The sequence below is a fragment of the Arcobacter sp. s6 genome, from assembly GCF_040884245.1.
In the GTDB taxonomy this organism is placed as follows: Bacteria; Campylobacterota; Campylobacteria; order Campylobacterales; family Arcobacteraceae; genus Aliarcobacter.
The window spans coordinates 57,672-114,749 of record NZ_JBEVTN010000014.1 but is presented as its reverse complement, the minus strand read 5'-3'; the positions used below and the strand labels follow the sequence as shown (position 1 = coordinate 114,749).

General features: G+C 24.3%; 48 protein-coding genes (1 of these 48 cut by a window edge). 29 read left to right on the top strand and 19 right to left on the bottom strand.

Annotated features, from left to right (window positions below):
• The first annotated feature begins 599 nt into the window (after positions 1–599).
• The 3 genes from ABVS04_RS10210 to ABVS04_RS10200 all read left to right on the top strand — a co-directional run bounded on the left by ABVS04_RS10210 (position 600) and on the right by ABVS04_RS10200 (position 3,826).
• Positions 600–1,226, top strand: coding sequence for a hypothetical protein (locus ABVS04_RS10210; RefSeq protein WP_368030614.1), 627 nt, complete (start codon positions 600–602; stop codon positions 1,224–1,226).
• 68 nt (positions 1,227–1,294) lie between these two features.
• Positions 1,295–1,903, top strand: coding sequence for a hypothetical protein (locus ABVS04_RS10205; RefSeq protein WP_368030613.1), 609 nt, complete (start codon positions 1,295–1,297; stop codon positions 1,901–1,903).
• Between the two features lie 18 nt (positions 1,904–1,921).
• A complete protein-coding gene (locus ABVS04_RS10200) occupies positions 1,922–3,826 on the top strand; it encodes a hypothetical protein (RefSeq protein WP_368030612.1) in 1,905 nt (634 codons plus the stop codon).
• Between the two features lie 41 nt (positions 3,827–3,867).
• On the opposite strand, the gene ABVS04_RS10195 is transcribed toward ABVS04_RS10200, so the two are convergent.
• Positions 3,868–4,419 (bottom strand): hypothetical protein, encoded by a 552-nt coding sequence (locus ABVS04_RS10195; protein WP_368030610.1) that lies wholly within the window; start codon positions 4,417–4,419, stop codon positions 3,868–3,870.
• A gap of 296 nt (positions 4,420–4,715) precedes the next feature.
• On the opposite strand from ABVS04_RS10195, the gene ABVS04_RS10190 reads away from it, so the two are divergent.
• From ABVS04_RS10190 to ABVS04_RS10140, 11 genes are all read left to right on the top strand, one after another.
• Positions 4,716–7,718 carry an AAA family ATPase gene (locus ABVS04_RS10190; RefSeq protein WP_368030609.1) on the top strand — a complete coding sequence of 1,001 codons (3,003 nt, stop codon included), beginning with the start codon at positions 4,716–4,718 and terminating at the stop codon, positions 7,716–7,718.
• Positions 7,719–7,915: 197 nt separating this feature from the next.
• A complete protein-coding gene (locus tag ABVS04_RS10185; RefSeq protein ID WP_368030608.1) occupies positions 7,916–8,863 on the top strand; it encodes a helix-turn-helix transcriptional regulator in 948 nt (315 codons plus the stop codon).
• Positions 8,864–8,880: 17 nt separating this feature from the next.
• Positions 8,881–14,124: a hypothetical protein gene (locus tag ABVS04_RS10180; protein WP_368030607.1), complete on the top strand. Its 5,244-nt coding sequence runs from the start codon at positions 8,881–8,883 to the stop codon at positions 14,122–14,124.
• A 14-nt stretch (positions 14,125–14,138) separates the two neighbouring features.
• Positions 14,139–15,590 carry a hypothetical protein gene (locus ABVS04_RS10175; protein WP_368030605.1) on the top strand — a complete coding sequence of 484 codons (1,452 nt, stop codon included), beginning with the start codon at positions 14,139–14,141 and terminating at the stop codon, positions 15,588–15,590.
• A complete protein-coding gene (locus tag ABVS04_RS10170) occupies positions 15,587–16,528 on the top strand; it encodes a hypothetical protein (protein ID WP_368030604.1) in 942 nt (313 codons plus the stop codon). The genes ABVS04_RS10175 and ABVS04_RS10170 overlap by 4 nt, the downstream gene beginning before the upstream one ends.
• 138 nt (positions 16,529–16,666) lie before the next feature.
• The gene (locus ABVS04_RS10165; RefSeq protein WP_368030602.1) at positions 16,667–16,837 is read left to right on the top strand and encodes a hypothetical protein; all 171 of its coding nucleotides are present in this window, start codon (positions 16,667–16,669) and stop codon (positions 16,835–16,837) included.
• Positions 16,838–16,938: 101 nt separating this feature from the next.
• Positions 16,939–20,220 (top strand): hypothetical protein, encoded by a 3,282-nt coding sequence (locus tag ABVS04_RS10160; RefSeq protein ID WP_368030601.1) that lies wholly within the window; start codon positions 16,939–16,941, stop codon positions 20,218–20,220.
• 120 nt (positions 20,221–20,340) lie between these two features.
• Complete coding sequence (locus ABVS04_RS10155; protein ID WP_368030600.1) at positions 20,341–20,559, top strand: hypothetical protein; 219 nt, start codon at positions 20,341–20,343, stop codon at positions 20,557–20,559.
• A gap of 22 nt (positions 20,560–20,581) precedes the next feature.
• Complete coding sequence (locus ABVS04_RS10150; RefSeq protein ID WP_368030599.1) at positions 20,582–21,322, top strand: metallophosphoesterase family protein; 741 nt, start codon at positions 20,582–20,584, stop codon at positions 21,320–21,322.
• A 156-nt stretch (positions 21,323–21,478) separates the two neighbouring features.
• Positions 21,479–21,928 (top strand): hypothetical protein, encoded by a 450-nt coding sequence (locus ABVS04_RS10145; RefSeq protein WP_368030597.1) that lies wholly within the window; start codon positions 21,479–21,481, stop codon positions 21,926–21,928.
• The gene (locus ABVS04_RS10140) at positions 21,918–22,583 is read left to right on the top strand and encodes a nucleotidyl transferase AbiEii/AbiGii toxin family protein (RefSeq protein ID WP_368030596.1); all 666 of its coding nucleotides are present in this window, start codon (positions 21,918–21,920) and stop codon (positions 22,581–22,583) included. The genes ABVS04_RS10145 and ABVS04_RS10140 overlap by 11 nt, the downstream gene beginning before the upstream one ends.
• Before the next feature lie 334 nt (positions 22,584–22,917).
• On the opposite strand, the gene ABVS04_RS10135 is transcribed toward ABVS04_RS10140, so the two are convergent.
• Both ABVS04_RS10135 and ABVS04_RS10130 read right to left on the bottom strand, forming a co-directional pair.
• Entirely contained in the window at positions 22,918–23,313 is a 396-nt protein-coding gene (locus ABVS04_RS10135) for a gamma-glutamylcyclotransferase (RefSeq protein ID WP_368030594.1), read from the bottom strand.
• Position 23,314: 1 nt separating this feature from the next.
• Positions 23,315–24,016, bottom strand: a complete 702-nt coding sequence (locus ABVS04_RS10130) for a metallophosphoesterase (RefSeq protein WP_368030592.1) — start codon at positions 24,014–24,016, stop codon at positions 23,315–23,317.
• Positions 24,017–24,441: 425 nt separating this feature from the next.
• On the opposite strand from ABVS04_RS10130, the gene ABVS04_RS10125 reads away from it, so the two are divergent.
• Positions 24,442–25,140 (top strand): NAD-dependent deacetylase, encoded by a 699-nt coding sequence (locus ABVS04_RS10125; RefSeq protein ID WP_368030590.1) that lies wholly within the window; start codon positions 24,442–24,444, stop codon positions 25,138–25,140.
• Positions 25,141–25,182: 42 nt separating this feature from the next.
• Here the strand turns inward: ABVS04_RS10125 and ligA are convergent, their stop codons facing one another.
• The gene (gene ligA / locus ABVS04_RS10120; RefSeq protein WP_368030588.1) at positions 25,183–27,129 is read right to left on the bottom strand and encodes an NAD-dependent DNA ligase LigA; all 1,947 of its coding nucleotides are present in this window, start codon (positions 27,127–27,129) and stop codon (positions 25,183–25,185) included.
• Positions 27,130–27,236: 107 nt separating this feature from the next.
• Between ligA and ABVS04_RS10115 the strand changes: the two genes are divergently transcribed.
• The 3 genes from ABVS04_RS10115 to ABVS04_RS10105 all read left to right on the top strand — a co-directional run bounded on the left by ABVS04_RS10115 (position 27,237) and on the right by ABVS04_RS10105 (position 28,749).
• The gene (locus tag ABVS04_RS10115; RefSeq protein WP_368030586.1) at positions 27,237–27,578 is read left to right on the top strand and encodes a hypothetical protein; all 342 of its coding nucleotides are present in this window, start codon (positions 27,237–27,239) and stop codon (positions 27,576–27,578) included.
• Between the two features lie 80 nt (positions 27,579–27,658).
• On the top strand, positions 27,659–27,928 hold the full coding sequence (locus tag ABVS04_RS10110) for a hypothetical protein (protein ID WP_368030585.1): 270 nt from the start codon (positions 27,659–27,661) through the stop codon (positions 27,926–27,928).
• Positions 27,928–28,749: a DUF1853 family protein gene (locus ABVS04_RS10105; RefSeq protein WP_368030584.1), complete on the top strand. Its 822-nt coding sequence runs from the start codon at positions 27,928–27,930 to the stop codon at positions 28,747–28,749. Before ABVS04_RS10110 ends, ABVS04_RS10105 begins: the two co-directional genes overlap by 1 nt.
• A gap of 6 nt (positions 28,750–28,755) precedes the next feature.
• Here the strand turns inward: ABVS04_RS10105 and ABVS04_RS10100 are convergent, their stop codons facing one another.
• The 4 genes from ABVS04_RS10100 to ccsA form a co-directional block, all read right to left on the bottom strand.
• On the bottom strand, positions 28,756–30,048 hold the full coding sequence (locus ABVS04_RS10100) for an aminoacyl-histidine dipeptidase (RefSeq protein ID WP_368030583.1): 1,293 nt from the start codon (positions 30,046–30,048) through the stop codon (positions 28,756–28,758).
• Positions 30,049–30,072: 24 nt separating this feature from the next.
• Positions 30,073–32,880, bottom strand: a complete 2,808-nt coding sequence (locus tag ABVS04_RS10095) for a transporter substrate-binding domain-containing protein (RefSeq protein WP_368030582.1) — start codon at positions 32,878–32,880, stop codon at positions 30,073–30,075.
• Positions 32,880–33,599 (bottom strand): response regulator transcription factor, encoded by a 720-nt coding sequence (locus ABVS04_RS10090; protein ID WP_368030581.1) that lies wholly within the window; start codon positions 33,597–33,599, stop codon positions 32,880–32,882. The genes ABVS04_RS10095 and ABVS04_RS10090 overlap by 1 nt, the downstream gene beginning before the upstream one ends.
• Positions 33,600–33,725: 126 nt before the next feature.
• Entirely contained in the window at positions 33,726–36,455 is a 2,730-nt protein-coding gene (ccsA, locus tag ABVS04_RS10085) for a cytochrome c biogenesis protein CcsA (protein ID WP_368030580.1), read from the bottom strand.
• A 132-nt stretch (positions 36,456–36,587) separates the two neighbouring features.
• Here ccsA and cmoB point away from each other — a divergent pair, with 132 nt between their 5' ends.
• Positions 36,588–37,502 carry a tRNA 5-methoxyuridine(34)/uridine 5-oxyacetic acid(34) synthase CmoB gene (gene cmoB / locus ABVS04_RS10080; RefSeq protein WP_368030579.1) on the top strand — a complete coding sequence of 305 codons (915 nt, stop codon included), beginning with the start codon at positions 36,588–36,590 and terminating at the stop codon, positions 37,500–37,502.
• Between the two features lie 23 nt (positions 37,503–37,525).
• Here the strand turns inward: cmoB and ABVS04_RS10075 are convergent, their stop codons facing one another.
• From ABVS04_RS10075 to ABVS04_RS10065, 3 genes are read right to left on the bottom strand one after another with little or no spacing between them, the layout of a single operon-like run.
• Positions 37,526–38,500, bottom strand: a complete 975-nt coding sequence (locus ABVS04_RS10075) for a GGDEF domain-containing protein (RefSeq protein ID WP_368030577.1) — start codon at positions 38,498–38,500, stop codon at positions 37,526–37,528.
• Positions 38,501–38,509: 9 nt separating this feature from the next.
• The gene (locus tag ABVS04_RS10070; protein WP_368030576.1) at positions 38,510–39,412 is read right to left on the bottom strand and encodes a GGDEF domain-containing protein; all 903 of its coding nucleotides are present in this window, start codon (positions 39,410–39,412) and stop codon (positions 38,510–38,512) included.
• A 14-nt stretch (positions 39,413–39,426) separates the two neighbouring features.
• Entirely contained in the window at positions 39,427–40,020 is a 594-nt protein-coding gene (locus tag ABVS04_RS10065) for an MBL fold metallo-hydrolase (protein WP_368030575.1), read from the bottom strand.
• A gap of 53 nt (positions 40,021–40,073) precedes the next feature.
• Between ABVS04_RS10065 and ABVS04_RS10060 the strand changes: the two genes are divergently transcribed.
• Positions 40,074–40,892, top strand: coding sequence for a ferritin-like domain-containing protein (locus ABVS04_RS10060; RefSeq protein WP_368030574.1), 819 nt, complete (start codon positions 40,074–40,076; stop codon positions 40,890–40,892).
• Positions 40,892–41,554: a hypothetical protein gene (locus tag ABVS04_RS10055; protein ID WP_368030573.1), complete on the top strand. Its 663-nt coding sequence runs from the start codon at positions 40,892–40,894 to the stop codon at positions 41,552–41,554. The genes ABVS04_RS10060 and ABVS04_RS10055 overlap by 1 nt, the downstream gene beginning before the upstream one ends.
• Here ABVS04_RS10055 and ABVS04_RS10050 read toward each other — a convergent pair.
• From ABVS04_RS10050 to dnaJ, 6 genes are all read right to left on the bottom strand, one after another.
• Positions 41,551–42,447, bottom strand: a complete 897-nt coding sequence (locus tag ABVS04_RS10050; RefSeq protein WP_368030572.1) for a formate dehydrogenase subunit gamma — start codon at positions 42,445–42,447, stop codon at positions 41,551–41,553. The genes ABVS04_RS10055 and ABVS04_RS10050 overlap by 4 nt on opposite strands.
• A gap of 138 nt (positions 42,448–42,585) precedes the next feature.
• Positions 42,586–43,803: a tryptophan synthase subunit beta gene (gene trpB / locus ABVS04_RS10045; protein WP_368030571.1), complete on the bottom strand. Its 1,218-nt coding sequence runs from the start codon at positions 43,801–43,803 to the stop codon at positions 42,586–42,588.
• A gap of 55 nt (positions 43,804–43,858) precedes the next feature.
• Positions 43,859–45,886: a transporter substrate-binding domain-containing protein gene (locus ABVS04_RS10040; RefSeq protein WP_368030570.1), complete on the bottom strand. Its 2,028-nt coding sequence runs from the start codon at positions 45,884–45,886 to the stop codon at positions 43,859–43,861.
• A 116-nt stretch (positions 45,887–46,002) separates the two neighbouring features.
• Complete coding sequence (locus tag ABVS04_RS10035; protein WP_368030569.1) at positions 46,003–47,256, bottom strand: transporter substrate-binding domain-containing protein; 1,254 nt, start codon at positions 47,254–47,256, stop codon at positions 46,003–46,005.
• A 77-nt stretch (positions 47,257–47,333) separates the two neighbouring features.
• Entirely contained in the window at positions 47,334–47,912 is a 579-nt protein-coding gene (locus ABVS04_RS10030; protein WP_368030568.1) for a hypothetical protein, read from the bottom strand.
• A 20-nt stretch (positions 47,913–47,932) separates the two neighbouring features.
• Positions 47,933–49,060 (bottom strand): molecular chaperone DnaJ, encoded by a 1,128-nt coding sequence (gene dnaJ, locus ABVS04_RS10025; RefSeq protein ID WP_368030567.1) that lies wholly within the window; start codon positions 49,058–49,060, stop codon positions 47,933–47,935.
• An 84-nt stretch (positions 49,061–49,144) separates the two neighbouring features.
• Between dnaJ and recR the strand changes: the two genes are divergently transcribed.
• The 8 genes from recR to ABVS04_RS09985 all read left to right on the top strand — a co-directional run bounded on the left by recR (position 49,145) and on the right by ABVS04_RS09985 (position 56,255).
• Positions 49,145–49,717 (top strand): recombination mediator RecR, encoded by a 573-nt coding sequence (gene recR / locus ABVS04_RS10020; protein WP_172126190.1) that lies wholly within the window; start codon positions 49,145–49,147, stop codon positions 49,715–49,717.
• A gap of 14 nt (positions 49,718–49,731) precedes the next feature.
• Entirely contained in the window at positions 49,732–49,911 is a 180-nt protein-coding gene (locus tag ABVS04_RS10015) for a uracil-DNA glycosylase (protein ID WP_368030566.1), read from the top strand.
• 5 nt (positions 49,912–49,916) lie between these two features.
• Entirely contained in the window at positions 49,917–51,404 is a 1,488-nt protein-coding gene (locus ABVS04_RS10010; RefSeq protein ID WP_368030565.1) for a PAS domain S-box protein, read from the top strand.
• 9 nt (positions 51,405–51,413) lie between these two features.
• Positions 51,414–52,340, top strand: a complete 927-nt coding sequence (locus ABVS04_RS10005; protein ID WP_368030564.1) for a dUTP diphosphatase — start codon at positions 51,414–51,416, stop codon at positions 52,338–52,340.
• Between the two features lie 216 nt (positions 52,341–52,556).
• The gene (locus ABVS04_RS10000) at positions 52,557–53,588 is read left to right on the top strand and encodes a DUF4118 domain-containing protein (protein ID WP_368030563.1); all 1,032 of its coding nucleotides are present in this window, start codon (positions 52,557–52,559) and stop codon (positions 53,586–53,588) included.
• A complete protein-coding gene (locus ABVS04_RS09995) occupies positions 53,585–54,277 on the top strand; it encodes a winged helix-turn-helix domain-containing protein (RefSeq protein ID WP_368030562.1) in 693 nt (230 codons plus the stop codon). Before ABVS04_RS10000 ends, ABVS04_RS09995 begins: the two co-directional genes overlap by 4 nt.
• Positions 54,278–54,285: 8 nt before the next feature.
• Positions 54,286–55,611: a TrkH family potassium uptake protein gene (locus tag ABVS04_RS09990; RefSeq protein WP_368030561.1), complete on the top strand. Its 1,326-nt coding sequence runs from the start codon at positions 54,286–54,288 to the stop codon at positions 55,609–55,611.
• A complete protein-coding gene (locus ABVS04_RS09985) occupies positions 55,608–56,255 on the top strand; it encodes a TrkA family potassium uptake protein (protein WP_368030560.1) in 648 nt (215 codons plus the stop codon). Before ABVS04_RS09990 ends, ABVS04_RS09985 begins: the two co-directional genes overlap by 4 nt.
• Before the next feature lie 28 nt (positions 56,256–56,283).
• On the opposite strand, the gene ABVS04_RS09980 is transcribed toward ABVS04_RS09985, so the two are convergent.
• On the bottom strand, positions 56,284–56,784 hold the full coding sequence (locus tag ABVS04_RS09980) for a gamma carbonic anhydrase family protein (RefSeq protein ID WP_368030559.1): 501 nt from the start codon (positions 56,782–56,784) through the stop codon (positions 56,284–56,286).
• 110 nt (positions 56,785–56,894) lie between these two features.
• On the bottom strand, positions 56,895–57,078 hold the end of the coding sequence (locus tag ABVS04_RS09975; protein WP_368030558.1) for an argininosuccinate synthase. The gene runs 1,058 nt beyond the window's last position; only the last 184 of its 1,242 coding nucleotides appear in the window; its start codon lies off the right edge, out of view — the gene reads right to left on this strand; the stop codon is at positions 56,895–56,897.

Below are 57,078 nucleotides of genomic sequence, written 5' to 3'. Positions count from 1 at the left end.
AATTATGAATTAAAGTTTATCTAGTAATACTTTATGGATATATTTCTCAATTTCTAATCTATACCATTCGTAAGATTTTGGGTTTTTTACTAAAGTATTTATACCTTCATCATTTGATCTTTAAAGTATCTTTTGTTTTTTTAAGCACTATTGTTTCCTTGTAAGATATTTAACATGTTGATTAAAAGATTTTAATAGTTTTATATTTTTTTGTTTTACTATGTATGGTTTTAATCTTTCTATACCAAAGTATTTAATTGGAAAACTCTTCTTGTGTTAAATCTAGAGCAATACGCTCTGCACGTATCTTTTTACTTGCTAGTTTGGAAATTTTTGTTACACTATTTGAAATCACAAAGTAAAACCTTAAATATTTATTTTAATTGATATTATTTTAGTAATTAAATACTAAATAGTCTCTTGTATATTATTTTATGTTGCTAAAAGTCACCTAATATAAATTACTATTTTATTATTCTATTTTCAGAAATCTTAAAAAGAATCAAAAAATAATTATTGAAAATTCAAATATCACTTGGACAATACGTTGTCTATTAATATTTATACAATTAGATTATAAATTATTAAGAAGGAAATATATGAAAAATATAAAAAAAGCAATAGTAGGTTTATCTTTAGGCTTATCAATGTTATTGGTAGGTTGTGGAGACAGTGTTTATACAAAAGATCAATTAAAATTAGATAGTAACAAAAAAATTGTTTATGAAAAAGATGGTAAAACATTTGCAAATGGAAGTTTTAGTTATAAAACAGCATTAGAGGATGGGAAAATCATTTTAAATGATGGTTTGATTGAATCTGTAGTCATAAATAAAGGCACTGAAAAAATGGAAGCAAAATATAAAGATAGAAAACTATTATCATTAGATTTTGGTGAAAATAGTAAAATTGAATACTTTGATGATGGAAAGTTAAAATATTTAATTTTCAATGACAAACAAGTAAAAGGTGAAATCAAATTTAATAAAGGTGAAGAATTTCCTTATTATTTTCTTAATGAAGCTAAACCATCAAATAGTAGAGGAATATTTGAAAATGATATTTTGACTTTATCTCAATTAGACAATCAGCAAATATTTGAAACACATAAAAAAGACTCTAAAAGAACTCAAATGATTTTATCTCAAGTTACTGATGCAATGAAAACTCTTGCTAATACATTGAGTGAAAATGTTTATAATCAGGCATTAAAAGAGATAAACTAATTTATAAAGGACACAACGTTGTCCACTCATTCATATATACTTCTTAATATAAATTACGAGGAGTATATATGAAAACAAAACTAATCACAACACTTTGGATTTTAACAGCTTTGATGTTTACAGCTTGTTCCAAAAAAGAGTTATCTCAAGAAGAAAAAGATGAGATACTTCAAGAAAAAAAAGAGCAATCAAAAAAAGAGATAGAGTCGCTTCCTTCTTGGGTTTTAAATCCTGATATTGAAAATTCAATAAGTGCTGTTGGAATATCAAACTTTAGTAAACATGGACTTCATCCAATGCTAACAATGGCTGAAATGGATGCACGTGCAAAACTTGCAGGAAAAATAAATCTTATGGTTTCTCAATTACAACAAAAATCTATGAGAACAATGCAAATTGAAAATATAGATGAGCTTGAAGAGATTTTTACACAAGTTACAAAAGAGGTGATAAATGAAGTTTCTATAAGTGATGCAAAAAGAGTAAATATGTATCAAGGAAATGATGGAGCATTATATGTATTAATGACAATTGATAATAAAAATATTTCAAGTAGATTGAAAGGTGCATACAAAGAGCATATAAAAGATGCAAATATCTCTAAAGAGAATCTTAATAATGGAATGAATGTACTTGATGAAATGTTAGATAGTCTTGATAAAGAGTTAGAAAGATAATACTAAGGAATATAAAAAATGAAAAAATTTGTACTTTATAGTTTGCTTTTATTTGAAATTTTATTTACTGGATGTTCATCAAAAGATATTCAAAATCCAAAAAATATTGATGATATTTATGAACAAAAAGAGAATAAAAGATTTTTAAATATAAATATTGGAAATGAAGATATAAATTCATTAAAAATATTTTTGTCAAAAGATAATAAGATCAACTATATATGTACAAGTTCTGATTGCAATTTTGAAGATAGTTTTTCTGATGAAATTATTGTTTACCCAAATTCTTTTTATCCAAGCTTTCCAACAAATACTAAAAATATTCAATGTGGTGCCGGAAGTATGGGTGGACTTTTTATTTTATCTTCACAAATTGATATGCAAAACTACTCAAAACAAAATGAAAACTTATGTAATAATAGATTTACTAAACTTGATAGCACTCAAATTTTTGATAGAGTGGCAACAGGAATAGTAACTTTAGGAACATCACTACTTACGAGTGGAACTATGCATACAGTAAAATTTGATGAATATGCTTTTAGAGATGCAATTGTAAAATCAAATATAGATTATTATCAAAAAAAGCTTTTTAAAATATCTGATGTTAATAGTATGAAATTTGGTTTTGATGTTGTATATTTAAATAGTGAAGATATAAAAGAGCAATTAGAAGAGTATTATGAAAATTTGATTCAAAGGAAACATACAAGAGATGGCTTTATAATAATTAATGAAAATAGTAAACAAATATTGTCTATTGTGGATTTTAGAAAATATAACTCAAATGATTTAATACAAAATATTTCAAATGAAATAGAAAATATTTTTTCAAATATGCAAATTAAAGAAAATGAGTTACTTATTAAAGAAAATGATGTTTTAAGTTGGATTCCAAAACAAATACAAAAGCCTAATTTGCCAAAAATCCCAACACTCGTAAAAAATGAATTTGAAACAAGAGATGAGTTTAAACAAAGAGTTTTAAGTGCTGTAAAACAAAGAGAAGAATATATAAAAGATTTACAAAAACAATATAACTTAGATATTTTAAAAAGAAATGAATATATAAAAACTTTAGAAAATATTTATAATAACTATTTAAATAATATTTATAATGAGGCTAACAAAATAAAAAAATCTCTAAATGAAAATCTTGAATTGCTTGTAAAAATACTTTTTACACAAAATCTAAATGGTATTAATGCAAATGATTTTAAATATGATGCCCAAACAAATAGATTATATTTTGAAATGTATTCAAATAATCATATGCTAAGAAACAAAGCCTTTGCACAAATCCCAGTAGAAATTGCAAAGCAGATAAAAGAGCAAAATTCATACTATTTTGAACCAATAATTGATTATAAAAAAGGATTTGTATCTCTAAGAGGTTTTGAAATTATTGAGGAAAATAGTAGAAAAAGATACAAAATAAAATATACAAATATTGATTTTACACCAATTTCACAATCAGTTATTGTAAAAACAAATAAAGAAAATATACTTGATATTGAAACAAACAAAGAGTTCACAAAACTAAAACAAACAAGTTCTAGTATTGTAGATAATCAAAAAGAGTATTGGTATATAGATTTAGTAGATACTTTAAACTCAAAAGTTCCTAAATGGTTTTCAAATCCTAAATTTTCTGATGAAATTATTTCTTACGCTTCTGCTTCTACTTATGAAGAGGCTAAACTAAAAGCTTTAAATGATTTGGCAATTGCAAAAGAGGTAAAAATAAAATCAATAATGACTGCGCAAGTGCAATTTGATAATAGATTAAAAGAGTATTCTTCTTTAGATAAAAATATAATAGCAAATGTTGATATTACCTTTAAAGATAATGAATTTAAAGTTTTAAATCAAGAAAAAGTAGATGGGATTTGGTATATTAGTTTGATCTATATTGGGAAATAAATTCATTTTATACTAAACTTATTTTACTTTGGTGGTTAAAGCTAGGTTAATTCGCAATATCTAAATGTATAAAATAATTTGTCAGGAGATAGTATATATTTCTCTTTATTTGGATTATAGTTCATAAATATTTCTCTAAATTTATTTAATGATTTATCATTAACATACACTTCATTGTGATGAATAGAATAAGAAAAGTAATCTTCACTACGATAATAATCATTTTTGTTTATGTATCTAGTTTCTAATAAATCTTTTAACTTACTTGGCAAAGATATTTTTTCTATTTTAAACAAGCTTTTTAGAAAATAATATAGAAAATCACTTGAATTGTTTTTAGGTAATTCATATAAATATTGATTAGTTAATAAGATTTCATCAATAGATTCTATAAATTCCAAAGAAAAATCATTCGATTTCATTTCTAATCCATATTGATTAATATCTTTTTTTGATGAAATAATTAATTTATTTTTATTTTCATTTTTGGAAAATAATTCTAGTGAAAAACCATATAAAGATAAAATGTAAAATATTTTATATTTATTACAATCAATTTGATCAAAGTTAATTAAGATATTTAGTTTTTTCAAGTTAAATCCTTTTAATTTTATAACATTTTAATATTATTGGTGGACAACGTATAGTCTGTTTATATGTGAAATAACTGAATTTATACAGACACTATGTTGTCCATGAATTACAATATATTTTTATTATTTAAATATAAAAAGCTTTTTTATAAAGAAAAGTGATTATCAATCATAGTAATATTTCTAAAAATACATTTAAAGAGTCATTTTTTAGGAAAAAAAGAGATTATTTTTTATATGATTATTTTTTAGTAAGTTATATAAGTTATTTACTTATATAAAAATTTAGGGGTTAAATGAAAAATCTGTTTTTATATGCAAAATATCTGGCACATCAAAGAAAATCAAATATTTTAGAATTAGTTGATTTACAAATAGCTGCTAGAGATATGGTAGAGTTTATACTTGATGTTGATAAAAAGAACATTGATAAGTTAATTGAAAGATTTTTAGAAGTTGATTTATGGAAAGTTGTAATCTATAAAGAAAATGATAATAAAAAAGTATTAGAAAGCATAAAAATTGCAAAAAAAATGCAAGACTTAGTATGTTCTTTTGATGTGAAACAAATAGTAATGATATTAAATGATTTTGATATTTCAATAAATGGAAATCTTATATCATTGAAGAAAAAAGAGAAAGAAATAGAAAAATCATCTGATTTAATAGATCCTTTAACAAATGCAATAGAATTAAAAAAGTTTTTATCTTCAAAAATATATGGTCAAGATATGGCAATTAATGCTGTAGTTGATAGTGTTAAAAATAAAGTTGTAGATTCTACTAATATGCCAGCTCATATATTTGTTTTTTTAGGTCCTCCTGCAACTGGTAAAACATACTTTTCTCAACTAATTGGAGAGTATTTTGAGGATTATTCATATTTAGAACTAAATATGCAACAATTCTCAGGAGATAAAGATGGAATGAATTTATATGGTTCTGAATCAAATTATTCTACATCAACTCCAGGAAGATTAACTCAAGCAGTAAAAAATGATCCAAAAACAGTTGTTGTTCTTGATGAGTTTGAAAAAGCACATACAAATATACAAAAAAAACTTCTTACTATTTTTTCTGAAGGTCACCTAGAAGATATGAATGGTTGGCTTAAAGAGGAAATAAATGAATGGGAAATTGATTTAGAGGGAAGACCTCCTCAAAGAAATGATATTCCTTTTAATTCAAATGATGAAGAACATAAAAAAAATATTTCAAAAATAATTAGAAAAGTTGATTTTACTCAAACGATTTTTATGATTACTTCAAATCTAGGTTCAACTTTATACAATAATCATGAATTTTTGGATTGTTTAAAAACTGATTATGATAAAGCTGAAGTTATGATTATGCAGTCTTTACAAAAAGAACAAAAAAAAGAAGCTGATTCTGATGTTCCAGCTATTATTCCTGAAATGCTTTCACGATTATCTCAAGGTAAAATAGTTTTATTTAATAAGCTTGATTTTGATGATTTATTTAAAATTGCAAAAAATTCATTTGATGAAAAATTAATCCAATTTTTGAAACAAAATAGACATATAAAGTTTGAATCAAATGGTAAATTAGTAGAGTTTCTAAAATGTTTACTTCTAAAATTTACACCATTTATGGATATAAGAAGAATTAAATCAAAATTTTATGAAAACTTCTCAGATAAAATAAGTGATTATTTACTTGATAATGAAATGACATGGAAAGACATAAATTCTATAGATGTTAATTTATCAAAGAGTGTTTTAGAGTTTTTAGAAAAACAGATAAATCCTAAAATTGAAAATAAACTTTTATTAAAACATTTTTTTAGAAAGAATCTTACACTAGACATAAAATTTGATGTAAGAATTGATAAAGATGTAGAAATAAAAGAAGTAAATGATGAAATGTCTTTAATAAACAAAAAAACAATTTTTTGTAATATTGATAAAGTTTCTATCACAAAAGTTAATAAAATCGAAGATATGCTAGGTGATGGGGCTATATCTTTTGAAGTTCCTGATGTAAGTTTTGATGATATTGCAGGGCATGAAGATGTAAAAAATAGATTAAAAGAGATTGCAAATTTTTTGAAGTATCCAGAAAAACTTGAAAAATTTAAAGCAAAAATCCCAAAAGGTATGCTTCTATATGGAATACCAGGAACTGGAAAAACTATGCTTGCAAAAGCATTTGCAAATTATGCTGATGTACCTTTTATAGAAACAACTGCAAATGAACTTATGGATTTGAATTCTAATGGAATTTCTTTTATGAAAGAGGTATTTAGAAAAGCAAGAGATTATTCACCTTCTATTATTTTTATTGATGAGATAGATTCTTTTGGAAGTAGAAGTAAAGGTTCAGGAAAAGTTATGATAAATGAACTTTTAACTCAAATAAATGGTTTTTCAGATGATAATAGTATAGAAGAATCAGTTTTTATAATAGCCGCAACAAATTTTAAAGATGATATTGATGAAGCTATATTAAGACCAGGAAGAATAGAACTTCATGTGGAAATTCCAACTTTAGATATAAAAGGAAGAGAATATTTCATAAATAAGATTTTAGAAAAACCTTGTGAGAAAAACATATCTGTTTCAAAACTTATAATGTATAGTGCAGGAATGACAGGAGCTCAACTTGAAAAAGTATCAAATGAGAGTTCTTTATATGCTCTTAGACATGGTTTAGAAAAGATTTCTGAAGAGATTATTTTGGAGCAAATAAATATTGAAAAATATGGAAATAGAATAACTGGAAAACCAATTGAAGAGATGCTTGAACAAACAGCTTATCATGAAGCAGGACATGCTGTAATTTCAAAAATTTTAAATCCTGATATGAAAATAGAACAAATAACAGTTGCTGCTAGAGAAGATAGCCTTGGGTTTGTATCTTATGATAGTGAAAGTTTAAACACAAATCCTTCAAAAAAAATATTTGAAAATAAAATTTGTATTGCATTTGCAGGAAGAATTGCACAAATAAAAAAATTTGATGATAAAGGGCTTGATACAGGAGCTTCAAATGACCTTGCATATGCTACTAGATTGGCTTATTTGATGGTTACACATTTTGGAATGGATGAAGAGATGGGATATATAAATCTTAATGGCATTAAAGACAAAGATTTATATAAAGAAAAAATTGAAAAAAGAGTAGGAGATATCTTAAATAATCTAAAAACTCAAACTGAAGATTTAGTAAATACCCATTGGAAAAAGATAGAAAAGCTTGCAAAAGAACTTCTTAAAAAAGAAGTGATTCATGAAGAAGAACTTAATAAAATAGTTTTACCAATGAAAAAAACAATTTAATAAGTGCAAAAAAGAGTTATTACTTATGTAAATAAAAATACAAATGTAAGAGTTGATATAACAAAAGCAAATATTGAAGTGAAAATTATAATTTTATTTATGATACTCATTTTTTGGCCCTTGTTTTAATAATAACATAATAGAATATTACATTTAATTATAGACAGCATACTGTCCAATGAATTTTAGGAAAATAAATGTTTAGAAATTTACAAAAAAATAGTGATAAAGTAAAAAATAGTGATAAAGTTTTAACAAGATTGATATTTATCTTACAAAAGCTTTCTGTCAACGAACTACCAACTAGAAAAGAGCTTGCTGAAGAGTTTAATGTTAGTTCTAAAACTATTCAAAGAGATATAAATGAAAGATTGTATCATTTCCCTATTGAAGAGAACTCTTTAAAACAATTAAAATTTATAGATGGATTTTCCTTAAATAAGACAGATCTAAAAGAGAATGAAATGCTTTTTATTTATTTGTCTTTATCACAAATTAAAGATATAAATAAAAATTTCAAAAAAATTACTTATGATATTTTTACAAAATTATTAACTCCTAGCTTTAATTCATCTTATCATATAAAAGCAAAGGCATTTGAAAGTATAGATATGGATTCTGAATTTTTGAATAATATTGAAAAAGCTATCAAAAGTAAAAATCAATTAGCTTTAAAACTTAAAAATAGAAGTTTATTGATGGATCCATACAAAGTTGTAAGTTTTGATGGTATTTGGTATTTATTCGGAAAAGATTTGGATGACGAAAAGATAAAAACAGTTTTTATACATGAAATAGTTGATATGAAAATAAAAGCTGAAAAATTTCAATTAGATATACCTATTGATTCAATACTTGAAAATGTACATAGTGCATGGTTTGAAGATGGAAACTATATGGAAGTAAAAGTAAAAGTAAACTCAAATATTGCTTTTAATTTTAAACTAAAAAATATTTTACCTTCTCAAAAGATATTAGAAGAGTTTGAAGATGGTTCACTACTTATTCAATTTGGAGTTACAACTGAAGAAGATATAGATAATATCCTAAAAGCTTGGATTCCTGATATTGAGATTATTTCGCCTCAAAAATATAGAGATAGTTTTGTAGAAGAATTAAAAGAGTATTTGAGAATTTATGAATAAAGAAAAAGGAATATAATTTGAAAAAGATTGATTTAGATGAAATTTTATTTAAAAATCTAAGAGAAGATTACAATAAGTGCTTTGGTTTATTAAAGCTTCAAAATGGTTTTGACTATATGGAGTCAATGGTGAAATTTTTAGGTTGTCTAAGTATCTCTATAGTAAAAAATAGTGATAAAAATATTTATGAAAAGATACTACTAGAAAATTTTAAAATTTCACCTTCTTTAGGAGATTTTAAATCTTTAGCTACCATATCATTTTCTAAGAATAATAAAAAAAATACTTTTTTATTAAAAGATGATTTATATTGTTCAGTTGAAGAAGTTTTTATACAAAAAAACATATCGATTGAAGTTGATACTATCGAAAGTATATTAAGAGATATTAATGAAAATTCAATGAAAAGATATAATAATTTATGGTATTTCCTTGAAGAATACATAGTTGGTTTTAGAAATAAGATTAAAGGGCATGGTGCTTCTTTTAAGGAAAATGACCAAATTCAAGTTCAAAAAATTATGAAAAATATAAATTCAATTATTACTATTCTTGAACTAAAAATAAAAGAAATACTGAATTTAGAAGGATTGAATTTTTATATTTTAAGTAATAATGAATCAGATAATACATCAATAATGGATGTAATATGTGAATATGTTGGAAAAAAATATAATCTTTCTCCTTTCTTAATTTATTTGAAATGTACAATGTATTCTTGCCAAAATGAGCATAAACATAAACTATTCTTTTATAATGATGGACGTGCATCAAAATCATATTATTTAGATTATTGTTATAATCATTATTATTTCTCAAATCTTAATGAAGTTGAAAATAATCTTAAAAATATAGAAAAAATTGGTTATTTAAATAGTTCTTCAGATAATTACAGACAACAGAATTTATTAGATTCATTTATAGGTAGAGATTATGAATTAAATTTAGTTATAGAACATATCTTAAAAAATTATAAATTGAATAAATCAACAGCATTAACAATTATAGGAAATCCAGGAACTGGTAAATCAGCTTTTATTTCTAAACTTTTTGATGAATTAACAAACATTGATGTTTTAGAAAATAATGAGATGTGTACTTATATTTTCTATGCAAAAAAATTTGAAATGAGTGATAATGAAAATGATTTCTTTTATAACTCTTTGTCTCAATATTTTTCTAGTATTGGAATAAAAATGGCAAACTTTGACAATATTGTTAATATGACTGTGTTGGAAAAGTTAAAATATTTATTTTCAGAGTGTAAACTAAGATTAAAAGATAAAATTATTGTTTTGGCAATAGATGGTTTAGATGAATTTAAAAATCCTGAAGAGATATTATCAAATATTCCATTTGATATTATTCCCGATAACTTTAATATAATATTCTCAACAAGACCTTATTTAAATATTTTATCTGAATTAGAATACAAACTTCTAAATAGTAATTTATGTGTTCTTGATAAGGAAGAATATATAAAAACATCTGCATCAATAGTATTGAATCATTTAGAAAAGCATCATGTTGAATATTTAATAAATCAGGTTTTAACGAAAGATATAGAAAGAAATTCTATTGAATATAGAGAAATTCAAGATGAAATATATGAAAAATCTGAAGGATTACCTTTATATGTACATTTTATATCAAATAATTTAATTGAATTTAATCCATTATCAAAGAATATTAAAAATGAAGTTTTAAAATTTGCAAAATATTTACCTTCTGGTCTTGATAGTTTTTATAATACTGCTTTTAAAAATCTAGATACTATTTCATCTCAAATATTATATATTTTATACTTTTCATCAAAAAGTGTTGATATAGAATCTTTTTATCAATTGATAATAGCTATAAATTTTAAAATGGATAGAAAAGAATTCAAAAATAAATATTTTTCTAAAGTAGAAATTTTTTTAAAAAAAGATTTTTCAGATAAATATAGTTTTTATCATCTTTCAGTAAAAGAGGCAATAAAAAATTATTTTATAAATGATATTAAAAAAATAAATTTTGAAGAAACTATTAACTTAAACAATCAATTAGTAGATAAAAATTTTATTGATAATAGTTTTAAAGATATTTATTATCTAAAAGAAAATTCAGATTTATTTGCATTCTTATCTCAAATTAAAGATTTGATCTCTATAGATAATGAAAATAAATTTTTGGTGAATTATAAAGAATCTAATGGATTATATATATATTACCAATTTATTTTATTTAAGATTTTTCAAATTAATGATTATTTATTATCAAATGATATAAAAATTGAAATTAATTATATGGATAAAATGTTCAGAACAATAAAAAATCCAGAATTAGAAGATACAAAAAATTTTTTGATACTCTTATTGTTAACAAATAATTATGATTTACAGATATATTATTCTAATTATAATGAAAATCAAACATCAATTTATTTGATTAACTTATTTTTTCAAGATACTAAAAAATTAAAAGACACTATTTTTATGGTTAAAAATTCTGTTAGTAATGAATTAAAATTTATATTATGTATAAATAAATATTTATTACAAAACTGCATTAATGAAATATTTGAACTTTGGGACTCGATGGATAAATATAATAAAAATTTAGCTGCAATTGAGATTATTTCTATTATTCCTGAAAGTATTTATTGTGAAAGAATTATTGAAAATATTGATAATAAAAATAAAGTACTATGCTTTATAGAACTATTTAAAAATAATTATAATAATAAATATATTGATAATATATTTAATTTATTAGAAAATTGTACTAATGAAGAGAAAATTGATTTAATTAAACTTTTAATTGAAAAAATTGATATTAAAATTTTTGTTAATAAACTTTTAATATCAATATCAGATATAAAAAATAAAGATACACAAATTATTGAATTATTTGATTATTTGATAAAAAAAACTGGAAATAATAAGAATATATTAGATGATTTAGAATTGTTTATTAATGATAAAAATAAAAGTGAATTAAAATTTGAACTTTTGTTATCCTTATATAATATTACAGAGAATAACAATTATTTGGAGCAAGCTATTAACTGTATAGATTTTTCAAGTAATACTAAAAAAGAAAATGGAATATCTAGATTATGTGAAAAAACACAAAATATAGATTACTTAATATATCTAGACAATGAAATAATGCAACTAAATATTTTAAGTAGGATTTCCTTTATTAGCAATAAAGAAGATGTACTTACAAAAATTAAAAAATTTATTTTAGGAAGAAATTATAAAAAATATGGAGAATTAAGTGAAAAATTTATAGATAAAATTCTTAAAGATTGTAATAAAGATTTATCTATTAGTTTCCATGAACGGTTATTGAAAGATTTAAAATTAGATGATAGACATCCAGATCATACTTTAATTATTGATTGTTTAGATATAAAAGAATCATTTTCTTTAATGAATAAATTAAATAATGATTTCTTCAAAGTAAAAGACTTTTTATTAAAAAATAATTTAAAATTCCATGAATATATATGGGAATTTGATTTAGAAAAAAAAGAGTTAATAAATTTTATAAAAAATATTGATGATAAAGATACTTATCTAACTTTATATTATTTAAGTATAGAAAAAATAAGAAAAAATAAAAGAGATAAAAATCTAAAAGAGATATTTTTAAGAGATAAGTTAAATAATAAATATAATCAAATTTTAGATTTTGAAATAGAAGAAAAATCATCATTGATTTACACAAAAATTGTAAATATTTCTGATATTAATTTAGCATTTGAACTTTATCCTCAAATAGAAGATATTAAAATAAAGATATATACTTTGTTATATTTATTTAAATATACAAAAGATATAAATTTTCTAAAAGAAATTTTTACAATAACTAATGTTGGTAAATATAGTGATTTATTATTAAACGTATTCAAATTGACAGATAATTTAGAAATTCTTGAATTAACACTAAATATAATTATTGAGAAAAATGAATTTAGTGATTCATTAATTAATTATTTAGCTCAAATTATTGAAAATTGTAAAGATGAAAAAATAAAAGAAAAGATAATACTTTTTTTACAAAAAAGAAATGATTATATTGATGATACATATTATAATTTTTTTATGAAGATTAATAATACGGATGTTAAGTGGAAAATATTAAAAGAAATTAGAAATATTTTATCTGAAACTTTATTTGATGAATTAGTTGATGATATTATTCAAACTTCAAATAATAATGAACTTTTACAAGATATATTAGACTCATATCTTGATTTAAATAATTTGAGTTTTTTATTGTTATCTCAAAAGTTAAATAATTTTGAATTGTTTAATTTAATTTGTGAAAAAAATCTTTATTTACCAGATGATGTAATAGTTGATTCTTTATATTCTTTAGATTTTATTGAAATGGCAACGAATATTAAAAGACCGTTTGGAAATTATTTATTTTTAGATTTATTAGATGAAAAAATTAAAAATATAATTCATTTAAAAGAATTAGCAAATGGCGAGATGCTTAATAGAAAAAAAAATATTGTATTAAAAAATATTATATCAGAAGAGGAAAACTTAAAAGAAAATTTAAAATTAATTAGATTTTTAAATATTTCAAACAAAAAAAACATTTTTACAATATTATTTAGATATATCACTGATATGAAAACAAAAATGTTAGTTCTTAATTATATTGATGATGATAAATTCAAAGAGCAACTTTTTGTTGATATTGTTGAAGATTTAAATGTAGAAAAAATTGTTGAATTATTAAATGATAATCTCAATAATATAAATATTAAAACTATTTTATATAAAAAATTAAAAAAGATGAATATATTAAATTATCAGATTGAAAATATTGAAGATATTTTTATAAAAGCAAAATTAGAATTTGATTTAATTAATAAAAAAGATAAAAAATTTGATAATCTAACAAATATTAATAATATCGTAGTGAAATTATATGAATGTATAAATTTTAATTTTCAAGAAATTTCATCTTATGTGGGGTATGTTAATCCAGAAATTATTTTAAATAATCATTATTCAAATAAGAAAATTGAAAGTGAATATAATGAAGTTCTCTTTGATTTTATTAAATTAAAGGAATTAAGAAATAAAGCAGAAAGTTTAAATGATGAAGATGAATATGATGATATTGTAAAAAAAGCAGAGAAATTAAAAGATATTATTCTTAGTAATGCTGAAATAAAAGAAAAATTTATATATGAATATAATTTAAGTGAATTAAAACTAAAAAAAACAAATTTATTAGATTTAAATATATAAAACAGGTAAACATAATGACTAGACAAGAAAAATTAAGCGAAATAGGTAAATTAAAATTAAGTGAATACTCTTTAAAAATGATTATTCCTTGTCCTCATAATTTTTATGATAACAATATAAATGTATTTAGTAAAATTAAAGATTGGGAAATATTAAATAAATCTACTGATAAAAAAGCTTTTAATGCTTATAATATCAAAACTTATATTTATGGTAATGTTGTTCCTGAATTAAATGATAATAATTCAAAAAGATTTTTAGATAAAAACAAAACTGTTATCTTGACAAAAAAGTTAGATGATGGATTTAAACTAAAAGATTTTAAATTTAATATTTCTGAATTGCACCTATGTATATTTGATGAGCATATTGCATTTTTTTCTTTGGAAATAAAATTAGAAAATTTTACTGAATTTCCAATTGATGAAATCTCTGAATTTCATCAATTAATTAGACAATATAAGTTTTTTAACATAAAAGCTATTAATAATAAATATAAAGAAATAACATCTAGTGGATATGATGAGACTAGTGAGTTTATAGACTATTTATTGAATTTAACAAATATTGAAAATAAATCTTTTTTAAATATTTCTTTAGATGATTGTAAATTCAAATCTACAAAAAATCAAATAAATGAAACTTATCATATTTATAATTCCACTACAAATGCAAAATTACTTATTGGAATGCAAACAAAAGCAACTCAATATTCAGATGGAAAAGAGATTGAAGAGTTAGAAGAAAATGAACTAACATTTGTTTCAACAAATAATGTATCTATTTTAGAAGAAGCTACTTTTTATATAGCAACTTGTTCATCATTAAGTCCAAGAAAAGATTTCACACCAAATGATAACTATATTTATGATTGTTTATCTAAAAATAAACTAAGTCTATGGAAATACTCATTAGGTGTAATACTTCACGATAATGCAGTCTTTTTAGGTCTAAATAAAGATGGCGGAAATGTAATTGCTAATGTAAATAGTTCGTTTTATTTTATCTATATACTAAATCTCTATATATACAATCAAGTAAAATATTTAGAACACAAGATTATTGATTCGTCCTTTGAATCAGTAGAAATAGATTATTACTATGAACAATTGCAGAAATTAAAGAATCAATTTATTTCAGATGAAGTGGCAATAAAGTTTCAAGAAAATGAGTTAAATAGTGTTATATCAAAAGCTCTTAAAATTGATGATTCTCTAGAACAAGTTAGTAATAATCTTCTAGAAACTAAGGAAATATCACAAAATAATAGAACACTTATTTTAGCTATATTAACTTATCCTCTAATCAATAATTTTATACCTTTTGACTGGATTGCAAATAATATAATTTTATCTTCAATATTTGGAGTGATTGGATTAATTGCTATTTATTATTTGATTTCAAAAAGAAAGAAAATAAAAAAAATGTATTACAAAAGAAATTGGTTTAAAAAAGTATTCGGATGATTTTTAGTTTTATAAAAGCAGGACTAGAAGTAAATTCAAATGAAGATAAATTATATTTAGATGTGGGTAATAAATTATGTTTAGGAATAATAGATCATCATCAACTATCAACTATAAAAAAAAGTGCTACAAGTTTAGTTTTTGAGAATCCAAACTTTATTCCTAATAATCTAAAAAAAATTATTGTACATAATTCCCCTGATTTGGATTGTGTAGCATCTTCATATTTGGCTAGTTATTATTATCAGTTTAAAGAATTTCCAATTTTTGCAAAATCCTTATGTGAATTTTTAGATAAAAGTGATTTTGGATTAAAACTTGAAAATAGAATAAATTTAAGCTCTTTATTTTCTATTATTAAATCAAAATGTAAAAATGATTCGGAATCAATAATATTAGGACATAAACTAATTGAAGATTTATCTAAAATTGGTTTTGATAGTGGGGAAATATCTCTAAATTATGAAAAATATAAAAATGAGATTGAGAATGATATTACTATTTTCAATAAAGATTTAATCTCTTCAAATATACTTATTTCAAAACTTTTTAATAAATATACGAAAAATTATGAACCTACAAAAGGCTTAATTTTAAAAAGTCCTAATAGTAAACTTTTTAAATATTGGGCAAGAGATAGTGGATATGATTTATTAATTGTTCAATTAAATAAAAGACGTATAGTAATTTCATTAAAAGGTGATAGTTTTTACACTCTTGAGGGATTAGGAAATAAATTAAATCAATTAGAAGATTTAAAAAGAAAAGAATTAAATATTATACTTAATGAAGAAAATAGAGAAGGTTACAATATTCCTGATCCTTGGTATGATGGAAGAGCACATGAATTTACCATTATTGATAGCCCAAGAAGAGGAACAGAGCTAAGTATAAAAAGAATAAAAGATGTTTTAAAGATAGAAGATGGAGAAAAATAGAATGATACTAGAAGAGTTTTTAAAAAATTTGGGTTTAGAAGAATATATCTTAAAATTTAAAAATGAAGAGATAGAAGATATAGATGTCAAACAGTTAATCATTTAAATAAAAAAGAAAAAATAGTTGAATTAGAATTTATGTCAAAAGAAATTATGGAAATATTAAAAAATAAATTTCAAAATGAATTTCTTGAACAAATGGAAATTATCCATAATGGTTATATAAGTTTAAAAGATACTGTGGATAGTTTTGATAATGAAAAGTATGAAATATTTTTTAATGTTATATTAGTAAATATGAAAATATAATATTTAACTCATTATTTTTAAGTGGATTAATAAACAATAGAAAGTTATTATTAGTACTTTCAAATATAAATTGTGAAATTATTAAGAATATAAGGAAAAAAATGCAAAATTCTTTACTAGAAATATATATATCTAAAATTGAGTCTAAGTTTTTTACAAGTAAAAGCTCTAATTTAGAGAATCTTTTTAAAACCATTAATTATATTGAATGGGGAGTTAAAAGTTTAGTAGCAATATTGATGATTTATATTGAGAAAAAACTTCCTCGAGATATAAATTTTGAAACGAGATCCCTTATTTCAAGTTTAGATGGAGCAAGAAGTTATGGTGACTGGATAAGTGCTTTAGATAGAATCAATAATTTATTTGAAAACTTAGAATATAAAGAATCTTCAAATATGAGTAAAAATATTAAGATACTTTTAAAAGCAATAGATGATGTTAGACTTATAAAGATAAGAAATTCTCTTATAGGACATGGAATTTATGATGAGAAAGGTATTGTTTATAAAAAAGCTTTAAATGAAATTAATTCAAGTGAAATTTGTAGAAGTATTAAAAATATTTTATTATCATCAATGAAAATAATTGACTTATCAAAGAATATAATGCCCTATTTAATCATAGAAGAAGGTTTTATAGGTATTCCAAATTCTATTACGTTAACATCTTTTCCTTCAAAGATTGAATATATAGATTATCTTAATGGAAAGATAAAGTTTATAATTGAACCTTTTGGTAAAGACTTGATAAAAATACTTACTTCAAAAAAATATATCAAGGATGATAGTGGGTATTTAGAAAAATTATTACTTAATCAAAAAGAAGAAATTTCATCTATTTTTGTTAATCCTGAATGTTTCTATGAAAATTTGAATTCCTTATTGTCTAATTATAATTTAATTAGAGTTATAGGACAAAAAGGTATCGGTAAAAGTTCTCTCGCATATATGTGTGAGGAAAATCTAATTTTTACAAATGAAATAATTCTACTTCCGCTAAGTAATGGTTTATGGAAAAGTAAATATTATTTTTTTAAGAAATTATCAAATAGCATTGGTCATCCAGTAGAAAATTGGGAAGATTTAAAAAATATTATAAAAGAAATGCAAAATAACATTCCAATAGTAACTGTTGTTCTAGATGGAATAGATGAAGTAAAAAGAAATGAAATTAACTTTATTTTTGAGATTATTGAAGTTTCTTTAAAGAAAAAAAATATTAATTGGATTTTTTTTGGAAGAGATGATAGTGAGATAAACAATGAATTTTCAGATTTTTTTAAAATAAATAAAGATATCACTACTCTTGAAATTTCTACATCAAAAGAATATTATATAAAAGGTCTATATAAATGGATAGATGCAAATGTTAATGATGAGTATAAAGAAGATGCAAAATTTTATATTGAAAATTTAAATAAAACTTTTTTAGATTTAAAAAATTGGAATCAACTCAAAAAGTTTAAATGTAATATAAGTGATGAAAAAATAGATATTGAAAATGTTATCAATAGTATTTATGCAAAAAATAAAGATAGTTTACCTTTCAAAATGGCAATTTTAATTTATATAGTTAATAAACCTCTTAATATTTGGGAATTGAGTACTCTTTTACTAAATAATGAAAAATGGAAAGATTGGTTTTTGATTAGAGAGAAAATTATTGAATATGGATTTATGTTTAATAAAATAGGAGAAGAATTTTCTTTAGCTCATATTGAATGGGGAAGAGTTTCTTTAAAAATATATTTAGAAAATAATGATAAAAGTTGGTTTTTTGGAGTTATAGAAAAGATTTATTTTCATTATACTGAAGAAATAAATTATGATTTAAAGAATCCTTCTTCTTTGAAAAGTTTTTGGGAAAAGAATTTTTTTAATCTTTGTTTATATATGAATAAAAAAATGATTAAACAATTTCTTTATCCTGATGATTTTAAAAATAGTATTTTTGTTGGAATAGAGAAATTATATCTTGAGATGAATATTAGTGATGATAAATATCTTTATCTATATGAATCTTTAGAAAAAATTTATGATAAATTTGAAATCATAGACTATCGATTCTTTAAATTATTTTTGATTTTATTTAATTGTCCAAATAGGAATATTCAATGGAAAGCGTGTGAATTTTTTTATCAATTGAATTTATCTGAAAAAGAATCTCTTAATTTGATTGATTACTTATTAAGTGTATTAGACAATTTTTTAGAAGAGTTTAATACTTATGAATTCTCAGCTCAAAGGAAGGGATCTATAGCAAGTTCTCTATTATCAACTATTTTAGAAATTGCAAAGGTTAAAATTGATGAAAGAGATTGGAAAAATAGTTTACAATTAAAAAAATTATACTCAATATCAAGAAATATTTTACAAGAAAATAAACTAAAATATCTTGCAAGATTTATTGAACTTTTATTAAATGATGATGAAAATTTAGAATTAAATAATAAAGTATTTTATGAACTATATATTACTAAACAAAAAGAGAATGATGAATATCTTATAAATTTTTTAGAAGAGAATATTAATAAAAAAAATATTTTAACTGATTATTTTATAGAAGAAAAACTTTTATCAGAAGATTGGAACATCCGTAGGTCTTTTATACAAAATGCAATTTTTCAAAAAAATATTGGAATAAAAATTGCTGAAAAATTGTTAACAAATTTACAAATAAGAGGGAAACTATTAGGAGATAAAGATCCTTATGTTAGGGATTCTTTATATAAATTGATAGAAAAAAATATATCAGTTTTTTGTTTTGACAGAATTATACAAAATAATTTAGAAAAAAAGTTAGATAGAATTAATAGTATTAGTGTTAAAGAACAAAAATTTCTTTTTGATGGAAAATCAGAAAAAGATAAATTAGAAGAAATCATAGAACTTATGGATGCAAATAGCTTGAATGATATTTTAGGAAGTGTAATCATAATAGAAGGGATAGATGGATTATTGTTTCATAAAAAAACTGAAGGCTATAAACCTGAAAAATATGTAGGTAAATTAGGACTTTTAGGTGGAAATTATGAAAAGGAAGATAAAACACCTACTGAAATTATTTTAAGAGAATTAAATGAAGAGGTTAATGATGATGAAATCATTAGCAATATAATAGAAAATTTAATATATGAAAAATGTTTTTTAATCAATGATGTATCAAGAAAAATTACAGGAAAGGTTTACCTTTATAGTTCAAAAATAAATAGAAAATTAAAAAATATAAAAATTAATGAAGGGGAATTAGTAATTTTAGAAAAAAATGATTTATTCAAATATGAATATATTTGGTGTCATGAATTTATGATTAATACTTTTTTTGATAAGAAATATATAAAGCCAAATGATGAATGTTTTGTAAAAGTTTTGATTAATTAAATAAGAATGAAGATATTGCAGAAGAACACTCCTAAAATTTAAAGATAAAACTATTCAAAGTAGACACACTGCTGTCCATCAAGTAAAGTAAAATTTCCTATACTAAAAAAAGGAAAACAAATGGAAGCAAATTTGAAAGTTCATGTACAGTTTGGATATGACTATTTTTACATAGATTATAATAAAAAGAAGATTTTTGCTAATTCTTCTTGGGATGGCACTTTAACAAAAGACTTAGGTTCTTTTAGTGATGAATATGATTTAAAAGAAAAAATTGGAAAAGCAGTAGGAAAAAGTAAAAGTTTCTATTTTGAAAATCCAAAAAAGTGGGATTGTTAACTTAAAGAAAAAGGAGCCGTAAATGAAAAGTAAAATTATTATCTACGGCGACTTACATGGTTGTTTAGATGAGTTCTTAGCTCTTAGAAATAAAATAAACCCTTCTTTAGATGATAGAGAGATCATAATTGGTGATATTTTAGATAAAGGACCATTTCCCATAGAACTTCTAAGGTTTCTAAGAGAAAATGGTATTGACTCAATTATGGGAAATCATGAAGATAAATATCTTCGATACAAAAAACATTATGATGCATTTGTAAAACAAGGTATTGAAATACCCATGGGATTTAGTGATGAAAAGTTAGCTATATTTAATAGTTTGACTGAAGAAGATTTTGAATACTTAAAGTCATTACCATATTATAAAAAGATTGATAATCTTACCTTAGTTCATGGCGGTATTACTAATAATATGAATTTAGATAAGTTATCAAATAAAAATTTGAAAATTCTACTTAGATTAAGATTTCTTCAAGAAAATAATATCATGTCACATACAGCCCATAAAAATAAATACAATGTAAGATGGTCAGAGCTTTATGATGGTAATCAAGGCATAGTTATTTATGGCCACGAAGCTTATGAAAATGTAAGATATGATAAATATGCGATAGGAATTGATACAGGATGTGTATATGGAAATATCTTAAGTGCAATAGTTGTAACAGATACAAAAAATCCTATGGAAAATCATAAAATAATTCAAGTTGATGCAAAAGCTACTTATAGAATTAAACTAGAAGAAAATGAAGTAGATTAAAAAAGAATAATTAAACGTCTCAGAATAAGACTTCAATAAACTTCTCATAAACTCAATATTTAAAGACTTTAAAAGAGAGAAAAATTTCAAAAGTTTGTTTATTGACATTGTAGGCGATATTCGCCTATAATAATAAAAAACTAGAAAGGTACTAGTATGACTCAACAACAAATAAGTAAATTATTAGATGTACCAGATAGAACTTTAAGAGATTGGAAAAAAAATCGACAAAGATTATATAATCTTTTAGAATCTCTTGAATATGATGAAGCAAAAGAAAAAATAAATGCTGTAGATGTAAATGATATAATTGTATTTGAACCAGATAAATATTCTTATAATCTTTTTTGGCAAACAAATGAAAAAAGTGAACAAAAAGTTTATTCAATTATCTCAAACTATCTCTCAACAATGAATGATAATGATATAAAAACTTTATGTAAAGAGTTTGGTAAAAATATAGTTAAAAGTGTTTTAAAAGATAAATATAAAAAAATGTATACAAAAGGTTTTATATCTACAAATGGAATGGATATTCCTCTACGTGGTAAATATGAACAAAATGATATGTATAAACAACTTCTTGGAATGATAAATGACTACTAATGTGAAAGAAGTATTAAATAAAATTTGTAATGATAATATATTTAACAATGAGCTGTATTTCATAGGAGGTGCAGCATTAGCTTACTATTTAAATCATAGAATTTCCGAGGATATTGATATAGTATCTTCAAAAGCTTTACCATATCAAGAAATTATTCCTAGTATTACCAAACTAGGAGCTACAAAAATAAAAGATGAAAATGTAACAGCACTTAGAATGGCTGGATTATTTCCTGATGAATATATGATAAAATTTGTACTTGATAATGTAAAACTAGAATTCTTTCAAGCTAATAGAGCTATTCAAAAAGAGATATTAACTCAAGCAACTTTCAATAATTTTGAAAATTCAAAGTTAAAAATACTAGATTTAAAATCCATTGCTAAATTAAAACTTGTTGCTTTAATAATGAGAAATAAATCAAGAGATTTATTTGATTTTGGAAGTTTACTTGAACATAAAGTACTTTCAATCAATGAAATAATTGATTTATTTTCTAAAATAAATAATGAAATTAAATCAGTAGATGACTTAATTGATTTCATAAAATCAAAAAAAGAGCCAAAAGATGATGAATCTGTTTATTTAAATGAAAAAGATAGAATCAATTTAAGTTTTGAAGAAATAAAAGAACAAGTGATAAATAAATTATAATTTCTAACATTCAAGTTTAATTCACTTAAAACTTAGATATAAAAATAGTACGCTAGTATATTTTAATGAATAGGCTGAAAATTTTATTTTGTGTTTATATATTCTAGATTAGACAACTAAGATAACTGGATAAGTCTAAATTTAGGGCCTTTTATAAGATTAAACCTTGAATTATTACTTGGATAACTAAACTAAATATTCTAATAAAATTTCATTTTAATCGTGTTAAAAACCGTGTTATATCTTTATTTTTTATTCTTAAAATACTTTATTATAGGTTTTTTGAAGACTAGTAGACATAGCTTATTGTTTACCTACTAATAATTAAAAAATTTCAATAACAAAAATCATCCACCCACTCAATAATAGGATTACTTAAATCAATTGCATTAGGATTTGTTTCTTCATTTTTAAAATAGACTAAGGCTTTTACTATTTGTTTATTTTCAAGTTCTACATTTATAAACTCTTTTAGGTATAAATCAGGGTAGCCTTCTAAATCATCTAATCTATTTAGTATTATTTTTGAATTTGTTTTAAAAACTTCTCCTTTAATTTGATGATTTTTTTCACTTTTTATTAAAAAAGGATATCCATTCCCAATGCAAGGATACATTTGATATTTCTCACAAGTAATTGCTGATGAAACAAATATTGCATCATCTAAAAAGTATGAGTTTGAGAATCCTCTTTTTAATGTTCCATAAGTAAAAATATATGTCTCTTTCATATTAAACTCCTTCTATATTTTCTTGAGTATAAATATTCATACTAGGAAACTCCAAAGCACAAAGTCTTGGATTTGGTAATTTACTTTCATCTTTTTCATGGTAACAGCCCAAATCAATTGCACAACTATATTCATTTATTACAGGTGCAGAAAAAATAGTATGACCAAATACATTGAATATCTCTTTGTTATTGGAGTTTTTATATCTACTGTAAAGTAAATGACTTTCAAACTCTTCAATATCATCTTTATCTTTACTATCTCTTTTATCCCATACTTTTCCAATAGCTGAATGAGAAACTACTAAGTATCTATTATCAGTTGTTTTATAATCTTTATATTCAAGATATAAAGGAAGAGTTTTTATAAAATCATATTGTTTATAATACTCATTTTTACAAGTGTATGATTTTAAAGTTTCTTCACCACCACAATTAAAAAGCCAATGTTTTGAATTGGATAAATCTTCATTTTCTTTAGAAGGAGCAAATTCTAAAAACATCTCTTCATGATTACCTAATACGCAATCATAATTATTATCCATAATAAATTTAACAACTTCACAAGAACTAGCTCCTCTATCAATTAAATCTCCAACAAAAACTATTTTAGAGTTTTCTTTATTTGGAAATTGATTTATTAAAGCTTTTAAACTTTTGAAGCAACCGTGGAGATCGCTTATTATATATATTTGATTTTGCACTGTAAATCCTTTGTAAATTTTTTGATTGTTTTTATAATTAGAATTTAGTTAATAAAACAGAAAAATAATAGCAAAAATATTGTTTAAAATATAGGGTAGAATTTTCAATGAATTTAAGTCAGTAAAACATTTCTTATTAAATGTATTTATTCTTCTTGAAGTCCCTTTTTATAGTATGTAAGACTAAAAATATTTGTATTAATAGCATATTTATATCAATGAAAAGATCTCTTTAATTAGTTAAAAAGAACTTAAAATTACAAATTTATTAATTTTGAGCTGCACCTAATTTTATCAAAATAATAGTCATTTATAAATCTAAACTTAAAATGTGATAATTAAATAACTTATTCACATCATTTATAATATGATTATAATAAGATGTTGAACAAAAAATAAAAATTTATTTTAAACTAGGAAAAAACATGGCAAAAGTAATAATATTCAGTGGTGCAGGTATTAGCGCAGAATCAGGAATTTCAACTTTTAGAGATAATGATGGTCTTTGGGAAAATCATAAGATAGAAGATGTTTGTATAAAAGGTTGCTTAGATACAAATAGAGATATGACTATTAAATTTTATGATATGTTAAGAACAAACTTAAAAGATAAAGAACCAAATCATGCCCATAAAATAGTGGCAAAATTAAAAAATAAATATCCAAATGAAATAGCTGTTATTACTCAAAATATTGATGATATGTTTGAAAAAGCTGGATGTAATGATTTAATTCATGTTCATGGGTTTTTAAAAGAACTAAGATGTGAAAATTGTAATCATACTTTAAATATCAATTATGAAGAACAATTTGATAAATATGAAGATTGTCCTAAATGTAATAATAAATTAAGACCAAATATCGTTTTCTTTGGAGATGAAGCTCCTAAATATCAAGAGTTTTATAAAGAGTTTGATGATTGTGAAATGTTTATAGTTATTGGAACAAGTGGAGCAGTTGTTAATACAGATATGTTTTTAAATCCTGATATCAAGATATCAATTTTAAATAACCTGGAGCCAAGTTTTTATATAAATGAAGAAGTTTACACAAAAGCGATATTTAAACCAGCATCTAAAGCTATTGATGAAATAGCAGGTGATATCGAAGAATTTTTAAAATAAAAGAGAAGTTTTTTCTCTTTTAGCTTTTTTCAATGAATCCTATTAAATCATCGCGTTCATTTCATCTTCTGTTAAAACTGCAACTTTTAATTCTACAGCTTTATCATATTTACTCCCTGCGTCTTCACCATAAATTACATAATCAGTTTTCTTAGATACTGATGAGCTAATTTTTGCTCCTAGAAGTTCTAGTTTTTTCTTTATATCTCCACGGCTTACACTCATAGTTCCTGTTAGAACTATTGTTTTTCCTTTGAAGTTATTTTCTTCTACTTCTACTTTTATTTCAACTGTTGGAGCTATAATTGTAATTAATTTTTCAACTAACTCTTTATTTACTCTCATAAATTCACAAAATGATTTTGCCATTTGCTCACCAATACCATCAAGGGCAATAAGTGAATCGTAATCAATACTTACAACATCAAGTCCAAATTCTAAGCAGATTTGTTTTGATGCAACTTCTCCTATGTGTTCGATTCCTAAAGCATTTATGATTCTGTGTAAAGAAGAACCTTTTGTATTTTCAATTGCATTTAAAAGGTTGTTTATTTTTCTTTCTTTAAATCCTTCTAGGTTTTCTAGATCTTCATATTTTAAAGAGTATAAATCTAAAATATCATAAATCTTTTTTTCTTTTACTAGTGTTTCAACGATTTTATTTCCAAGGCCATCTATATTCATACAGTTTTTACTAGCAAAATAAATTATTGAGTTTACTACTCTTGCAGGACAATCTAGATTTTGACACTTAATCATAGTCCCTTCATCTAAAACTTCACTTTGACATTCAGGGCAAGATGTAGGTCTTGAAATGATAGTTTCATTTCCTTTTCTTCTTTCAGTAAATACCCTTGTAATTTTTGGAATAATATCGCCACTTTTGATAATAATAACTTCATCATTTAGTCTTAAATCTAATCTTTCAATTTCATCAAAGTTATGAAGTGTTGCACGACTAACTGTACTTCCATCTATTAGTGTTGGTTCAACTAAAGCAACAGGAGTTAAAACACCTGTTCTTCCTACTTGTAAAATAATATCTTTTACAATAGTTGTTTTCTCAACTGCTGGGAACTTATAAGCGCATGACCATCTTGGAAATTTAACCGTATAACCCAACTCATCTTGTGTTTCAATATCATTTACTTTTATCACCATTCCATCAAGCATCATTTCTATATCGTTTCTTGAAGCGATTATTTCATGGTAAAGTTTTTCGATTCCCTCAACACTATTTGTAACAGTTATTAAAGGAGGTTGTGCAAACCCTAATGAATAAATATAATTCATTTTTTCACTAAGAGTTTTAAATTCAAGTGAGTTCTGACCAATTCCCCAAATATTAAAAAATAGTTTTCTTTTTGCTGTAATACTTGGATCTAATTGTCTTAAACTTCCTGCTGCTGCATTTCTTGGGTTTGCAAAAAGTTGCTCGTTGTTTATTAATCTATCTTGATTTATCTTTTCAAAATCTTTTTTCTTAATAACAATTTCACCTCGAAGTTCAATCAAAGATTTTTCTTTTATTTGAAGTGGAATAGAGTGAATTGTTTTAACATTATTTGTAACATCTTCACCTATACTTCCATCTCCTCTTGTTATTGCTTGTTTTAATAAACCATTCTCATAAATAAGATTCAATGAAGCTCCATCAAATTTTGGCTCACAATAAAATTCTAAATCTGTATTTACTTTTTGCGCTCTTTTTATCCAATCTTCTAGTTCTTGTGTATTAAAAACATCTTCTTGTGACCACATTCTACTTAAGTGAGAAGCTTTTTCAAAACCATCAAGTATAAATCCACCAACTCTTTTATTTGGTGAGTTTGGATGGGATAAAGTAGGATTTTCTTGTTCAAATGCTAAGCATTCTCTAGCAAGTAAATCATACTCTTCATCACTAGCAAGGGGATTGTCAAATACATAATATTCTTGCGCCCAAGAGATTAGTTTTTCTATTTTTAAATCATATTCATTTTTAGTCATTATTTCTCATTATTCATTTTTTTCTTTGGAATTATACTTAATAGATTTAGTATAAAAGATAAATAAGTTATAATTCTGCTTTTAAATTTAAGATAAGAAGAGATTATATGAGTTATTTAGATATTTGTATTATGGGTTGGAATTTAAACGCTTTAATGTTTGTTATTAATTTTTTAATAGCAATAAGAGTTATTTCGACACAAGATAGAAGTAAGCTTCAAGAAGAGAGTTTAGTTTTAAAAGAGTTAAAAGATGAATTGGAAAAATACTATCCAAATAGAACACTAACAACACTGTTTTCATATGTTATTCCCTTTACAGCATTTTTTAGAATGACTTTTAAACTAGTAGAAATGTTTTTCTTTTTTCAAAGAAATAAAGATGCTAAAATGTTTGATTATATGGTTTACAAGTATAGCTCTGATATTAGTAAGGCTAAAAATCAATAATATCATATCTCTTTTTTTGAATATTCAATACAGTATATTTTATAAAAATAATTAATGAAACTCTTATGAAAAGGTCAATTATGGTAAAAAAATTAATATTAATAGGATTACTGAGTACATTAACTTATGCAGATACACCTGCAAATTTAATCAGTGTCAGCGGAATTATAACAAATATTAGCCAGGGAGACAAATATAAAACAATTCGTATTTTACTAGATGATGGTAGTCAAATTACAGGTAAAGTTTATCGAACATCTAGACTAAAAGAAAAAGAACGAGTACTTGGAAGATGTAGTAACTATAAATATGGAGAATATCAAAGCTGTTCATTATCAAAAATTATATAATGAATAATCAGATTAAGGGTTTTTATAATACACCATCTTTATTTAAAGATTCATTTTATGATTTAGAAGTATTTGAGCTAGATGATATTTCTTTTGATATAAATAGCTTTGATATTAACAATATTCAAATACTGCAACAACTTCCTTTAGGAAAGAGGGTAGAGTACTTTTTTGATGCTATTATTGCTCACTGTTCAAACTATGAAAGAGTTATTAGAAATATACAAATCATTCATGATAAACACACTCTTGGTGAATTGGATTTCATAATTTATGATATAAAAAGAGAAAAATATATTCATATAGAAATGCAGTATAAATTTTATCTTTATGATGAGAGTTTTGAAAATGAGATTGATAGATATATTGGTCCAAATAGAAGTGATACTTTAGTTTTAAAACTGCAAAGACTCAAAAATAAGCAATTTCCTTTGCTTTTTAATGAAGTTACTAAATCTTATATACCAAACGTTGATTTAAACAATATAGAGCAAAAAATACTTTTCAAAGCTAATATCTTTCTTCCAAGATATCTAAAAAACAAAAAACTATCTCTTATAAACAATGAGTGTATTAGTGGTTATTACTTAAGTTTTAAAGAGTTTATTGAAGATGATACTTTTAGAAAAATGTCTTTATTTGTTCCTGATAAATTTGATTGGATAAGTGATCCTGCCTCAAATGAAAACTGGAAAAGTTATGAAGAAGCAAAAGAAGAGATTGAATACTTTATAAATCTAAATGCTTCACCTCTTATTTGGTCAAAATATACAAATAATGGTGAAACAATTATTGAGAGATTTTTTGTTACTTGTTGGTAAAAGAGATTAATTAATCTCTTTTAAAATCTCTTTTACAACTACATAAACATTTTCAACAGATTTTATAGAAACTTGCTCTTTTCTTGAGTGAGGAAATTTGATTGTTGGTCCTATTGATGCTACTTTTATATGTGGATATTTGTCTTTAAATATTGCACATTCAAGTCCTGCGTGAATTGCTTCTAATGATGCACTTGGATTAATTTTTTTATAAACTTCTAATACTTTTGATGTAAATTCATTTATATCAGGTTTCCATGCAGGATATTTTCCATTTGTACTTACTGTGAAATTATGCTTTTCTAATGTTTTAATTGTTTCATCTTTTAGATTTTTTAAATCATTATTATCCATAGATCGTGCGCTTAACTCTATTTTGATTCCATTTATATCTGTTTTTATTATGGCAATATTTATTGAACTTTGAACTACGTTTAATTCACTATTCATATCTCTTACACCATTTTGAAAATCATAAATAAAATCAATAATATTATCATCAAAGATATTTAAATGCTCACTTTTAGCTTCAATCTTTTCTATAATCATATTTTCATGACTAGCTATTGGAGTTTTAGCGCTTGCTATTATTGCTTTCACATTTACAGGAATTGAGTTAATTCTTTCACCTCCATTTATATCAAGAAGTTTACCTTCACACTTTTTTATTGTTTGAGCTATTAGTTTTATACCATTTGGAATATTTTTATCTATATCAACACCACTATGTCCACCTTGAAGTTTTACTATAGTTATTTCATATAAATCTAGATTATCTATATTTGGAACAATTTTTTTATTTGTATTAGTACCAAAAATATCAACACCACCTGCACAACCTATACAAATCTCTCCTTCTTCTTCACTGTCAAGATTTAGCATATAAGTAGCGTTTAGTGGTAGATCAAGATGATTAGCTCCAATTAGTCCTATTTCTTCATCTGAAGTAAATAAGAACTCCCCATCGTAGCTTTCTTGCATTAAAGCTATCATATATGAACATCCTATTCCATTGTCACTTCCAAGTGTCGAATTCTGCGCACTTAAAGTATCTCCATCTTCTACAATCTGTGGAACGCAATTATCACTTAAACAAACTATGTCATAGTGTGATTGAAAAACTACCTTTGCTTTTGAGTCTTCTTTTTTACATAAAATATTATTGTGTGTATCAACTAAACATAAATATCCGTATTTATCTGATAGCTTTTTCATATGATTTATAAATGGCTCGTGAGTTCCTGAGCATCTTGGTATTGCAGTTATTTCTTTAAAAATATTTATTATATTATTTTGCATAAAAATCCTTATATAGTTATTTGTTTAAGATATATCAAGTGGTAATTTTATCTTAAAAATCGCACCATCTTGATTATTTGAGGCTGTAATCTCACCTTTACAATGATCATTAATAATAATTTTACTCATGTAAAGGCCGATTCCCATGCCTTCTTTTGCTTTTTTTGTAGAGAAGTATGGATCAAATATTTTGTATATAATATCTTGGGCTATACCTCCTGCATTGTCTTGTATTTCTATAATTACAAAATCGTTCTCTTTGTAAGTTAATATTTTGATTTTTTTATTTGTTATTTCATTTTCGATTAAAGCATCTTCTGCATTCTTTAATAATATTAAAATAACTTGTTGAACTTCTGTTGTATAAAGGGTTAACATTTGGTTAAATCTATAATTTGTAATTAATTTTATATTTTTAGATTCAAAAGATGTTTTTATTATACTAATAGCTTTTTCAATTATATCTTCAATTTTTGCTTCTACTTTTTCTTTATCTGATTTAAAAAAATTTCTAAAATCATCTATTGTAAATGATAGGTGTTGAGTATATTCAGTGATTAACTTAAGTTCTTTTTCTAAGATATCTTTTGAAATTTCTTTGTTTAATATATTTCTTAATAGCAAGTTATTTGTAGTTGCTGTTATTGCAGTTAGAGGTTGTCTCCATTGATGCGCAATCATAGAAATCATTTCTCCCATTTGAACAAATCTTGACTGTTGAATTAATTGAGCAGTTTTTTCTTCATTTTTTTCTATTTCTTTTTTAATTTTTTCTTCTAGATTATAAGTTAATACTTCTAACTCTTTTTCCATTTCTTTTCTTTTGTTTATATCTCTAATTACTGTATGAATTACCAAATTATTATTTATTTCAATAGAGGTTAAAACAATTTCTATCCATAATTTCTTATGATCTTTACTTTTATGCATCCACTCAAAATTAGAAATTCCATTTTTTAATGCTTCATTTAATTTATTTATTGATTTTAAGTTTGAACTTTGGCCATCTGGTTGAAATTTAGGAGATATTTCATAAAAATACTTACCTATTAATTCATCTTTTGAATACTGTAATATCTTTGTTGCTGCTTCATTACAGTCAGTGATTTTTTTATTTTTTAGTAATAAAACACCATCAGATGATTTACTATAAAGTTTTTCAAAAAGCTCTTTTTGTTTTGCTATTTGTCTATTCTTTTTTTCTATTTCATTATTGATAAGTCGTAATGTTTTATTGTGTTTATTTAAAATAGATTGTCTATATGCAAGTATTAATAAAATAATAAAAATAACTAATGATATTTTCCATATTATAGAATAATCAAAAGGTGTTTTTATAGAAAAATTTGTCCATTTATTAAAAATTTCATTGTGTTCATTTTCATTTATTTGCTCAATTGCTCTATTAAAAATATTATAAAGCATCATATTATCTTTTGAAATAGCAATTTGGCTTGTTAATAAAATATCTGTATATCTTGAAATAAAAATATCATTAAAAGCAAATTTTGACATATAATAAGCAACAACAGGTAATGGTTCAATTGCATAGTAAACTTTATTACTATTTACAGCTTCAAAGGTGTCATAGTCACTTTTAGTTTCAATTATATTTATATTAGGATAATTACTTTTCAAAATATCCAAATTTTCAGAATTTGATTTTTTTGCCATGGTTTGATTTAATACTTCATCTATATCTTGAACAACAGGTTTCCCTTTTTGTGTAATAATTGCTAGTTTATAACTAACAAGAGGATTGCTTAAAAGTATGTTTTTATTGTTTATATTTTTTGAAATTATAGGTAAAATATCACATAATTTGTCTTCTAAATATTTTTCTGCTGTTGCAGAATCTTTAACTATAATATTTTCAAATCTAATATTGAGTTTTTTTCCTATTAAATTTAATAAATCTATATTTATACCTTGGACTTTTTCATTTTCTAAGAATTCAATTGGTTTTAGATTTAGAATATTACACATTTTTATTATATTATTATTACTTATATAACTTTTCTCTTCTTTTGTTAAAAAGCTTTTATTATTTACTAATTCATTATTTCCAAACCATTTTCTTTTTAAATCTAACATCTCTTTATCTGTGATTGAATCTTGTGCTTTATTTAAAATAGATTTTAATATAGATTTATTTTTTGAAACGGCAATACTTATATAAGAAACTAATCTATCATCATTTACATAATTTGTTGCAACTACTCCTGATACATTTTTTGTTGAAATTATATAGTCTAATACATTTTTCTTATCAATTGTTGCATCTGCTTTTCCTAAAGATAGTAGTCTTAATGCTTCTACTGAATCATCTACATGTATTTGCTTTATTTGTGGATAATATTGTTCTAGTAATTGTTGTGCAAAAAACCCTTTTGGCATTACAATCGTTTTGCCTTCTAATTTTTCTAGAGAATCAATATCTTCATTTCCTTTTTTAACATATATTGCATTTGCTGCAATATGATAAACATTCGTAAATTCAAAAAACTCTTCTCTTTGTTTATTTTTAGAAATATTTATAATCGCATCAATCTGATCATTTTTTAGCATTTCCATAAATTCATTCCAGCTATGACCTGAAATATATTCAACTTTTATTCCTAATTTACTTGCTATTAGATTCATATAATCAATTACAAATCCTTTTGGAGTATTATTTTCATTGAAATTATATGGAGGCCAATATGCTTCATTATGTAGACGTAAGGGTTGATTGTTTTCTAAGAATAGTTGTTCTTCTTTTGTTAAATTAATATTATAATTTCTTGCATTTAAAAAAGATATCAGAAGAAATAAAATAAAAATAAATTTCATTAAATCTGTCTATATCTAAGTGAATATCCATGAGAATAAATAGTTTCAAATAAATCACAATCGAGTTTTATTTTTAATCTTGTAATAATATTTCTTATTCTTTTTGTATTTTCTTCATATTCATCAAAAAGATAGTATTCTATTTCGTTATAACTTTTTATAATACTATTGGATTTTATAAACAATTCAAATAATTTAGTTTCATATTTTGATAATCTAATATGACAACTATTTTTATATAATTGATTAGTTGTTCTATTCCAAAAGTAGTCAAATTCCAGTTTTATCAAATTATCAAACATTTCTTGTAAATCATATTTTTCAATTATATTTTCTAAGGTCTGAGATATTTGTTCAAGGGTATATGGTTTTAAAATATAACCATCAATACCTGCATTTATAGTTTTTAGAAAATAATCTTTGTTATCATGGGCAGATAGAACAATAATAGGAACTTTTTTATTGTATTCTCTAATGATTTCTATAAGTGATACACCATCTATGAAAGGCATTTCTATATCAGTTATTATAAGATTGTATAAGTTATTTGTATTAAAAAGATCTAAAGCTTCTTTTCCATTTGATGCTATATAAATATTATTAAAAAAAGATTCAAGCATTTTAATAGTTTGTTGTTGTACATATATATTGTCTTCTACATATAAAACATTTAAATTTTTCGTATATTTTATAATATTTTCTAACTTACCAGATGTCATAAAAATCCTAAAACTAATTTTCTTACTATGTATAATAGTGACAAATGATTTAAATATAATTTAAACTTAATAAAAAGAAGATAAAAATAATTTTTAGAGGAACTAAATAATTAGTTCCTCTAAGTTTTATAATGTTTCTTTTAGATTTCTATTTCTAAAAGCAAGTAGGATTGTAACAACAACAATTGTTACAGTATAATATGCCCACGTAGGAATCGGAACCGGGTCACCTGTTGCATATGAGTGCATTCCTGATAAATAGAAGTTTACTCCTAAATAAGTCATTAAGATTGAAGAGAAACCTAATAATGCCGCCGTTGCAAATACAAATGGCGTGTTAAAAGATTTTACAAATCTTAAGTGTATAACAATAGCATAAACTACAATTGATACATAAGCCCAAGTCTCTTTAGGATCCCATCCCCAGTATCTTCCCCATGATTCATTTGCCCAAACTCCACCAAGGAAATTTCCAATAGTAATTGCTGCTAATCCAATAATTAAAGCTATTTCAGTAATTGCACTTACATGTTTAATAATCTCGTCAACATGAGGTCTATTTTTTCTAAATATAAACATAATCAATGTTAAGAAACCTAATATAGCTCCAAGTCCAAAGAATCCATAAGAAGCTGTTAAAATTGAAACGTGAATAGTTAACCAATACGATTTAAGAACTGGCACTAAATTTGTAATTTGTGGATCAACATCTGTTAAATGGGCTGTAAACATAAATATACCAGCAATTATAACAGCAGCACTTAATGCAAGTAATGATCTTCTAAAGAAAATAACACCTGCAAAAACAGCCGACCATGAAATATAAACTAAAGTTTCATAAATATTTGACCATGGTGCATGTCCTGATAAAACCCATCTATATCCCATACCAAATGTATGTAAAGAGAATAAAGTTGCTAGTGCTATAAAAAACACAGTTGTTATTTTTTTAGGTTTAAAATCTGGTTTAAAGATTACAATAAATGCAACAACTAACATAATTAAACCAAGTAAAATATATGCAAGTGTTAATTTAAAGAAAATATCTAAGTTATTAAAAAAGATTTCTCCCTCAATTTTTGAATCAGATAGCATAACATCTGCACCAACTTTTTTCTGATACATAGAAATCATAGAGATGAAGTTATCTGCATCTTCCCATTTATTTTCTACAATAGAGTTTATTAAACCTCTTGTAATTGTTTCAATAGCAGTTTTATTTTGTCCTGTAAAGTTTTGTATAGCATCAAGTGGATTATACCATTTACTATTATCTTCTTTATTTGCTACTTGTGGATAGATATTTAATAATGAACCATTAAATACAGAATACATAATATTTAATCTTTCATCAATTTTAATAATATCTCTTTCGTAAGTACCTCTTTCAATTGGTTTTGTTTGTAATGCTTTTTCAGCTTCATCAGCTAATAAATAATTACCATCTTTAAAAACTTCAGAGAAAGCAATATATTTTTCTTTTACATCAACGCCTAAAAATTTTTTTAATTTAGGAGTTTGAATTTTAATCATCTTAACATCTTTCCAGATATCAGGAGTTGATAACATTCCTAAAATTAATTGATCAGAAGTCATTCCTAATAATGAAGCTTTACCACTTAATTTTTGAATAATTTCTCTGTTTAATGTAGAAAGAGGTTTCATTCTTCCACCATTACTTTGAACAACAAGTTTTCCAAAATTCTTAGATGTATTTAGTGATTCATCTTTTAATTTGTTTAGATATTCAACTGTTAGTTTAGTTTGATTATCTACTTTTGCATCTTCAGCTTTTAATGAAGTAGAAGCAAAAGCTAATGTTAGAGCAAGTGCAATTGAAGCAATATTTTTTTCAGCAACAAATTTAGTTAATTTCCAAAATCTTGATTTTTTATCAAAGAAATTTAGACATAAACCAAGTGTTAATAAAAAATATCCTAAATAAGTAGGCCATTTACCTGGGTCATTATTTACAGATAAAACAGTTCCTGTTTCATCAGGGAAATATGAACTTTGGAAAAATAAGAAGTTTCCTTCACTTAATGTTCTATTCATGAAAATTCTATAGTCATAAGATTTTCCATCTTCTTCAATAACTGTAACTTCAGATGCATAAGAAGAAGGCGACATACTTCCTGGATATCTATCAAGTTGGAAATCATTTAATTTAATTGAAAATGGTAATTGAACCATTTTTGAACCGTATTCAAGTTTTACAATTACATTGTCAAATATTAAATCTCTTTGAACACCTTTTTGCCCTCTAAGTCCTGGAAGTTTTATTTCTTGAGTTTTTCCATCAATTGTAACATCAACAACTAAAAGTCCCATCTTAGCAGTCTCTTTTTTTGCAAAGATAAAGTTTTTATAATCTATATCAACAGCTTTTTCACCAAATAATATTTTATGTGAGAATTTGTTTACATCAGATAAAAAAGATGTAAATTCTTTTTGATACTCTTGATAATATACTTTATCACCATCTTGGATAGTCACTTGTAAATAAGGCTCTCCTGAAATCATCATATTTTCAGTTGATCCTTCTGGAATTTGCATAATTCCTTCATATCCAACATATCTTGTAATTCCAGCACCAATTAAAATAACTACAAATGATGAATGGAAAATAAATCTAGCTTTATTTTTCCACATTTTATATTTAAAAATTATACCTATTAGGTTAATACACGTTAATACAAGAATTGATTCATACCAAATAGTGTTATATACTAAAACTCTAGCAGAAGATGTACCAAAATCATTTTCGATAAAAGTTGCACATCCTGCTCCTATTGCCAATATAGCAAGTAATATTAATGTTGTCTTAAAGGAGAATAAGACATTTGTAATCTTCAAAAAATATCCTTTTATTTTTTATTTTTCTAATTATATTAATAAGAAGTTAATATTCCATTAATGAAATATGAATTTTTAGTCATTCTTATTAATTTAAGATGAAATTTTAACTTAAATATCTATAATTACAGCATGAATTTAGAAACATTACAAAATAAAAAAAACGATTGTCGAACATGGAAAAATGTTGAGCCTTGGTATACACAATTACAAGAGGCTTGTAAAATAGAAAAATCTAATTTAGATATTGATTATGGTGACTGGTTTAGTGTTGGGAAAAAAACTGATTTAAGCCAAGAAGAGTATGAAGTTATTGTTCAAACTGCAAAAAAACTTATACCTTGGCGAAAAGGTCCTTTTAAAATATTTGACTTAGAAATAGATAGTGAATGGCAAAGTAATATTAAATATAATTTAATAAGACCATTCTTTAATTTAAAAGATAAAGTTGTAGCTGACATTGGATGTAATAATGGTTATTATATGTTTAGAATGCTTGAAGATAAACCAAAAAGATTAGTAGGTTTTGATCCTTCACCTTTAACATTACATCAATTTGAGTTTATAAATCATTTTGTGAAATCAGATATTATTTATGAGATGTTAGGAGTTGAACATTTAGAGTATTATAATCATACTTTTGATTTTATCTTTATGTTAGGGGTTTTATATCACAGACCTGATCCTGTAGGAACTTTAAAATCATTAGCCAAAGGATTGAATAGTAAAGGTGAAATCTTGATTGATACTTTTATGATAGATGGAGAAGAAGAGTTATGTTTAACTCCAAATAAAAGATATTCAAAAATTCCAAATATCTATTTTATTCCAACAATTCCAGCTTTAAAAAATTGGCTTGAAAGAGCAGGGTTTGAAGATATTGAAGTACTTGCAACTACTGTTACTACTTCAGAAGAACAAAGAAAAACAGAATGGTCATTTGATCAAAGTTTGGAAGATTTTTTAGCTCCTAATGATAAAACAAAAACAGTTGAAGGTTATCCAGCTCCTAAAAGAGTTTATATAAAAGCTAGAAAAGTTTTATAAGAATTTTAAAATATACAATAGAATTAAAATAGTTCTATTGTATCTTCATCACTTAATTCACTAAATTTAAAAAGTTCACTTCTACCTTTATTTTTAGCTTCATAAAGTGCAATATCAGCATTTTTTATACTATCTGTGATAGTAGATTTTGAATTAATATCATAAACTTCAAATCCTATACATATAGTTTTTTTCAATTTTTGTTTAGTTTCTTCATTTACTAAAATACTAACTTCAGCAAAATCTGAAATAATCTTTTTTGCAATTTGGATTGCTTGATGTTCATTTACATTATTTAAAATAGAAACTAAAAATTCATCTCCATTTAATCTTCCAACCATATCAAATTCATTAATATTTGAGTGAATAACTTTTGCAAGTTCAATTAAGACTTTATCTGCAATATCATAATCAAATTCGTCAATAACAGCTTTAAAATGGTCAATTCCAATCATTAAAAAATATATTTCATTTTGTTTATTATTTGAAAGTCTAAGATGACTTGTAAGATTTTCTATTAAATAATTTCTATTGTAAACGTTTGTTACAGAGTCTAAAGAGGAAGATTCTATAAAGTTTTTCTTTAAAATACAAGATTGTATCATTGGAGATATTTGTAAAAACGCAGCTTCAATTGTATTGTATTTAGCTTCAATAATTTTAAAATGAACCTTTGAAGAAACACTAAAAGAAACAGTTGCATTTAGGCTTGTATGTGTGTTAATTATAAAAAAATGTGATAAATTATCATCTAAAAAGAATTCCTCACCTTTTATCAAAATCTCTTCTTTATAATTCTTATTTATATCAAATAAAGAAAAATTAAGATTATCAACTTTAAATTCTTTGTTTATCCATGTATATATATCTTCAGCAGCTTGTTTTATATTTGTAGCATATTGTAATTGATCATGTAAATTGAAAATAGTGACTAAGGATTTGAAATCATCCTCATTTGTAGCAGATGATTTTATTAGCTCTAGAATTTTGTTTTTCATATTTACACCTTAAAAGAAATCTATTTTATTTGTATCATCTTCATTGAATAGGTATACTTGACTTCTACCTCTATTCTTTGCTTCATATAATGCAATGTCAGATTTTTTAATAATTTCTTCAATACTTGTTGCATTATCCGGATATATAGAAATTCCACTGCATATAGTTTTCATTAGAGCTTGTTCAGTCTCGTTGTTTACTATAATCTTTTCTTTACTAAAATTCTCAATTAATTTTTCTGAGATTATTATAGCATTACTTTCATTAATGATATTCAATAAAATAACTAAAAATTCATCATTTGATATTTTAACTACAAGATCAGAATCTCTTATACTTGCTTTTAAAGTATTTGCTAATGATTTTAAAACTCTATCACCAACTTCATAATCAAATTCATCAATAACTGCTTTAAATTGATCAATTCCTATTTTTATAAAAGCAATTTTCTTTTGCTCTCTATTTGAAATACTTAATAAATTGTGAGCATAATTATCTAAGTAACTTCTGTTATAAGAGCCTGTTAAATGATCAACTAAAGATGCTTCTTTTAATATTTTTTCCATATATTTATTAAATAATGATTGAGAAAAAATTTGTAGTGCCATTTTTATTGTTTTTAAATCATTTTTTATTATTTCAAAATTTTGTTCATTTTCTGATAAAAAATTAAAAATAATATCAGTAGAAGCATTTTCTTTAAAAGATAGAGTATTTGTAAAATAATTAAAATTTTTATTAACATGGATAAAAATATTTTCTAATGAATCATTTTTTTTAATGTCAATAGATAAAAAATCAATATGGTGATGTAATTTTAAATATTCATATATATTTAAACAACTTTTTTCTAAATCTGTTAATTTTAATTTCTCATTTTCACTTATAATTTTCTCACAAGATAAATTCATTTACAAAACCTTTGTTAGATATGTCTTTCCCATTGTTTTAGTGTTTGGATTTCACTTTTTAATGTAGTTTTATCACCATGTCCTGGATAAATATGGAAATCATCTGTCCATTTTAATATTTTATTTATACTTTGTTTCATTTGTTTAGCATTTGAATTTGGGAAATCAAATCTTCCAATAGTCCCTTTAAATATAAAATCTCCAGTAAAAAGATGTTCATTTATTTGAATAGCAGAACATCCAGGTGTATGACCTGGAAAATGATGGAATTTTATTTTTATTCCTTCTATTTCAATTTCTTCATCTGGTTCTATTAAAAAATCAGCAGTTGAGGGAGGCATTCCAAGTCCATAAGGATCTTTTTCTAACATAAAATTATCATCTTTTGGAGTATATATTTTTATACTATATTTATCTTTTACTTCTTGATTTGACCATACATGATCAAAATGTCCATGAGTATTTAATATCGCAATTGGATTTGTTACTTTTGAATCAATCCATCTAAGAGCATCCACTCCTGGATCAATTATTATATCTTTATTATCAATTGTTACAATATAACAATTTGTTTGGTAGTCACCCATTGCTTGAACTTTTATATCCATTTTAAACCTTAATACGCTAAAATTCATTAATTATATCAAAAAAGAGGTTATTTATGGATTATTTTACTACACTTGAAGAAATTTTATTAACAAGTGAACCAAAAGATAAAATTGAAAAGTTTAGGATTTTTTATAATAATTTCTTAAATAATAATTTTGTTATGAATGATTCTTATGAACCTTATACTTTAGAAAAACCTTCTTATTCTTCTTTTTTGCAAATTGTAAAACCAACAGACTTACCTCCTATTAAAAACTTTAAATCAATAGAAGGAAAAAAATATTTAGTTCATACTATTTTACATATTGAGTATTCTGCTATTGATTTAGCATTAGATGCAGCTTTAAGATATAAAAATATGCCTATTAGGTTTTATAAAGATTGGCTTGAAGTTGCAGATGATGAAATAAGACATTTTTTAATGCTTGAAAAATTACTACATGAATTAGAAGGAACTTATGGTGATTTTCCAGTACATAAAAATCTTTTTGAAGCAATGGAACAAACACCTGATTTTTTACGAAGAATGGCTGCTGTTCCTAGATTTCTTGAAGCAAATGGCCTTGATCAAAATCCTAAAATTATGGAAAAACTAAATTCAAATAGAGATTCTTTTAATATCAAATTAATTGAAGTTTTAAAAGTAATATTAGAAGAAGAAGTTGACCATGTAAAAAAAGGTGATACTTGGTTTAAATATGAATGTGATAGATTAAATTTAGAGCCTGAATCTAATTATTTAAAAATTATTGAAGAGGTTTTTCCAGGATCTACTTCTAGAAAAATGGATCTAAATTTTGCAGCTAGAAAAGAAGCTGGATTTTCTTGTAGTGAGTTAAAAAAATTATCTAAAAGAGAGGATTGTAACTAATGATAACTTCAAATATAAATTCAACAATTGCTTCTTTACAAAGTAGTGATAATAATAAATCAGGTACCACTATAGAATCTTTTTTAAGTAATTTAAAAATAAACAATAAAAATAATGAAGATACAAAATCAATAAAAACAGATGCTTTGACTTTTGAAAATATAAAAGGTATTACTTTAGAAGAAATTGACACTTTATTTAAAGATGAAGATAAAGCAATGGCTAAAAATCTAAGAATTGCAACTTTATTTTCAAATGATGATTATCTATCAAAGGCTTTATTTAATACAGTTTTAGGTCAACCTTTTAATTTAGGATTTTCATATTTAAGCGATAGATATGAAGATAAGAATGTATTCTTGAATTCTAGCACTAGCACTTTTTCAGATTTATTTCATAGCTCTGTAATATCAAGAAATACAGATAAAAATTCTACAGATGTTATTTCACAAGATAAATTAGATGAGATATTAACAAAAGTAAACTCTTTTAATTTTCTTAGTGTTTTAACAAGTACTTCAAAAGATAAGTATGATAAATATAAAGATGAAGATAATGAATATTCATTTTTATATAGTGATATTAATCTTCAATATGAACAGTTAAAATATAAGTACGAAGAGCTTGATAATATTAATAAAAATATTATCAAGCAATTTTAGTTAGAAGCTTTTTTTTCTTTATTTAGTTCTTTATAGTAAGTACTATGTAATATTTCTACTTCTTCTTCCTCTTTATATCCGTTTATAATACTATGAATTGCACCTTTTATAGCAAACATAGACATATAAACATGGGTGAAGAATAAAGCAGTCATTGCCATACCTACAATATTATGAGCAATAATACATAGTCTTAACATTTCTATTCTTGTTAAACCAAACATTGTTAAAACTGCTAAGTTTAAATCATGTACATAAATAGTGATACCTGTGTATATCATTACTAGTCCACCTATTGTACATACCCAAAACCACATTTTTTGGCCTGCATTAAATTTACCTGCAGGAATTGGCTTTTTCTCTTTTGATAAGTAACCACCTAATATCATAAACCATTTGATATCATCGCCTGTAAAAAGCATATTTTTAAACCACATTATAAACATTGGAACAACACTTATTACAAATAAAATTGTAGTAACTGCATGAATATCTTTACAAGCTCTTACAAATTCTCCACCACCAAAAACTGATCCAAACATCATTATTAAACCTGTAGGAATTAATAAGATAAAAGAAACAGCTGCAATACCATGAATAATTCTATTAAATAAAGTGAAAACATAATATTTTTTACCATCATGTTTAAATTTCTTTGGTCCAATAATTAAATAATGCACTAAAAAAACTAAAGGAACAATTACGATAATTCCTAGATATGTATTTTTAAAAATTTTTGTTTGCAATGCTACAAAAACTTCATCTAAATAAACACTTCCTTCTTTCCCATAAGCTAACATCGTCGTAATTAAATCTTGATTAGATTCACTAACAGTTGTGTATCCAAATAATAAAGGCGATATAGTTAGCAAGATAATTAAATATTTTAACATTCTTGACTCCTATTTTTTATCATTAAATCATAACATTCTAATGGGATATAATTGGGACTTTTTTGATAAATGGTAAATAAATATTTACTAAAATTGAGAATAAAATAGATGTATAAAAAAAGAGATTTCTCTCTTTTTTTAAAATTTAGCGTTTGGAATAGGGTAGTTTTCTATCACAAAATCAATATCTTTATCACCACGACCACTTAAATTTACTAAGATAGTTTTATCTTTGGGCAATGTTCTTGCTAATTTCATAGCAAATCCAACTGCATGAGCAGACTCTAAAGCTGGAATAATTCCTTCTAGTTGTGATAATTTATAAAAAGCATCGACCGCTTCATTATCATCACAAAGTCCAACTTTTGTTCTACCGCTTTCTTTTAAATATGCATGTTCAGGTCCAACACTTGGATAGTCAATTCCACTTCCAATAGAATGTACAGGAGCTGGTTCACCTTTTTCATCTTTTAACATAATAGAGTTAAAGCCATGCATAATTCCTTCTTCTCCGTAAGTTAAAGAAGCGCTATGCTCTCCAATTTTTTCACCTTTTCCCATAGGTTCAACTCCATAAAGTTCAACTTCTTTGTCATCTATGAATCCAGAAAATATTCCCATAGCGTTAGATCCACCTCCAACACATGCAGTTACAACATCAGGAAGCTTATTTTCATGTTCTAAAAATTGCTCCCTTGCTTCAAGTCCAATAATACTTTGAAAATCCCTTACCATCATAGGAAAGGGATGAGGACCAACTACAGAACCAATACAATAAATTGAATTTTGCGTATCTGCTAAATAAGCTTCAAAAGCAGAATCAACAGCTTCTTTCAAAGTTTTTAGACCATGAGTAGCAGGAACAACTCTAGCTCCTAAAATCTTCATTCTAACAACATTTGGATGCTCTTTTGCAATATCAACTTCACCCATATGAATCTCACACTCTAAACCAAAGTAAGCAGCAGCAGTTGCAAGTGCAACGCCATGTTGTCCAGCTCCAGTTTCAGCTATTACTTTTTTCTTTCCAAGATATTTAGCAAGAATAACTTCAGCCATACAGTGATTTAATTTATGAGCACCCGTGTGATTTAAATCTTCTCTTTTTAAGTAGATTTTCGCACCACCACAAAATTCACTAAGATTTTTTGCAAATGAAATAGGAGTAGGTCGCCCTTGATAATGTTTTCTAACATATTTTAATTCTTCTATAAATTTAGGAGAGTTTTTTAATTCAAGATAAGCTTTTGTAATATCAGCAAAAGGTTTTTCTAAAACAGGAGGAATAAATGAACCTCCAAATTTCCCAAAATATCCATTAACATCTGGATGAGATTCTAAATAAGACTTTGTCATAAATTGCTTCCTTGGATGAAATAAAAAGTATTATAATCTATTGAATTTTAATATATTATGAAAAAGGAAGTGCTATTTTTACTTTAGCACATTTATTAAATAATTTATTATTAAATTTATTTTGCGTATTTGTAATTTCTATTTTACCTTTCATACTAGAAGTAATAATTTTATGAGTCATATATAATCCCAATCCTGTTCCTTGACTTTTATGCTTTGTTGTAAAATAAGGTTCAAATACCTTAGAAAGGTTTTCTTCTTTTATCCCACCTGCATTATCAATTATTTCTATAACAATTCCATTAGTTGTTTTATATGATTTGATATTTATATATTTTTCTTGATTATCAAATCCTATTAATGCATCTTTTGCATTATTTAAAATATTTAGAATTGCTTGATTTAATTCATTTTCATAAGAATTTATAATTAAATCTTCCTCTAAATCTAGATTGACTTTTATATCATATTTTGTAAAAGAACCTTTTATGATATTAAGTATTTTTTTAATACTTGAATTTATATCAAATTCTTTTTTTTCTTTGTCTTCTTTAAGATAGTTTTGAAAATCTTCTATAGTTTGAGAAAGAAATAAAGTAGTATTTGTAATACTATCAAGAGTATCATTAAAAGTTTTATCATCAAGTTGGTCAAACTCTTTTTGTATTTTCATTCCAGAAGCTGCTGTTGAGATTAAGCTAAGAGGTTGTCTCCATTGATGGGCAATATTACCTATCATTTCCCCCATACTTGCCATTTTAGATTGTTGAATTAATAAATTTTCTTTATTTTTTATTTCACTCATATCTATTATTGATAAAATTGTTGAAGGTTGATTTTCAAAAATTACTTTTTTTGATTTAACTAAAATAGGAAATTTTGTCTCAAAGTTTTTCAATCCAATTAATTCATAAGTTTGTGTGTCTGTATTTTGAATTATTTCATGAATTGAAATAGAGTTGTTTTTTCCAAATAAATTATAAAAAGAATTGTTTTGAATATCCTTTTTTGTAATTTTAAAAATTTTAAAAATCTCATCATTAGAATAGATAATTTTATTATCACTAATAATTATAATTCCTTCAATAGTAAGATTTACTAAACTTCTAAATGTTTTTAGGGTATTTTCTAAATCATTTTTTGCAGTTTTTAATTCTTTCTGATAAGATAATAATTGTCTATTTTTATATGAAATTATAAATATAATTAAAACCAATGGTAAAAAATATTTCCATAAAAAAGTGTAGTCATAAGCTTCTGAATATTCAAATTTTAACCATTTATTATAAATTTGGTTTTTGTCACTTGGACTCATTGTTTGAAGTACTTTATCTGTAATAGACTGTAAAACTTTATAATCATCTCTTATCATCATTCTTAAATCAATATCAACTCCAGTTGTTCCCGAGATTTTTATATTGCTATATGCATATTTTTGGATATTGTATGTAAGAATTGGCATTGTATCAACTAAGGCATATATTTTATTAGCTGATAGAAATTCTAATCCTTCTTCAATATTTTTTATAAAAACAAAATCCATTGTAGGATATTTTTCTTTCAAAATTTTATGTGCAGAATAATTTTTTCCTACTCCTATTTTTTTTCCAATTAGATGAGAAGCATCTGGAATATAGTTTTTATCTTGAAGTGTTGCTATTCCAATTGGGGATTTATAGTATATGTCTGAAAATATTGCATATTTTTCTTTTTCAGGGCTTTTTGAAGTTGCAATGATTATATCACTTGATTTTTCTTCTATACTTTTTAATACATCATCAAAATTATTTTTAACTATAAAATTTGTTTTTAAATTTGCTTTATCTGCTATATATTGCCAAAAATCAAAAGCTAATCCATACTCTTTTCCATTTTCAGAAAAAATTATTGGAGCCCATTTATCATAAAAAGCTAAGTTTACTGTTTTATTTTTTATAAAATCTAATTCTTCTTCAGTAAAAAGTATGGTTTCTTTAGTTTTCAACCATTTTTTATTAAGGGCTTCTATTTCTACTGGTGATACTTTAGAAATAGCTTTATTTATTATTACATCAAGAAGTGGTAAATCTTTACTAACTCCCATATAAAGTTTATCATCAAAGTTATTGATTACAATTTTAGTGGATTGTTTTAATACGTCAAAATAGTTTTTGTTAATATAATAGTTGGATATTAAAGTATTTTGTACTGTAGCATCTGCTATATTATTTTAATACTTTCAAAAACTTCATTAAGTGTATCAAATTCAATAATATTTATTTTAGGATAATTTTCTTTTAATATTTTAGTTGTATTCCAACCCTTAACTAGTGCTAATTTCTTATTTGATAAGTCATCAATATTAATTATACTAAATTGATTTTTTTTTGTAATTATTGATAGTTCTTGATTTATATAAGCTTTTGTATAGTTAAATCTTTTTGCTCTATCTTCATTAAAACCTATTACTGGCATAATATCTATTTCTTTATTATCAAATCTTTTTAATAAATTATTCCAATTATCACTTATGAAAACGGGTTCAATACCTATTTTTGAGCTAATAAGTTTTATATAATCTACTACATAACCCGTTGCTTGATTATTTTCAAGATAATCATATGGAACCCAATCTATTTCATTTGCAAAAGTCAGTGTTTTATGATTTTGGATAAACTCTTTTTCTAAGGGAGTAAATTCAGAAACAATTTTACTTTTATCTTTCCATTTTGATGATAATTCATTTTTCTCTATCATACTAATACTATCTAATGCCTTATCAATTATACTTTTTAAAATAGGAAAATCATTTCTAAAAGCCATATATAAGTTGTTAACTTTGTTTACCACAAAAGTCGGAGTTAATTCACTTAAATTATATTTTTTTGTTAAATATTCAATTTGGGGAATATTTGAAATTAAAGCATCAGCTTTTTTTGTAAGCAATAAATCTATAGCTTCTAAAGTATCATTAACTTCAATAATTTTGATTTTTGGATAGTTGTTTCTTATAAAATCTTCGTGAGCGTATCCTTTTTCTATTGCAATAGATTTATCACTCAAATCATCCAATGTTTTGTAAGTTTTATTTGAACTATATAAGTAATCTCTAATTACCATATAGCTATTTGATGTAAAAATTAGATTTTTTTCTCTATTAGGTGTTTTTGATAAAATAGGCATTAAATCTATTTTTTTCTCAAAAGCCATTTGTAATAATTCATTCCATTTGTATCCATGAATATAATTGAACTTCAGTCCAGTTCTTTTTTCAATTAGTTCCAAATACTCTTTAGCTAATCCTTTGTATTTTTCATCTTCAACATAATCAAAAGGAGGCCAGTCTATTTCTGCACCAACATTTATAATTGGATTATTTTTTATGAATTTTTTTTCTTCATGTGTTAAATTTTGTAAGATATTTGCAAAAACTGTATTAAATAATAAAAATAATAGTAAAAGATGTTTGAACACAGTAAAAGCCTTATTTATATATTTTTACTTAAAAAACTATTATAGTCTAAAAAAGATTATATTTTCTTAAGCTTATTTTAACAATTTATAAAAAGAAATGCTTTTAGAGATTCAACTTTCAAATTAGAACTAACTTTATGAAGAGAAAGTTTTCCCTCAATAGTCTGTAAAATGTGCCAAAATTTTTCATTAAATGGGGTATCTATCTCTTTTATTTTATGATAAATTATGCTCTGAGCAATTGTATCTATACAGTGTTCATAAAATATTTTATTTTTAGCACGTTGGATTAGATAATCTCTCATGATTCTAAGATTTGCTATATAAGCTTTTTTCTCAATTTCATTTAAATGAACTTGATTATTGATATTTTCTTCTTTTTTATCTAAATGAATAATATAAGAATTTATCTCTTCATCCATCGTGTTTTCTAAGTTTGGATGAGATTTTAGAAGTATTTCTAAAATCTCTTTAGACGTTAGTCTTTGTTCATTTAAAGTATGAGAGTATTTTACATTATGTACATAATTATGGTCTAAGGCAATTAAAATATCAACAGCAAAAGACAAATAAACATATTTATCTTCTTTCCCATCTTTAAAAGATATACCATGCTCACTAATAATAGGTTTTAGCCCTACATATTTTAATTCCATATTAGTTCCTATTTTTTATACTATGAAAACCATTTCTTAACTTTGTCAAACATATTTTCAAAGTTTTTTTCATGGGGTTTACTCTCTATTCCAAAACTTTCTTGAAGTTTTTCTAATAATTGAGTTTGTTCATCATTTAATGTTTTTGGATATTCTATCTTAATTTGTACAATTAAGCTTCCTTTTCCATATCCTTGAACAGATTTTACACCTTCACCTTTGAAAGTAAATTGTTGTTTATCTTTTGCTCCTTGTGGAATCTCAAGTTCAAGTTTACCTCTAAGACCTGGAATAGTGATTTTTCCTCCAAGTGCAACTTGTGTGAAGAATATAGGAGCTTCATAGTAAATATCATCATCATGTCTTACAAAATGAGAATCTTCTTTCACAGATACTTGTAAATACAAGTCTCCTCTTGAGCCATCAGGTGCAATATTTCCTTTATTTGAAACTCTAATTCTCATTCCATCATTAACACCCTCTGGAATATCAACTTTAAAGTTATCGCTTACTTCATCATAACCTGTACCTTTACATGATTTACAAGAATCAGCAGCACTTTGACCACTTCCACCACATTTTGGACAGGTTTGAGCGAAAGTCATAAAACCTTGTCTTGCATGAACTTGACCTTGTCCATTACAAGTAGTACAAGTAGAAAGTTTTCCATCTTTCGCCCCTGTACCTTTACAAGGTTTACAAGCTGTTTTGTACTTGTATTTAATCTCTTTATTACATCCAAATACAGCTTCGTTAAATGCAAGTTTAACTTCAATAGTTACATCAAGATTATAGTTATATGATTTTCTTTGTTGTCTTCTTCCACGTGAACCACCACCAAAAGCACTTCCAAACATCTCTTCAAAAACAGAACCTAAGTCATCAAACCCTCCAGAGAATCCACCACCTCTTTGTCCATGTCCTTCAAGACCAGCTTTCCCATATCTATCGTAAATAGATTTTTTTTTATCATCACTTAATACTTGATAAGCTTCATTTATAGCTTTAAATCTCTCTTCAGCCTCTTTATCACCTGGGTTTTTATCAGGATGATACTTCATAGCCATTTGTCTATAAGCTTTTTTGATTGTGCCCTTATCTGAACTTTTACTAACTTCTAGTAATTCATAATAATCTATCTCAGTCAATTTAATATCCCCTTAAAAAATAATTGAATTTATGTAAGACGCGATTTTATCTAAAAATTGATAAATCTTAGATATAATCCACGAATGAATAAAGGATTAGAAAAATTTTACGAACTTGTTGAAGCGTTTGAATCATTGCCCACTATTGGAAAAAAATCTGCTCTTCGCCTAGCTTATCATATTGTTATGAATGACAATTATTGTGGAATCAAAATCGCTCATAGTATTGAGAATGCATTAAAAAACATTACTAAATGTTCAAGATGTGGCTCTATGAGTGAACATGAGATTTGCGAATTTTGTTTGGATGAATCAAGAGACAATACAAAATTATGTATTGTTCAAAGTGCAAAAGATATTTTTGTTATTGAAGATTCAAAACAATTCGATGGAAAGTACTTTGTAATAGAAGAACTTGACCAAGATCTTATAGATTCATTGCATAAATTTATAGATAATAATGAAGTTGAAAATATTTTATTTGCCATTACACCTTCAATTGCAAATGATGCATTTATTTTATATATAGAGGATAAATTAAAAGACTTCAATATTAAATTTACAAAAATTGCTCAAGGTGTTCCAACAGGTGTTAGTTTGGAAAATGTAGATATTTTATCCCTATCAAAAGCTATACAAAGTAAAGTTGAAATATAAATATAAGTAAGAAGATGGAAGAAAAAAGAATAGTTTGTCAGAAATGTGTTTATTATTTTGTTACTTGGGAGAGAGGGAAACCTCATGGTTGTAAAGCTTATGGCTTTAAGTCGCAGTTTCTTCCTTCAATTACTGTAAAAAGATCAAGTGGTGCTGATTGCCATTTTTTCACTTTGAAACATAATAAAGAGTAGTATATATGCAGCTAAAAGAATTTATTGAAATAATAGAAAAAAATAAAATAACTATTATTAGAACTTGGATTAATTCTTCAAAAATTAAAGAATTAATTGATAATTATTCAATAAATGAAGAACTATTTATCAAGAGATATTCTTTTGGTTTTTTAGAACATTATATTAAAACTATTAAAAACGATGAAAAAACTCAAAATAGTGCTGTTGTAGTTGATTTTTTAAAATATCTAAAAAAACAAAATTTAAGAGTAAATGAGTTATTTGTACTTTTTATAGCTTTTAAAGATGCTTTAGTTGATTTTGCTTTTAAAACTGAAAATCAATCTTTGGAATTATTTCAAGAAATTAATTTTTATTTCCAAAAAGTTTTTTTAATAATTTTAGATATTTACTCAAAATCTATTGAACAAGTTGAAAATGCCTTAACAAAATCCATTGATATTGTTGATAGATATGTGATTATGTCAAGAACAAATCTTCAAGGCATAATAACAAGTGTATCAAGTGCTTTTTGCAAAATATCAGGATATGAAGCTTATGAATTAATAGGTAAATCTCATAATATTATAAGACATCCAGATATGCCAAAAGAGTTGTTTGAAGATTTATGGAGAACTATAAAATCAGGAAATATGTGGCAAGGTGAAATAAAAAATCTTAAAAAAGATGGAAGTTTTTATTGGGTAAAAACTACTATTCATCCAAACTTTGATAATAATGGCGTGATTATTAGCTATGATGCTATAAGAGAAGATATTACATCACAAAAAGAGTTAGTAAGTCAACAAAATTTGCTAATAGAACAATCAAAATCAGCAGCCTTAGGTGAGATGATTTCGATGATTGCTCATCAATGGAGACAGCCTTTACAAGCTGTCTCTATCTTGATTCAGAAATTACCTTTATTAAAGATGATAAAAGGTGAACTTTCTGATGAAATGCTTGATGATGTTGTAAAACAGGTATCTTTACAGTTAGATTATATGTCAAAAACTATTGATGATTTTAGAGATTATTTTAAACCTAATAAGAAAAAAGAAGAAGTTTATATTGAAAATGTTATAAATAAGTCTTTAGATTTTTTATCATATTTATTTAAAATAAATTCAGTAAAAATAAATTATAAAAATGAATCTACTTCAGAAATACAAATTTATTTAAATGAAATGGTTCAAGTATTTATAAATTTAGCTAAAAATTCTTGTGATGCGATGATAGAAAATAATATAGAGAATAGAGTTATAGATATTCATACTTATGAAAAAGATAACTATTTATATATTGAGTTTGAAGATAATGCAGGTGGAATAAAAGAAAATGTTCTTAGTAAGATTTTTGAAGCATATTTTTCAACAAAAAATAATAAAAATGGAACAGGATTAGGATTGTATATGTGTAAAGCTATTATTGAACAACACAGTTTAGGAAAAATAAATGCATATAATACACCAAAAGGTGCAAAATTTATTGTTCAATTACCATTAAAATAGGAGTTTAAGTTGTTATATAAAGATTTTAAAGAGAGTATAAAGTCATTAGGCTTTTTAAGCATAGAAGATTTTATGCATTATGCAGGAGTTACATCTAATGATGTTTTAAATTGGGAAGAAAAAAATGAAGTTCCTTATATGGTTTCATTAATTTTACATCTTTTAAAGGGTGAAAAAGAGCTGTTCCCTATGAATTCAACTTTAGATAATGTTATTGAAGAGTGTTTACCTTTGGCTTCACTTTTAGAAGAAGTGTCATCATTTCCTCATAAATTAGAAGAGATGTTCTTATTACAAAAAAAATTAAATGACTCTACAAATGGTAAAAATTGGGAATTAGGTTCAAATAAATTTGGTAAAGAAATAAACTGGTTAAGATGTATACATATGGAAGTTGCAGAATTAATAGAATCAACACCTTGGAAACACTGGAAAAATATAAATTCAGCTCCTGATATGAATAATATCCATGTGGAACTAGTAGATATTTGGCACTTCTTAATGTCTTATATTTTACAAGAAACAAATGTACCAAAAGCAGTATCTTTAGTAAATACACATTGTATTTATGAAGCTTCAAATGATGTAGATGTAAAATTAATGGTAAATGAAGCAGAGAAACTATCATATATTTCACTAGCAATTGACACAGGAAATATGCCATCATTTAGTGGAATAGAGAGATTTATTGATCAGTTCTTTAGATGTTGTAAGGTTTCTGGACTTTCTTTTATGTGGTTACAAAAACTATATATCGGTAAAAATTGTTTAAATCAATTTAGACAAGATAATGGTTATAAAGAAGGCTCTTATATAAAAGTATGGAATGGAAACGAAGATAATGTTGTAATGGTAGATTTATTAGAAAATATGGATGATGTAAGTTTTGATGATTTATATTCAAAATTAAAAGAAGCATATGCTAAATGTAAATAATAGGTTTAAAACCTATTATTTACAAATAAATAAGAAAAATTATCTTTATAAAATCTTTATATTTTTCATAAAATTTTGATTTACTCTTTACAAAAAAACAAATACAATGGATAAAATGATTCTTAGGAAGATTTATGCCCGTTATAAATATTATAATGTTAGCTATTTTAGGCTTACTAACTTTGATTTTGTTAATTAAATTGCCAAGAGCTTAGTTTGGTAAAAAACTTAACTAAATATAAACAGTTTAATTACTTTTTGAAAGCATTAGTAATCCTGTTACTTATCACTTTAATCAGTCATGTTTTTAAAAATTCATTGGCTATTATAAATATTACTTTAATCCATATTATTCCTGTTATTGTTGTAGCAATTCATGGAAATATAAAAGCAACACTTTTTATGACACTTTTAAGTGTGATTTTTCTAAATTTTTTATATATTCCTCCTCTTTATAGTTTTTCTGTGCATAATGAACTTTATCTTTATAGCTTTTTTATATATGGAATTGTTGGTTGGATAATCACTGTTCAAGCAAAAAATTTAAATACACAAAGAAAACAAAATGAACTAAGAGAAAGTTTATTACACATAATATCCCATGATTTAAGAACACCACTTTCTACAATACATGGAAGTATAAATTTGATTTTAACAAATGATAATTTAGATGAAAATAGTAAACTTAATCTTTATGAAGATATAAATTATGCTTCACTTAGAATGAAAAGATTAATTACAAATATCTTAGATAGCACAAGATTATCAAGTGAGGATATTGATTTAAAATTAGAATGGTGTGATTTTGAAGATATAATAGGAGTTGCCCTTAATGAGTTTTCTCAAAAACAAAATGATGAGATTCTTCATATAAAAATCGATGAATTAAGTCTATTCTGGGGAGATAATACCTTACTTACACAATTGATTATTAATTTACTTGATAATGCATTTAAGTATTCAAAGTCTGACACAAAAATCAATTTTGAAATAATAAATCTGAACAATTTTATAAAAATCAAAATTTTTAATGAAACTGAATTTCTTGATAAAAAGAAATTAAAAAATATTTTTGATAAATTTTATAGATTAGAAGATACAAATGATATTTTAGGAAGTGGAATAGGTTTAGCTATTTGTAAGAGTATTGTAAAACTTCATAATGGAGAAATCAAAGCAATTCCAGAAGAAAATGGTATTTTAATTGAAATAGAATTACCCATAGAAAAGAGAGCAAGATTAATATGAAACAATATTTAATACATATTATAGAAGATGATATATCGGTAAAAAAACTTTTAGAAATCACTTTTAAAGAGTATGAATTTAATTTTATATCAAGTGATAGCAAAAAAAATGCCCTAATAATGTTTCTAAGTCATAATCCTGATTTACTTATTGTTGATTTAGGTTTAAGTGATGGAGATGGAAAAGATTTAATAAAACAAATCAGAGAAATATCAAAAGTTCCAATAGTAGTATTAACAGCAAGACATGATGAAAAAGAAATAGTTGCAGCCCTTGATGTTGGAGCTGATGATTATATTACTAAACCTTTTTCTGTGAATGAATTACTAGCAAGAATTAGAGCAAATTTAAGAAGAAATGTAAATAATGAAAATCTTGTTTCAAATAAAATAGTTTGTAATGAACTAGAACTAGATATTACTTCAAGAAGTATCTCTTTAAGAGGTGAAATTTTAAAATTAACTCCAATTGAATATGAGTTATTAAAATATTTTATGTTGCATATGAATAAAACTTTAACCCATAAACAAATTTTACAAGAAGTTTGGGGCACAGGTTACCAAAATGAAATGCAGTACTTAAGAACTTATGTAAATACTCTTAGAAAAAAAATAGAAGAAAACTCTACTAGACCTGACTATATAAAAACACAATCGGGTGTTGGTTATAGATTTTCATTTAATCAATAGAATATTCAATGGAACATAAATACGTAAGATCAATCTTTTTAGGTTATTTATTTATCATTTTTTTAGGAGCTGTATTACTATCTCTACCAATTTCACATATTGGGAAAATAGAGTTTATAGATGCTCTTTTTACATCTGCTAGTGCTACTAGTGTTACTGGATTAATTGTAATTAGTACATCAGAAGTTTTTACTTTTACGGGAGAATTTATAATCTTAGTTCTTGTTCAAATAGGTGGAATTGGATATATGTCATTAGTAATAATCTTTTTTTTATCATTTAATCAAAAATTGAATATTGATGAAAAAAAGGCTATGAAACAATCTTTAGACTTACCAAATCTTCATGTTGGTGCTTTTGCAAAGAAAATTTTAGCCTTTGTATTATTTATTGAATTTATGGGAGCAGTTATTTTAAGCTTAAGATTTCTTGATAAATATGATTTTCCTAAAGCCGTGTGGTTTGGAATATTTCATAGTATTAGTGCTTTTAATAATGCAGGATTTTCCTTATTTCCTGATGTTTTAATTGGATATAAAAGTGATACTATTGTTTTATTTACAGTTTGTTTTCTAATAATTTCAGGTGGTTTGGGATATTTCGTTTTGATTGAAATTTATGAAAATAGAAGATTTTCTAAAAGATTTACTATTCATACTCGAATTATGCTTTATGGAACTATTATATTAATTGTTTTTGGTATGTTATTGTTTTTATCAATAGAATGGAATAATCCAAAAACCTTTGGAAATTTAAATTTCTATGACAAGATACTAAATGCTTTTTTTTTATCAGTAAATTTTCGAACGGCTGGATTTAATAGTATTGATCTTGCTTCTTTAAAAGATTCATCTTTATTTTTCTCAACTTTATTTATGATGACAGGAGCAGGGCAAGGAAGTACAGCAGGTGGTATAAAAATCACTACTGTTGCTATTTTGATAATTACAGTAATTTATATTTTAAAAGAGAGTAATCAACAACCAAGTATTTTTAAAAGAACGATAGAGCAAAAAGTTATAAATAAAGCTTTAGCAATTATTATCTCTTCATCATTTTTTGTACTTTTTACTGTTTTAATATTAGTTGAAACACAAAATTTACCTTTTATGAATATCTTATTTGAGGTAGTTTCTGCTTTTGCAACTGTTGGTGTTTCAACTGGAAATGGAGATATATTAAGTTTATCTCAACAGTTTGATACATTTGGAAAAATTGTTATTATTATTTTAATGATAGCAGGAAGATTAGGCGTATTTGCTTTTGGAATAATTTTAGTAGGAAAAGCAAAAACTAAACATTTTAAATACCCAGTAGGAAAAATTATTATATGAAAACAATAGCTATTATTGGTTTAGGAAAATTTGGATTTTATGTTGCAAAAAGTTTATCAAGATTAAATGTTAAAGTAATTGCAGTTGATAATGATGAAAAAAAAATACAAGAAATCAGTGAGTTTATTGATGATGCATTTATTTTAGATAGTACAAATAAAGCAGCTCTAGAAGAGGTTGGAATTTATAATTTAAATACAGTTATTGTAAGTATTGGAGCTAATATAGAAGCTAGTATTTTAACAGTTATGGCTTTAAAAGATTTAAATAATAAACATGTAATCGCAAAAGCAATTACATCTACCCATGGAGAAATTCTTTCTAAAATAGGGGCTTTTAAAGTTATTTACCCTGAAAAAATAGCTGGTAGATTGCTTGTAAAAAAATTAATTGATAATATTACTATTGAAGAAATTGATATTAGCAATACTTTAAAAATGATAAAACTAGTTGTAAATGAAAATCTTATTTATAAAAAAATCTCTGAAATTCAATCAGAGTATAAAAATCTAAAAATTGTATCTTATAAAACAAATTCAACTTGGAGTTTAGATATTAATCCTTCATATCAAGTGAAAAAGGATGATATGTTAGTTATTTTAATAGAATCAAGATATTTAAAAGATTTTTATATAAATATCTAAAATAATAGGTTTAAAAACCTATTATTTCTTATCTATACTCATTTTTATAATCTACATAATGAGCAGCATGAGCAATTAGTTTATCTACTTCTTCTTGGCTTAACTCTTTTACTACTTTTGCAGGACTTCCCATAATTAAGCTTCTAGGAGGAAATACTTTTCCTGAAGTTACTAATGAGTTGGCTCCAACGATACTTCCTTCACCAATAACTGCATTATCTAAAATAGTCGCACTCATTCCTATTAGGCAATTATCTTCGATTTTACATCCATGAAGCATAACTTTATGACCTATTGTTACATTATCACCAATGATTGTTTGAGTATTATAATCTGTATGAATCATTGATAAATCTTGGATATTTGAATTTTTTCCTATTACAACTTTATTTACATCAGCTCTTATAACACATTGAAACCAAACTGATGAATCCTCACCAATAGTAATATTCCCAATTAAATCAGCACTTGGTGCAATCCAAGCTGTTTGATGAATTTCTGGATAAAATTCTTTAAATTTTAATATCATAACTCTTTCCTTAGCTTTATTTGGAAAGATTATATCTTTTGAAATTTAAAATAGCAATAAAAAAAGGTGACTTAAAATAAGCCACCTTTTTAAAATATAGAAATCAAAATTTATTTTCTATTAGGGTTTTTACCAGCAATGATAAATCTTAAAGCATTTAATCTAATAAATCCTTCTGCGTCTTTTTGATTATAAACTTCATCTTTTTCAAAAGTAGAATATGCATCATCATATAAAGAGTTAATTGATTCTCTTCCTACAACCATAACATTACCTTTGTAAAGTTTAACTCTT

Excerpts from the sequence above, each read along its gene's own strand:
- ABVS04_RS10210 (WP_368030614.1), top strand. The coding sequence starts at position 600 with ATGAAAAATATAAAAAAAGCAATAGTAGGTTTATCTTTAGGCTTATCA.
- ABVS04_RS10205 (WP_368030613.1), top strand. The coding sequence starts at position 1,295 with ATGAAAACAAAACTAATCACAACACTTTGGATTTTAACAGCTTTGATG.
- ABVS04_RS10200 (WP_368030612.1), top strand. The coding sequence starts at position 1,922 with ATGAAAAAATTTGTACTTTATAGTTTGCTTTTATTTGAAATTTTATTT.
- ABVS04_RS10190 (WP_368030609.1), top strand. The coding sequence starts at position 4,716 with ATGAAAAATCTGTTTTTATATGCAAAATATCTGGCACATCAAAGAAAA.
- ABVS04_RS10185 (WP_368030608.1), top strand. The coding sequence starts at position 7,916 with ATGTTTAGAAATTTACAAAAAAATAGTGATAAAGTAAAAAATAGTGAT.
- ABVS04_RS10175 (WP_368030605.1), top strand. The coding sequence starts at position 14,139 with ATGACTAGACAAGAAAAATTAAGCGAAATAGGTAAATTAAAATTAAGT.
- ABVS04_RS10170 (WP_368030604.1), top strand. The coding sequence starts at position 15,587 with ATGATTTTTAGTTTTATAAAAGCAGGACTAGAAGTAAATTCAAATGAA.
- ABVS04_RS10165 (WP_368030602.1), top strand. The coding sequence starts at position 16,667 with ATGTCAAAAGAAATTATGGAAATATTAAAAAATAAATTTCAAAATGAA.
- ABVS04_RS10160 (WP_368030601.1), top strand. The coding sequence starts at position 16,939 with ATGCAAAATTCTTTACTAGAAATATATATATCTAAAATTGAGTCTAAG.
- ABVS04_RS10155 (WP_368030600.1), top strand. The coding sequence starts at position 20,341 with ATGGAAGCAAATTTGAAAGTTCATGTACAGTTTGGATATGACTATTTT.
- ABVS04_RS10150 (WP_368030599.1), top strand. The coding sequence starts at position 20,582 with ATGAAAAGTAAAATTATTATCTACGGCGACTTACATGGTTGTTTAGAT.
- ABVS04_RS10145 (WP_368030597.1), top strand. The coding sequence starts at position 21,479 with ATGACTCAACAACAAATAAGTAAATTATTAGATGTACCAGATAGAACT.
- ABVS04_RS10140 (WP_368030596.1), top strand. The coding sequence starts at position 21,918 with ATGACTACTAATGTGAAAGAAGTATTAAATAAAATTTGTAATGATAAT.
- ABVS04_RS10135 (WP_368030594.1), bottom strand. The coding sequence starts at position 23,313 with ATGAAAGAGACATATATTTTTACTTATGGAACATTAAAAAGAGGATTC.
- ABVS04_RS10125 (WP_368030590.1), top strand. The coding sequence starts at position 24,442 with ATGGCAAAAGTAATAATATTCAGTGGTGCAGGTATTAGCGCAGAATCA.
- ligA (WP_368030588.1), bottom strand. The coding sequence starts at position 27,129 with ATGACTAAAAATGAATATGATTTAAAAATAGAAAAACTAATCTCTTGG.
- ABVS04_RS10115 (WP_368030586.1), top strand. The coding sequence starts at position 27,237 with ATGAGTTATTTAGATATTTGTATTATGGGTTGGAATTTAAACGCTTTA.
- ABVS04_RS10110 (WP_368030585.1), top strand. The coding sequence starts at position 27,659 with ATGGTAAAAAAATTAATATTAATAGGATTACTGAGTACATTAACTTAT.
- ABVS04_RS10105 (WP_368030584.1), top strand. The coding sequence starts at position 27,928 with ATGAATAATCAGATTAAGGGTTTTTATAATACACCATCTTTATTTAAA.
- ABVS04_RS10100 (WP_368030583.1), bottom strand. The coding sequence starts at position 30,048 with ATGCAAAATAATATAATAAATATTTTTAAAGAAATAACTGCAATACCA.
- ABVS04_RS10095 (WP_368030582.1), bottom strand. The coding sequence starts at position 32,880 with ATGAAATTTATTTTTATTTTATTTCTTCTGATATCTTTTTTAAATGCA.
- ABVS04_RS10090 (WP_368030581.1), bottom strand. The coding sequence starts at position 33,599 with ATGACATCTGGTAAGTTAGAAAATATTATAAAATATACGAAAAATTTA.
- cmoB (WP_368030579.1), top strand. The coding sequence starts at position 36,588 with ATGAATTTAGAAACATTACAAAATAAAAAAAACGATTGTCGAACATGG.
- ABVS04_RS10075 (WP_368030577.1), bottom strand. The coding sequence starts at position 38,500 with ATGAAAAACAAAATTCTAGAGCTAATAAAATCATCTGCTACAAATGAG.
- ABVS04_RS10070 (WP_368030576.1), bottom strand. The coding sequence starts at position 39,412 with ATGAATTTATCTTGTGAGAAAATTATAAGTGAAAATGAGAAATTAAAA.
- ABVS04_RS10065 (WP_368030575.1), bottom strand. The coding sequence starts at position 40,020 with ATGGATATAAAAGTTCAAGCAATGGGTGACTACCAAACAAATTGTTAT.
- ABVS04_RS10060 (WP_368030574.1), top strand. The coding sequence starts at position 40,074 with ATGGATTATTTTACTACACTTGAAGAAATTTTATTAACAAGTGAACCA.
- ABVS04_RS10055 (WP_368030573.1), top strand. The coding sequence starts at position 40,892 with ATGATAACTTCAAATATAAATTCAACAATTGCTTCTTTACAAAGTAGT.
- ABVS04_RS10050 (WP_368030572.1), bottom strand. The coding sequence starts at position 42,447 with ATGTTAAAATATTTAATTATCTTGCTAACTATATCGCCTTTATTATTT.
- trpB (WP_368030571.1), bottom strand. The coding sequence starts at position 43,803 with ATGACAAAGTCTTATTTAGAATCTCATCCAGATGTTAATGGATATTTT.
- ABVS04_RS10040 (WP_368030570.1), bottom strand. The coding sequence starts at position 45,886 with ATGGGAGTTAGTAAAGATTTACCACTTCTTGATGTAATAATAAATAAA.
- ABVS04_RS10030 (WP_368030568.1), bottom strand. The coding sequence starts at position 47,912 with ATGGAATTAAAATATGTAGGGCTAAAACCTATTATTAGTGAGCATGGT.
- recR (WP_172126190.1), top strand. The coding sequence starts at position 49,145 with ATGAATAAAGGATTAGAAAAATTTTACGAACTTGTTGAAGCGTTTGAA.
- ABVS04_RS10015 (WP_368030566.1), top strand. The coding sequence starts at position 49,732 with ATGGAAGAAAAAAGAATAGTTTGTCAGAAATGTGTTTATTATTTTGTT.
- ABVS04_RS10010 (WP_368030565.1), top strand. The coding sequence starts at position 49,917 with ATGCAGCTAAAAGAATTTATTGAAATAATAGAAAAAAATAAAATAACT.
- ABVS04_RS09995 (WP_368030562.1), top strand. The coding sequence starts at position 53,585 with ATGAAACAATATTTAATACATATTATAGAAGATGATATATCGGTAAAA.
- ABVS04_RS09990 (WP_368030561.1), top strand. The coding sequence starts at position 54,286 with ATGGAACATAAATACGTAAGATCAATCTTTTTAGGTTATTTATTTATC.
- ABVS04_RS09985 (WP_368030560.1), top strand. The coding sequence starts at position 55,608 with ATGAAAACAATAGCTATTATTGGTTTAGGAAAATTTGGATTTTATGTT.
- ABVS04_RS09980 (WP_368030559.1), bottom strand. The coding sequence starts at position 56,784 with ATGATATTAAAATTTAAAGAATTTTATCCAGAAATTCATCAAACAGCT.